67 protein-coding genes, 1 tRNA gene and 2 pseudogenes (2 of these 70 cut by a window edge) are annotated in these 52938 nt (G+C 59.5%); 55 read left to right on the forward strand and 15 right to left on the reverse strand.

The genetic code is table 11. The features are described from left to right. The 8 genes and pseudogenes from C8264_RS01525 to C8264_RS01555 form a co-directional block, all read left to right on the forward strand. Window positions 1-105: the 3' end of a hypothetical protein gene (locus C8264_RS01525; protein WP_108459174.1), read on the forward strand. 117 nt of this gene lie to the left of the window's left edge; 105 of the gene's 222 nt are visible here — the last part of the coding sequence; its start codon lies off the left edge, out of view; the stop codon is at window positions 103-105. Continuing rightward, window positions 102-665 carry a hypothetical protein gene (locus C8264_RS01530; protein ID WP_108459175.1) on the forward strand — a complete coding sequence of 188 codons (564 nt, stop codon included), beginning with the start codon at window positions 102-104 and terminating at the stop codon, window positions 663-665. Before C8264_RS01525 ends, C8264_RS01530 begins: the two co-directional genes overlap by 4 nt. Window positions 666-831: 166 nt before the next feature. After that, complete coding sequence (locus tag C8264_RS01535) at window positions 832-1377, forward strand: helix-turn-helix domain-containing protein (protein ID WP_205245592.1); 546 nt, start codon at window positions 832-834, stop codon at window positions 1375-1377. Then, window positions 1374-1583 (forward strand): annotated as a pseudogene (locus tag C8264_RS22820) (HNH endonuclease); the annotation flags it as partial. The gene C8264_RS01535 and the pseudogene C8264_RS22820, both read left to right, overlap by 4 nt. Before the next feature lie 9 nt (window positions 1584-1592). After that, a complete protein-coding gene (locus tag C8264_RS22440) occupies window positions 1593-1754 on the forward strand; it encodes a hypothetical protein (RefSeq protein WP_245892891.1) in 162 nt (53 codons plus the stop codon). Beyond that, entirely contained in the window at window positions 1747-2610 is an 864-nt protein-coding gene (locus C8264_RS01545; protein ID WP_108459178.1) for a helix-turn-helix domain-containing protein, read from the forward strand. Before C8264_RS22440 ends, C8264_RS01545 begins: the two co-directional genes overlap by 8 nt. A 204-nt stretch (window positions 2611-2814) precedes the next feature. Next, window positions 2815-3102 (forward strand): hypothetical protein, encoded by a 288-nt coding sequence (locus tag C8264_RS01550; protein ID WP_108459179.1) that lies wholly within the window; start codon window positions 2815-2817, stop codon window positions 3100-3102. A 48-nt stretch (window positions 3103-3150) separates the two neighbouring features. Further along, on the forward strand, window positions 3151-3738 hold the full coding sequence (locus C8264_RS01555; protein WP_108459180.1) for a hypothetical protein: 588 nt from the start codon (window positions 3151-3153) through the stop codon (window positions 3736-3738). Between the two features lie 107 nt (window positions 3739-3845). Here C8264_RS01555 and C8264_RS01560 read toward each other — a convergent pair whose 3' ends face one another. Beyond that, a complete protein-coding gene (locus tag C8264_RS01560) occupies window positions 3846-4379 on the reverse strand; it encodes a hypothetical protein (RefSeq protein ID WP_108459181.1) in 534 nt (177 codons plus the stop codon). 74 nt (window positions 4380-4453) lie between these two features. Here C8264_RS01560 and C8264_RS01565 point away from each other — a divergent pair, with 74 nt between their 5' ends. The 25 genes from C8264_RS01565 to C8264_RS01680 all read left to right on the forward strand — a co-directional run bounded on the left by C8264_RS01565 (window position 4454) and on the right by C8264_RS01680 (window position 26875). Continuing rightward, a complete protein-coding gene (locus C8264_RS01565; RefSeq protein ID WP_108459182.1) occupies window positions 4454-5008 on the forward strand; it encodes a phage tail protein in 555 nt (184 codons plus the stop codon). A 150-nt stretch (window positions 5009-5158) separates the two neighbouring features. Further along, on the forward strand, window positions 5159-5761 hold the full coding sequence (locus C8264_RS01570) for a hypothetical protein (RefSeq protein WP_162783401.1): 603 nt from the start codon (window positions 5159-5161) through the stop codon (window positions 5759-5761). After that, the gene (locus C8264_RS01575) at window positions 5691-7661 is read left to right on the forward strand and encodes a phage terminase large subunit family protein (RefSeq protein WP_108459184.1); all 1971 of its coding nucleotides are present in this window, start codon (window positions 5691-5693) and stop codon (window positions 7659-7661) included. Before C8264_RS01570 ends, C8264_RS01575 begins: the two co-directional genes overlap by 71 nt. A gap of 12 nt (window positions 7662-7673) precedes the next feature. Continuing rightward, window positions 7674-9332, forward strand: a complete 1659-nt coding sequence (locus tag C8264_RS01580) for a phage portal protein (RefSeq protein ID WP_205245593.1) — start codon at window positions 7674-7676, stop codon at window positions 9330-9332. Next, a complete protein-coding gene (locus C8264_RS01585) occupies window positions 9329-9592 on the forward strand; it encodes a hypothetical protein (RefSeq protein ID WP_108459186.1) in 264 nt (87 codons plus the stop codon). Before C8264_RS01580 ends, C8264_RS01585 begins: the two co-directional genes overlap by 4 nt. A 10-nt stretch (window positions 9593-9602) precedes the next feature. Next, window positions 9603-10622: a head maturation protease, ClpP-related gene (locus C8264_RS01590; RefSeq protein ID WP_108459187.1), complete on the forward strand. Its 1020-nt coding sequence runs from the start codon at window positions 9603-9605 to the stop codon at window positions 10620-10622. Between the two features lie 12 nt (window positions 10623-10634). Beyond that, window positions 10635-11009, forward strand: a complete 375-nt coding sequence (locus tag C8264_RS01595; RefSeq protein ID WP_108459188.1) for a head decoration protein — start codon at window positions 10635-10637, stop codon at window positions 11007-11009. Between the two features lie 6 nt (window positions 11010-11015). Further along, window positions 11016-12056: a major capsid protein gene (locus tag C8264_RS01600; protein WP_108459189.1), complete on the forward strand. Its 1041-nt coding sequence runs from the start codon at window positions 11016-11018 to the stop codon at window positions 12054-12056. 12 nt (window positions 12057-12068) lie between these two features. Beyond that, entirely contained in the window at window positions 12069-12377 is a 309-nt protein-coding gene (locus C8264_RS01605) for a hypothetical protein (RefSeq protein ID WP_108459190.1), read from the forward strand. Continuing rightward, entirely contained in the window at window positions 12377-12760 is a 384-nt protein-coding gene (locus C8264_RS01610) for a hypothetical protein (RefSeq protein ID WP_108459191.1), read from the forward strand. Before C8264_RS01605 ends, C8264_RS01610 begins: the two co-directional genes overlap by 1 nt. Beyond that, window positions 12757-13572 (forward strand): hypothetical protein, encoded by an 816-nt coding sequence (locus C8264_RS01615; RefSeq protein ID WP_108459192.1) that lies wholly within the window; start codon window positions 12757-12759, stop codon window positions 13570-13572. The genes C8264_RS01610 and C8264_RS01615 overlap by 4 nt, the downstream gene beginning before the upstream one ends. Further along, window positions 13569-14102 carry a baseplate assembly protein gene (locus tag C8264_RS01620; RefSeq protein WP_108459193.1) on the forward strand — a complete coding sequence of 178 codons (534 nt, stop codon included), beginning with the start codon at window positions 13569-13571 and terminating at the stop codon, window positions 14100-14102. The genes C8264_RS01615 and C8264_RS01620 overlap by 4 nt, the downstream gene beginning before the upstream one ends. 14 nt (window positions 14103-14116) lie before the next feature. Further along, window positions 14117-14332, forward strand: a complete 216-nt coding sequence (locus C8264_RS01625; RefSeq protein ID WP_108459194.1) for a hypothetical protein — start codon at window positions 14117-14119, stop codon at window positions 14330-14332. Then, window positions 14319-14717, forward strand: coding sequence for a GPW/gp25 family protein (locus C8264_RS01630; RefSeq protein ID WP_108459195.1), 399 nt, complete (start codon window positions 14319-14321; stop codon window positions 14715-14717). Before C8264_RS01625 ends, C8264_RS01630 begins: the two co-directional genes overlap by 14 nt. A gap of 24 nt (window positions 14718-14741) precedes the next feature. Further along, the gene (locus C8264_RS01635; protein ID WP_108459196.1) at window positions 14742-15617 is read left to right on the forward strand and encodes a baseplate J/gp47 family protein; all 876 of its coding nucleotides are present in this window, start codon (window positions 14742-14744) and stop codon (window positions 15615-15617) included. Then, window positions 15614-16441 (forward strand): hypothetical protein, encoded by an 828-nt coding sequence (locus tag C8264_RS01640; RefSeq protein WP_108459197.1) that lies wholly within the window; start codon window positions 15614-15616, stop codon window positions 16439-16441. Before C8264_RS01635 ends, C8264_RS01640 begins: the two co-directional genes overlap by 4 nt. After that, complete coding sequence (locus C8264_RS01645) at window positions 16438-16944, forward strand: hypothetical protein (RefSeq protein ID WP_108459198.1); 507 nt, start codon at window positions 16438-16440, stop codon at window positions 16942-16944. The genes C8264_RS01640 and C8264_RS01645 overlap by 4 nt, the downstream gene beginning before the upstream one ends. A 1-nt stretch (window position 16945) precedes the next feature. After that, complete coding sequence (locus C8264_RS01650; protein ID WP_108459199.1) at window positions 16946-20188, forward strand: DUF4815 domain-containing protein; 3243 nt, start codon at window positions 16946-16948, stop codon at window positions 20186-20188. A 4-nt stretch (window positions 20189-20192) separates the two neighbouring features. Continuing rightward, complete coding sequence (locus tag C8264_RS01655; RefSeq protein WP_108459200.1) at window positions 20193-20771, forward strand: hypothetical protein; 579 nt, start codon at window positions 20193-20195, stop codon at window positions 20769-20771. Between the two features lie 3 nt (window positions 20772-20774). Continuing rightward, window positions 20775-21701: a glycine-rich domain-containing protein gene (locus C8264_RS23045; RefSeq protein WP_483863841.1), complete on the forward strand. Its 927-nt coding sequence runs from the start codon at window positions 20775-20777 to the stop codon at window positions 21699-21701. A 204-nt stretch (window positions 21702-21905) separates the two neighbouring features. Further along, window positions 21906-22397 (forward strand): hypothetical protein, encoded by a 492-nt coding sequence (locus tag C8264_RS01660; protein ID WP_162783402.1) that lies wholly within the window; start codon window positions 21906-21908, stop codon window positions 22395-22397. A gap of 144 nt (window positions 22398-22541) precedes the next feature. Continuing rightward, window positions 22542-24158: a M10 family metallopeptidase C-terminal domain-containing protein gene (locus tag C8264_RS01665; RefSeq protein ID WP_245892892.1), complete on the forward strand. Its 1617-nt coding sequence runs from the start codon at window positions 22542-22544 to the stop codon at window positions 24156-24158. A gap of 27 nt (window positions 24159-24185) precedes the next feature. After that, entirely contained in the window at window positions 24186-24323 is a 138-nt protein-coding gene (locus C8264_RS22025; RefSeq protein ID WP_162783403.1) for a hypothetical protein, read from the forward strand. A 151-nt stretch (window positions 24324-24474) separates the two neighbouring features. Then, complete coding sequence (locus C8264_RS22030; protein ID WP_162783404.1) at window positions 24475-26535, forward strand: hypothetical protein; 2061 nt, start codon at window positions 24475-24477, stop codon at window positions 26533-26535. Window positions 26536-26608: 73 nt separating this feature from the next. After that, complete coding sequence (locus C8264_RS01680) at window positions 26609-26875, forward strand: hypothetical protein (protein ID WP_162783405.1); 267 nt, start codon at window positions 26609-26611, stop codon at window positions 26873-26875. Here the strand turns inward: C8264_RS01680 and C8264_RS01685 are convergent. Next, window positions 26866-27093 carry a hypothetical protein gene (locus tag C8264_RS01685; protein ID WP_108459205.1) on the reverse strand — a complete coding sequence of 76 codons (228 nt, stop codon included), beginning with the start codon at window positions 27091-27093 and terminating at the stop codon, window positions 26866-26868. The genes C8264_RS01680 and C8264_RS01685 overlap by 10 nt on opposite strands. 130 nt (window positions 27094-27223) lie before the next feature. Between C8264_RS01685 and C8264_RS01690 the strand changes: the two genes are divergently transcribed. The 12 genes from C8264_RS01690 (at window position 27224) to C8264_RS01755 (ending at window position 37271) form a co-directional block, all read left to right on the forward strand. Then, the gene (locus C8264_RS01690) at window positions 27224-28453 is read left to right on the forward strand and encodes a phage tail sheath protein (protein ID WP_108459206.1); all 1230 of its coding nucleotides are present in this window, start codon (window positions 27224-27226) and stop codon (window positions 28451-28453) included. A gap of 12 nt (window positions 28454-28465) precedes the next feature. Next, entirely contained in the window at window positions 28466-28987 is a 522-nt protein-coding gene (locus C8264_RS01695) for a phage major tail tube protein (protein ID WP_108459207.1), read from the forward strand. A gap of 9 nt (window positions 28988-28996) precedes the next feature. After that, window positions 28997-29305, forward strand: coding sequence for a hypothetical protein (locus tag C8264_RS01700; protein ID WP_108459208.1), 309 nt, complete (start codon window positions 28997-28999; stop codon window positions 29303-29305). A gap of 18 nt (window positions 29306-29323) precedes the next feature. Next, window positions 29324-29602, forward strand: a complete 279-nt coding sequence (locus tag C8264_RS01705; RefSeq protein ID WP_108459486.1) for a phage tail assembly protein — start codon at window positions 29324-29326, stop codon at window positions 29600-29602. A 111-nt stretch (window positions 29603-29713) separates the two neighbouring features. Further along, window positions 29714-32062: a phage tail tape measure protein gene (locus C8264_RS01710; RefSeq protein ID WP_108459209.1), complete on the forward strand. Its 2349-nt coding sequence runs from the start codon at window positions 29714-29716 to the stop codon at window positions 32060-32062. After that, on the forward strand, window positions 32062-32499 hold the full coding sequence (locus C8264_RS01715; protein ID WP_108459210.1) for a phage tail protein: 438 nt from the start codon (window positions 32062-32064) through the stop codon (window positions 32497-32499). The genes C8264_RS01710 and C8264_RS01715 overlap by 1 nt, the downstream gene beginning before the upstream one ends. A gap of 1 nt (window position 32500) precedes the next feature. After that, window positions 32501-32722, forward strand: a complete 222-nt coding sequence (locus tag C8264_RS01720) for a tail protein X (RefSeq protein WP_108459211.1) — start codon at window positions 32501-32503, stop codon at window positions 32720-32722. A gap of 4 nt (window positions 32723-32726) precedes the next feature. Continuing rightward, window positions 32727-33809, forward strand: coding sequence for a phage late control D family protein (locus tag C8264_RS01725; protein ID WP_108459212.1), 1083 nt, complete (start codon window positions 32727-32729; stop codon window positions 33807-33809). Window positions 33810-35207: 1398 nt separating this feature from the next. Further along, window positions 35208-36065 carry a glycoside hydrolase family 108 protein gene (locus C8264_RS01740; protein ID WP_108459215.1) on the forward strand — a complete coding sequence of 286 codons (858 nt, stop codon included), beginning with the start codon at window positions 35208-35210 and terminating at the stop codon, window positions 36063-36065. Next, window positions 36062-36361 (forward strand): hypothetical protein, encoded by a 300-nt coding sequence (locus C8264_RS01745; protein WP_108459216.1) that lies wholly within the window; start codon window positions 36062-36064, stop codon window positions 36359-36361. The genes C8264_RS01740 and C8264_RS01745 overlap by 4 nt, the downstream gene beginning before the upstream one ends. A gap of 111 nt (window positions 36362-36472) precedes the next feature. Beyond that, a complete protein-coding gene (locus C8264_RS01750; protein WP_108459217.1) occupies window positions 36473-36904 on the forward strand; it encodes a hypothetical protein in 432 nt (143 codons plus the stop codon). Next, a complete protein-coding gene (locus C8264_RS01755; protein ID WP_108459218.1) occupies window positions 36894-37271 on the forward strand; it encodes a hypothetical protein in 378 nt (125 codons plus the stop codon). Before C8264_RS01750 ends, C8264_RS01755 begins: the two co-directional genes overlap by 11 nt. A gap of 306 nt (window positions 37272-37577) precedes the next feature. On the opposite strand, the gene C8264_RS01760 is transcribed toward C8264_RS01755, so the two are convergent. Both C8264_RS01760 and C8264_RS01765 read right to left on the reverse strand, forming a co-directional pair. After that, entirely contained in the window at window positions 37578-37775 is a 198-nt protein-coding gene (locus tag C8264_RS01760) for a hypothetical protein (protein ID WP_108459219.1), read from the reverse strand. Window positions 37776-37864: 89 nt separating this feature from the next. After that, window positions 37865-38230, reverse strand: a complete 366-nt coding sequence (locus tag C8264_RS01765; protein ID WP_162783406.1) for a response regulator — start codon at window positions 38228-38230, stop codon at window positions 37865-37867. Between the two features lie 249 nt (window positions 38231-38479). On the opposite strand from C8264_RS01765, the gene C8264_RS01770 reads away from it, so the two are divergent. From C8264_RS01770 to C8264_RS22445, 4 genes and pseudogenes are all read left to right on the forward strand, one after another. Next, entirely contained in the window at window positions 38480-38737 is a 258-nt protein-coding gene (locus tag C8264_RS01770) for a hypothetical protein (RefSeq protein WP_108459221.1), read from the forward strand. A 560-nt stretch (window positions 38738-39297) separates the two neighbouring features. Further along, window positions 39298-39435 carry a glycosyltransferase family 25 protein gene (locus C8264_RS22865; protein ID WP_425430654.1) on the forward strand — a complete coding sequence of 46 codons (138 nt, stop codon included), beginning with the start codon at window positions 39298-39300 and terminating at the stop codon, window positions 39433-39435. Next, window positions 39419-39763: pseudogene (locus C8264_RS22870) on the forward strand (glycosyltransferase family 25 protein); the annotation flags it as partial. The gene C8264_RS22865 and the pseudogene C8264_RS22870, both read left to right, overlap by 17 nt. Window positions 39764-39784: 21 nt before the next feature. Continuing rightward, window positions 39785-40099 carry a hypothetical protein gene (locus C8264_RS22445; RefSeq protein ID WP_245892893.1) on the forward strand — a complete coding sequence of 105 codons (315 nt, stop codon included), beginning with the start codon at window positions 39785-39787 and terminating at the stop codon, window positions 40097-40099. A gap of 16 nt (window positions 40100-40115) precedes the next feature. Here C8264_RS22445 and C8264_RS01785 read toward each other — a convergent pair whose 3' ends face one another. Then, a complete protein-coding gene (locus C8264_RS01785; protein ID WP_108459224.1) occupies window positions 40116-40400 on the reverse strand; it encodes a hypothetical protein in 285 nt (94 codons plus the stop codon). 134 nt (window positions 40401-40534) lie between these two features. Between C8264_RS01785 and C8264_RS01790 the strand changes: the two genes are divergently transcribed. Beyond that, window positions 40535-40999 (forward strand): hypothetical protein, encoded by a 465-nt coding sequence (locus tag C8264_RS01790; protein WP_108459225.1) that lies wholly within the window; start codon window positions 40535-40537, stop codon window positions 40997-40999. 84 nt (window positions 41000-41083) lie between these two features. Next, window positions 41084-42007, forward strand: coding sequence for an ATP-dependent DNA ligase (locus tag C8264_RS01795; RefSeq protein WP_108459226.1), 924 nt, complete (start codon window positions 41084-41086; stop codon window positions 42005-42007). Here the strand turns inward: C8264_RS01795 and C8264_RS01800 are convergent. Beyond that, window positions 42004-42693, reverse strand: coding sequence for an SOS response-associated peptidase (locus tag C8264_RS01800; protein ID WP_108459227.1), 690 nt, complete (start codon window positions 42691-42693; stop codon window positions 42004-42006). The genes C8264_RS01795 and C8264_RS01800 overlap by 4 nt on opposite strands. Next, window positions 42693-43082, reverse strand: a complete 390-nt coding sequence (locus C8264_RS01805; protein WP_108459228.1) for a helix-turn-helix transcriptional regulator — start codon at window positions 43080-43082, stop codon at window positions 42693-42695. The genes C8264_RS01800 and C8264_RS01805 overlap by 1 nt, the downstream gene beginning before the upstream one ends. Window positions 43083-43628: 546 nt before the next feature. Here C8264_RS01805 and C8264_RS01810 point away from each other — a divergent pair. Next, window positions 43629-43705 (forward strand) — tRNA-Asp (locus C8264_RS01810). A 39-nt stretch (window positions 43706-43744) separates the two neighbouring features. Here C8264_RS01810 and C8264_RS01815 read toward each other — a convergent pair. From C8264_RS01815 to C8264_RS01830, 4 genes are all read right to left on the reverse strand, one after another. Beyond that, window positions 43745-44938, reverse strand: coding sequence for a hypothetical protein (locus tag C8264_RS01815; RefSeq protein ID WP_162783407.1), 1194 nt, complete (start codon window positions 44936-44938; stop codon window positions 43745-43747). Next, window positions 44931-45224: a hypothetical protein gene (locus tag C8264_RS01820; protein WP_108459230.1), complete on the reverse strand. Its 294-nt coding sequence runs from the start codon at window positions 45222-45224 to the stop codon at window positions 44931-44933. The genes C8264_RS01815 and C8264_RS01820 overlap by 8 nt, the downstream gene beginning before the upstream one ends. Before the next feature lie 63 nt (window positions 45225-45287). Next, window positions 45288-45641: a hypothetical protein gene (locus C8264_RS01825; RefSeq protein ID WP_108459231.1), complete on the reverse strand. Its 354-nt coding sequence runs from the start codon at window positions 45639-45641 to the stop codon at window positions 45288-45290. Between the two features lie 9 nt (window positions 45642-45650). After that, window positions 45651-45890, reverse strand: coding sequence for a hypothetical protein (locus tag C8264_RS01830; RefSeq protein WP_162783408.1), 240 nt, complete (start codon window positions 45888-45890; stop codon window positions 45651-45653). A gap of 294 nt (window positions 45891-46184) precedes the next feature. Here C8264_RS01830 and C8264_RS01835 point away from each other — a divergent pair, with 294 nt between their 5' ends. The 3 genes from C8264_RS01835 (at window position 46185) to C8264_RS01855 (ending at window position 49258) form a co-directional block, all read left to right on the forward strand. Continuing rightward, window positions 46185-46760 (forward strand): hypothetical protein, encoded by a 576-nt coding sequence (locus C8264_RS01835; RefSeq protein ID WP_108459233.1) that lies wholly within the window; start codon window positions 46185-46187, stop codon window positions 46758-46760. A gap of 173 nt (window positions 46761-46933) precedes the next feature. Continuing rightward, the gene (locus C8264_RS01840; protein ID WP_108459487.1) at window positions 46934-47542 is read left to right on the forward strand and encodes a BRCT domain-containing protein; all 609 of its coding nucleotides are present in this window, start codon (window positions 46934-46936) and stop codon (window positions 47540-47542) included. A gap of 1194 nt (window positions 47543-48736) precedes the next feature. Next, window positions 48737-49258, forward strand: a complete 522-nt coding sequence (locus tag C8264_RS01855; protein ID WP_108459236.1) for a hypothetical protein — start codon at window positions 48737-48739, stop codon at window positions 49256-49258. 195 nt (window positions 49259-49453) lie between these two features. On the opposite strand, the gene C8264_RS01860 is transcribed toward C8264_RS01855, so the two are convergent. The 4 genes from C8264_RS01860 to C8264_RS01870 form a co-directional block, all read right to left on the reverse strand. Then, on the reverse strand, window positions 49454-51559 hold the full coding sequence (locus tag C8264_RS01860; protein ID WP_162783409.1) for a phage tail tape measure protein: 2106 nt from the start codon (window positions 51557-51559) through the stop codon (window positions 49454-49456). Continuing rightward, window positions 51559-51810: a phage tail assembly protein gene (locus C8264_RS22035; RefSeq protein WP_162783410.1), complete on the reverse strand. Its 252-nt coding sequence runs from the start codon at window positions 51808-51810 to the stop codon at window positions 51559-51561. The genes C8264_RS01860 and C8264_RS22035 overlap by 1 nt, the downstream gene beginning before the upstream one ends. Before the next feature lie 112 nt (window positions 51811-51922). Further along, window positions 51923-52915 carry a GTP pyrophosphokinase gene (locus C8264_RS01865; protein WP_108459238.1) on the reverse strand — a complete coding sequence of 331 codons (993 nt, stop codon included), beginning with the start codon at window positions 52913-52915 and terminating at the stop codon, window positions 51923-51925. Further along, on the reverse strand, window positions 52912-52938 hold the 3' end of the coding sequence (locus tag C8264_RS01870) for a nucleoid-associated protein (protein WP_108459239.1). It continues 1050 nt past the right edge of the window; only the last 27 of its 1077 coding nucleotides appear in the window; its start codon lies beyond the right edge, outside the window — the gene reads right to left on this strand; its stop codon occupies window positions 52912-52914. Before C8264_RS01870 ends, C8264_RS01865 begins: the two co-directional genes overlap by 4 nt.

The following is a 52938-nucleotide window of genomic DNA, read 5'->3' on the forward strand; positions in this document are numbered from 1 at the left end:
AAGCTCATCAACAAGGCAGCATCTGTCCGTCCTTCCGATCTAGCAGAGCAGGCGAGGGTGTCACTTGCGCTACGGCGTATTGCTGGGAAGTCGGTGCAGGGATGACCGTCACCGCATCCAATTACGCCCGCGCGGCGAATGATCTCTACCAGACCGAGCCCTGGGCGACGGAGGTGCTATTGCGGCATTTCCCGGTTTGCCGCGACGATGTGGTCTGGGAGCCAGCCGCTGGCGCCCACCTCATGGCCGACGTTATCCGCGATTATGGCGCATTCGTCGTCACCAGCGACATCGAGGTCTATACCAAGGGTCATCACTTCATCTGGGACTTCATTGACGGCCCCGCCGATCAGCTCCTGCCGCAGCCTCACGCGATCATCACCAATCCTCCATACGGCAAGCAGAACCGATTGGCTGTTCGCTTTGCCGAACTGGCGCTCGAGCGCTGCGACGGAATGGTGGCGCTGCTGCTGACCGCCAAGTTCGATTTCGGCAAGACGCGCCGGCACCTGTTTCAGAACAATCCTCGCTTCATGGCGAAGATCGCGCTGCTCGATCGCATCTCGTGGGCAGGCAACGGCGAGACGGGCACAGAAGACCACGCCTGGTACGTCTGGGGCCCCGGCACCTATGCAGTGGCCCATATGCTCTGGGGTGCCAAATGACCCCGCAGCACCAATGGGCAATAGCCGAGCTCGAAACCCGGCGTTGGGAAGTCTCCACACCTGAAATGCACGTCGCGCGCCGCAAGCGCCGCCAGGCTATGGGTCTCAGTAAGAAGGCTGCAGATGACCTTGTCGCATGGGCAGAAGAACAAGACCGGAGGGCAGCATGAACAGCTATATTCCCTTGCTGGCGGTCCAGCAGCGTAATCACGCTATCGGTTATGAGATGCCGGTTCGTGAGTATCGGTCAGGCGCAGAGGCTACAGCTGCCAGCCAGGCGGCCAGAGCCCGACTGCTCGGCTCCGCTTTGCTGTCGTCGCCCAGGCCAATCTCCCGTGCCCTCATGGTTGCAGCCAAAGCAAAAGCTAAAGTCCGCATGCCGCACGACACGCTCGACGTCTCGCTGCCGCCTGTGGAGACGGCGCCATCCACTGCCTACGACATCATCCGAGAGGTTTGCATCAAGTACGGGCTCACAAAGCCTGAGCTGTTCAGCCCGCGTCGCCGCAATCCTCTTCCTGAGGCCCGTCACGAAGCCATGTACCGCATGAGCAAGGAGACGCAACTGAGCTTGCCGGCGATAGGGCGCAAGCTGGGCGGCCGTGACCACACAACGGTCATCCACGGCATCCGCAAGCATACGGCCCGGCTGCGCGGCGAAGTCTACGTGAAGCCGGTCTATGGCCAGGCCAGACAGGTGGCGACCGAATGAGCCACGAACCCTCTGACTGGCGCCAGCGGAATAAATGGCTCTGGGCGAAGACCGATGGGCGCTGCGCCTACTGCGGCACTCGATTCGCTTCATACGCCGAAATGACGGATGACCATGTGGTTCCGAGATCTCGTGGCGGGTCGCACAGTAGAACGAATAGGCTGCCGTGCTGCAGGTCGTGCAATGCCGTCAAAGGTCCGCGCCCAGTTGCCTACTTGCGCGACGCCCTTCAGCGCCGGCTGCATGGTCGCCCGGCATTTACCGCCGAACAGATGGCGTATCTTGAAGCTGCCGGCTTCACCTTCCCGGCTGAAACCCGCTTCGAGTTTTACTGGGAGAAGCTAGGTTACAGTTTGGACGAGGGCGCCAATGGCTGAACCCCGCTTCTCCATCATCCCAGCAGATGCAGTGCTCGATAAGCGGATAGAACCGCGTGACCTGCAGGTACTCTGCGTGTTTGGGAAGCATACCGACAAGCGCGGCTGGTGCCGTCGGTCGCAGGTCGTCATGGCTCGCGAAATAGGCTGCGCACGCTCAACCGTACAGGCGTCAATTGATCGCCTGGTTGAGGCCGGCTGGCTGGAAAAGCGGCCGGTAACTGAGATCCACACCAAGGGCGTAAGGGGCAGTGCACACGAGTACCGCGTAGTGCTTGATGTACCCGACCCGGTACTAGATGTGGTGGGTAGCCCTGCCGATAGGTCGGCACCCCCTGCCGCCTCTACATCGGCACCCCCTGCCGACCCATACATCGGCACCTATGTTAACGAACCCCTTTCAACGAACCCCTCTCTAACGAGCGGAGAGCGAGTTCCGTTTGACTATGTTTGGGATGCTTTCCCCAAGCGTCCGATGACCAATCGGAGCGAGGCCAGCCGAGCCTTCAACAAGCTGACCGATGACGAAACGCAGCGGCTACTGATCGCGGCCAAGCGGTTCGCCCAGTGGCACATTGAGGATTCAGAGGCTCGCGGCGTTGATCCGGTGCAGCAGCTTGAATTCAGGCCAGGGCTGGGGAAGTGGATACGCACTGGCGCTTGGATTGGCGCGCTGCACATCAGCCTCAAGTCCGATCCAGTTCCTCCGGCGGCCAACGGCCTTGTCGTACTTCCCCCAGACCATCCGGACTTTCAGGCGGTGGAGAAGATGCGCGGTCGCCAGGTCATCGTCGGCAAGTCCGGCAACGCAACATTCCGCATTGAAGAGATTGAGCAGGCGAGGGCGGCTCGATGAGTGGGCAACCTATGAACTGGCCAACAGCAATCGCCATGGCGTGTGTCCGGGCCATTGGCGCCATGCTTTGCCTCATCGGCTTGCATCGATGGAGAAAGCACGGTCGGAGCGGCTGGCGCTGCTCTGGCTGCCTCAAATGGCACGACCAATAGCCATGTCAGAGACGAAATCACCAGAATCAATCGAGCAGGCAGAGGCATCAGCATGAACCCGAACAACACAAGCTGGTCAGATCACGAGGTCCGCATCCTCATCACCATGTGCCGTGAAGAGGGGCCCTATCAAGACATTGCGCAAACGCTGGGCCGCACGCTGTCAGCTGTGACCAGCAAGGTTTCCAACCTCAGGAGCGCGATCGACAAGCAGCCAGATCCAGTTGCGCCGGTATATGCGCCAAGGCCTGGGCAGAACCGGGCACAGCGTCTCACGGCCTCTTTCTTCGGTGATCCGCCGCTCGGTCGTAGCGCGCTCGATCAACGGACCCAGCAGTAACGATTCCGCTCGACCAGAGCACCAAACACCACAAAACAGGGACAAACCATGGCTAAGGGCAGACCACGCAAGACCGGCGTAAAGCGGACCAAGAGCGGGCAGATCAGCCGCGCTGCTAGTGCCTACAATGAGAACGCCGATGCAATCGCACTGCGCATGCGGGTATTCGGATTGACCGAAAAGGAAGCCCGCGATCAGAAGGCAGCAACCTATGTCGGCCGACTGTGCCTGGCAGGGATGCGCGGCACCACTGACGGGATCACTCGGGATCAATATGATGCTGCCATGTCATTTCGCGAAGCATACGAGAACTTCCAGCGTGCGGTGAAATCGCCCAATGCATTAGCCACAGGCACAGGAGGCGCCAGCGGAGCTGAAGGCCCTGGGTACGAGCAGTGGTGCCAAAACGCCATCCGGAAGTGGGACAGGATTCAACAGGCGGTGCAGACAGAGCAGGGGTATCACGAGCACCGCGGCAGCAACATGTGGGCAGCACTTGACTATCTCGTCAGCCGTGACGAGCAGCACCCCCATATGGTTGGTGATCTACGGCTGGCGCTCAATGCCATCGGCCATCTCCTGGGCATGATACCCCGGCCGAAGCGCGTCGCAGTGGGAAATGCAAAGGCCGCTTGACGAACGATGCAAATCACCCTCTAGTGCAGTTAATGCGATTTTCAGACTAGTGTCTGAGGTGACCCGCTAAGCGAAAGCTGAGGTGGGTTTCTTTCGTTTTATGCCCTTCAGCTCAGACCGAAGCCGTTGAGTATTAGGTCCCAGTCTGACCTCGCTTTGCGGAACAACGCAATCGGCGCGTAGAAGCTGTCTCCGTACACGATGAAGGTTGAAACAGTTTCCTTCTGCATAAGCTCTCCAGTTTCGATGTGCTGGTAGATGTTCATCGCGTTTGTCATGGCAGTGAAAATATCAGGGTTGTCGTGTCGGCTCCGTTCGAAGTGTTTTGACCCATTCGCAACCTGGTCACAGATCAGCAGCGCTTCGGAGGTCAGCCTGACAAGTTTCTGGAAGCTTGTGACCGTATCTCGAGAGGCAGGGTGCTGGTCGACAATAATGCGCCGATCTTCAGCAGACATCGCCTGCCAAACCCAATCTGTGAGGTGCCACGCCGTCACTGCGGTGTTGAAGTAACGATAGCGTTCTTCAATGGAATTCTCGACCACGTCCTCTAAGCCCTCGATCTCCCAATCGAGTTTCGCCAGGAGATCGCGGTAGGAGTTCAAGCCGAACCTTTTCGATTTGTCCCAGACATCTTCCAAGGTTTGCCTCCATAATGCCCAAGCTTACCACCCTCAGGCCCAGGCTGAGCAAGTAAGTTCATCTAGAGGGTACGATGACCGCAATCACCATCACCGTTCAAGGCGCCGGCCTTCCCAAGTTCGAGGAAGCAGTGGAAGCATTGGGCTCAGCTAAAGCCACCCGAGCTTACCGGATGGCGCTGAACGCAACCGGAAAGCGCGTGTTCACTCAAGTCAAGAAGGCTGTTGCCGGACAAATGGGGGCAAGTCAGGCGAGGGTGGTTAAGTATGGCCAGCTGCGCCGTGTGCCTGCCTCAGGCGGCGCTCTTGAGACGAGGATCGAAAGTAAGGGCGGATACATTCCGCTGAAAGACTTCAGCACTCGATCAACTCGACGCGGTGTCACTGCTGCACCATGGGGTCAGCGCAGGTTGTTCAAATCAACCTTCATCGTGCCTAAGCTCGGCGGCCAGGTGTTCAAGCGAACTAGTGGCGCCCGGCTTCCCATCGAAAGCCTATGGGGCCCAGCCGTGCCGAAAGAGTTAGTCAAGGATCAATCCAAGGCAGCGTTCGACAATGTCGCCACGGCCTTCCTGCCTCGCGAGGTGGAGCGCGTCATCAAGCAGATGACGAAAGGCGCGGTGTCGTAGGCCGGTCGAAGGGTCGAGTGCGGCCTCATCAAAGGTGTGGCGGATGGGCAACGCCCCCTCCATTCAGGGACCGTACCCTCTCCGAACGACCCCTGCGGGCGCGCAGCCGCGGATTCTGTCGAGGTGCGGTGCCACAAAGGTAGGTAACAGGTGGCCGAGAAGTTAGTCTCCCAGGCCCAATATGCAGCCATGAAGGGGGTCAGCAGAAAGACTGTCACTGTCTGGAAACAAAAGGGTTTGCTGGTGCTTGGCGGCGATGGCCGCATCGACGTGGGCGCCACCGACACGTTGTTACTCAACCATGGTAACAAGCGCGGCGGTGTTACCCGCCAAGGTAACGAACCCGACCTGTCGGCTGCTCCTGAGGAAACGCCAGAGGAAGCTGCTGACCGGATTGTCAACGTGGAGGGCAGGGCGCTCTTCAGCAAGGCGGAGGCCGAGCGGGTCAAAGAGAACTACCTCGCCCTATTACGACAGCTTGAATACGACCGCGAAAGCGGTGCCGTTGCGGAGATCAATGATGTCGTCACGGCCGTCGTCACCGAATACGCGCTGGTCCGCAACAAGCTCCTGAACATCGGCTCCCGCATTGCGCCGCGCGTGGCGGTCCTGAAATCGGCGGACGAGATCAAGGCGCTGATCGATAAAGAGGTCGCGCTGGCTCTCGAGGAATTGTCACTTGATGGAAATGGACACGGCAGCGCCGACGAGCTGCGCCGGTCGATACAGCAGCGGTTCGAAAAGTCTGGTTGAACGGCTGCGGTGTGGAAGGGGCGAGGCATTCAAGCCACCCCCGACGCTGACGCTGAGCCAGTGGGCCGACAGGTACGCATACCTTTCCACTGAGACGAGCGCAGATGCCGGCAAGTTTCAGGCGTTTGCCTATCAGAACGGCATTATGGACGCGGTAACTGATCCCACGGTTCGCCAGATCACGGTGATGAAGTCGGCCCGGGTGGGTTACACAAAGATTCTCGACCATATCGTCGGGTATTTCGTGCACCAGGACCCGGCACCGGTGCTGGTAGTTCAGCCTCGCGTAGAAGATGCGGAAGATTATAGCCGAACGGAAGTGGCACCGATGCTGCGCGACACTCCGGTGCTGGCAGAGATCGCCGGTGATCTGAAAGCCAAGGACAGCAATCAGCGCATCCTCAAGCGGGTGTTTCGCAATGGCTCCTCGATCTCGTTTGTCGGGGCGAACAGTCCCGGCGGCTTTCGTCGTATCACGGCGCGGATCGTCGCGTTCGACGAGGTCGACGGCTATCCATCGCAGGGGGCCGGTGATGAGGGTGATCAGATCGCGCTAGGAACGAAGCGCTCTGAATCGTTCTGGAACCGGAAAATCATCTTGGGCTCCACGCCAACCATTGAAGGCATCAGTCGCATCGAGAAAGCGTGGGAAGAAAGCGATCAACGCCGGTACCACGTTTCCTGCCCGCACTGCGGTGGGCGCCAGGTTCTCAAATGGGAGAACCTGAAGTGGGATAAGACGGAAGATGGCGAACATCTTCCGAAGACTGCGCACTTCCGGTGTGAGATCAACGGCTGCAGGATCGAGGAACATGACAAGCCAGCGATGATCGATGGCGGCGAGTGGATCGCCGAGAAGCCATCGGCTGGTCATGCCGGGTTTCACATCTGGGCAGCGTACTCGCTGTTCCCCAATGCGGCCTGGCAGTTCCTCGTTGAGGAATGGCTGAGGGTGTACAAAGACCCGAGCCAGAAAAAGACGTTCATCAATCTGGTGCTGGGGCAACCGCATCAGGAGGCCGTCGACGCTGCGGACCCTGATTTGCTGCGCAAGCGGTGCGAGCCGTATAATTTCGAAACGTTGCCGAGCGAAGCCAAGCTGCTCACGTTTGGTGCTGATACGCAGGACGATCGCATCGAGGTCACGTTTGTGGCTTGGGGTGCCAACGGCGAAAGCTGGGTGGCGCGACATGAAGTTGTCGGAGGCGACACATCCAAACCCGAAGTTTGGGACAGGTTCGATAAACTGATTGTCGAACCCTGTGTCACCGATGAGGGCAGGGTTCTCGTAGCTCAGGCCGGCTGCATCGATTCCGCCGGCCATAGATCCGAAATGGTCTATAAATTCTGCCGAGATCGCAAGCGTCGGCGCATCTACCCAACGGTGGGTCGCGGCAACAGTGATCCCGCGAACCCGCGGATGATCTGGCCGAAGACGCCAAGCCGGACCAAGAACAGCGGCGACAAGCCTTATACGGTCGGCGTCGACACGGCCAAGGACGATATCTCGTCCCGACTTGCCATTGTGCCGGACATGAACGCGCCGACTGCCCGAGCCATCCACTTTCCGATGGTTGGCTTGAGCGCGGACTACTTCGACCAGATGACCTCAGAACATGCGGTGGTCAGCTACGTGAAGAACCGGCCACGCCGAATGTGGGTTCCGAAAACGATCGGCGCTCGCAACGAAGCATGGGATTGTCTGGTGCTCTCGTTGGCTGCCCGACTGTCCCTGCCAAACAGGCTCGATCCGACGCCGGCTAGGCCGCGTCCGTCGCGGCTACCGAAGACTGAAGTCAAGGAACTGGAGCCAGCCGTTCCGGAGCCGTCCCCGTCACCCGTTGCGCCGCCAGCAAAGCGGCCCGTTCGTCAGCGCTCCCGATGGGGAGCCTATCGGTAGGATTCCAGCTCTATGTCCGAAACCAAGCCGCGCTACAGGGTAAAGGCGGGCTCCGCTCCGCCGCGCGCGCTTGTCCCCGCGAACAAACGAGCAGTCGCTCGATACCTGCGACCGGATAGCTCCGGCATCCTGTCCATGCGTCGCGCCGTGACGCGCGACGCTCGCCACGATGTTTATGAAGCGGCCGAACGGGCGTCTGCCCTGGCAATCGACTTTATGCACAACTCTGGCTGGCTGGCGGGCGCCGCCGACCAGGTCATCGCCGACACCATCGGCACCGAGCTGAAGTTGAATGCCCGGCCAAACTTCCGAGGCCTCGGATACACCGAGAAGCAACGAAGCGACTGGTGCGCTCTGGTTGAGACGGAATGGCGGCGCTGGTCATGGAACCGGCACGAATGCGACCTCGCCGGGAAGATGACAATCCCTGAGATGCTCGACGCAGTGATGCGCCACTACCTGGGGTATGGTGAAGGCCTAGGCGTGCTTGACTTCCTGCCGCGCAATCAGCGTCGGCAATATGGGCTCGAAACCGGGACGAAGGTGTCGCTCGTTGCGCCGCATCGTCTTCCGCGCGTAACGCGTGAGTTCGAAGGTCTGGAGCAGGGCATCTACCACGACACGCGGGGCAGGGCGCTCCAATACCTGTTCAAACGCAGAGAGACTGGCATCGACATCGACGCGCCGATCCGCGCCGAGGACGTGATCCATGTCATGGATCGGGGGGATAACCCTGGCAGCCCCCGCGGCATTTCTGTGATGGCGCCGATCCTCAAGGTCATCGCGCAATCAGATCAGCTTGCTGATGCGACGCTGGCGACAGCGCTGATGCAAACCGTTTTCGCGGCCACGATTAAAAGCCCAGAAGCAAGCGAGGAGGCATTTCAGGCCATCCAGACGCTGGCCGACACTGAAGCGCCGGCTGGATGGGATGAGGCAACTATGCCGTGGGCCGAGCATGTCGGCGGCATCGCTCAAGATCTGATCGACGTCTGGGGTATGCGTATTGGCGCGCTGAAAGAAAAGGGCATCTCGATGTCCGATCCCGCTCGCATCAATCACCTGGGACCGGGTGAAAGCTTTGAGATGCATACCGCGTCGACACCGGGCAGCCAGTACATTCCGTTTTCGCAGAACTTGCAGCGCGAGATGGCGCGGCGGCTTGGGCTGACGTTCGAATCCTTCACTATGGATTTCACGAAGGCGACCTATTCGTCCGTCCGGATGGGCATCGCGTCCATCTGGCCGATCGTTACGCGCCGCCGGGAGCGTATTGCTGCGCCGTTTGCTCAAGCCATCTACGAGAAGTGGCTCGAGGAGGCGATAGCCGAGGGCCGTATCCCATTCCGGGGCGGACTGGCAGCTTTCACGGCCAACAAGCAGCGGATCGTCTGGGCAGAATGGCAGGGTCCTGCCCAGCCAAGCGCAGACGACTACAAGAGCGCGATGGCTTCTGAAAAGCGGCTGGAACTCGGCACGGCTTCATTGGCCGATGAGAGCGCACTGCTCGGTCGCGACTGGGAAGAAACAGCAGCGCAGATAGGCCGCGAAATGGCCGTGCTTACGAAAGCAGGCATCCCTCACCCGTTCGGTCGCAAGACTGGCGGCGGGGCAGGGCCGCTCGGTGCAGCTGCCGACGGCAACCGAGATCCAGCAAAGGACGATGCATGAGCGAGGAAGGGAACGATCCGCTCACCATCGATTGGTGCGCACGCGCTGTGCTCCTCCGCAAGGTGGAGGAGGCGCTACTCACCGGCGAGATGGTCACCGAGGCCCGCTTCGGTGCTGACATGACGCGGTTTGCAAACGCCTCGCTCGCTGACGTTACCAAGGCGCTCAACGAGGCAATGCGCAATTGTCAAATCAGCCGGGGCGAGAAGCCGCGGCGAACCCGCTACGCCATGCGTGGCCGGATGACCCGACCCTACTGAGGTTCAAAACATGGCTGCGACTATTGAGGACGGGAAGCTTCGGCTCTCCGGCTATGTCGGCGACTATTACTATGACGATGGCTTCACCTCGAGTGATGTCGTTCTCGCGCTGGCCCAGATCGATGACACCGAAGATCTCGATTGCCACATCAATTCGCCGGGCGGCATTGCATCTGAAGGCGCGGCAATCCACGCGCTCCTGTCTGCTCGGCGGGGCACCACGAACATCGTTGTTGAGGGCATTGCCGCATCGGCAGCCTCGCTGATCGCGATGGCTGGCGACACGGTGACGATGTCCGCCGGCGCCGTGATGATGATCCATGATCCATCGGGCATGACCTGGGGAACTTCGGAAGATCACACCAAGACCATCGAGGGTCTTGAGGCGCTCGCGACGGCTTATGCCCGCGTCTACGCGAACAAGTCGGGCAAGACATCCGATGAATGCCGGACGATCATGAAGGAAGAGCGGTGGTTCACGCCTCAGCAGGCCGTCGAAGCAGGCTTCGCCGACGACACGACTGAGGACAAGGCCGAGCCTGTCGCCGCCTTCGATTACCGGCTTTTCGCACACGCGCCCAAGCGGCTCACCGCCTTGGCCAAAAAGCAAAACTGGTCACCCCCGACCAGTTCCGCGGCGCCCGCCGCCCCACGACCAACCAAGGATAAACCTATGACGGACACCAACACCGGCGGGGACAACACCGCCGATCTCGCCAAGGCAACGGCCGATACCAAGGCTCGCATCAAGGCGATCATGACCTCGGCAGAAGCCAATGGTCGTGAAGACCAAGCCGAACACTTGGCTTACGAGACCGACATGACGGCGGAAGCTGCTGTCGCCATCCTGGCCAAAGCACCAAAGCCGACGGTCGCTGCCTCGCTGCAGCCTGACCCAGCCAATGACGACGCCGCCACCCTTGAGGCCCGCCGTCTGAACGGCGAAGGCCTAAACGGCAAGCCCGCCAAGACATCAACCATGCGCGTCGACCTCGCCGCGGACATGAAGCGCCGTCACGGCATCAAGTAAGGAAACCGCCACATGGAAACCTACAGCTACAAGGTCGACTCGGACGTCGTGAAGGACGAAGGCAAGAACCGCTTCTCGCGTGACGATGACACGCTGGCATCCGGCTCCGGCGTAGTCCAGTGCGGCACAGTGCTCGGCATGGTCACCGCTTCCGGCAAGTTCAAGCCGCTGGCGCCCGCCGCCGAAGACGGCACGCAGACTGCTGCGGCCATCATCCTCGAAACCGCCGATGCAACATCCGCCGATCAGACGGTGGTCAACCTCAAGCGTCGGGCACAGGTCGTGCTGCAGGCCCTGGTCTGGCCGGTCGGCATCAATGCCACCCAGAAAGCCGCAGCTTTGGCTGCCCTCGAAACCCGCGGCATTGTTGCCCGCACTGGAGTTTAACCAGCAATGCCCACTCCGCTCGACTACCTGCAGGCGCCCGAGTTCGCTCCGAACCGCCTGACGGAAAGCATCAACATCCCGCCCTATGAAACCGGGCGTCCCGCTCAGCTGGGGCTCTTTGCCGACACTCCGATCGCGACCACTTATGTGCGCCTCGGCTTCACCAATGACGAGATCACGATCATCCCCGCGCGCGAGCGTGGCGGTGAGAACAATCTCAACATGCGTGGTGACCGTCAGGGGCTCATGATCTCGATCCCCCACTTCCCTCTGGATGATGCGATCACACCATCCGATCTGCAGAACATTCTGGTCTGGGGCGAGGACTACGTGTTCCAGACGCTGGCGGGCGTTTACAACGAGAAGCTCGCCAATGTGCGCTCCAAGCATGATGCGACCTGGAACCACCTCGACTGGGGTGCACTCAACGGCCTGATCATCGACGCCGAGGGCAAGCTCCTGCTCGACCTCTACGACGAATTCGACCTGACCCAGCACACGGTCAACTTCGCGCTGGACACGACAACGACCGGCATTGCGGCCAAGAACCGCGAAGCCAAGGCGTTGCTGCGCAAAGAGCTTCGCGGCGCTCCGACGCGCGGCGCTGTCGCCCTGGCCGGTCCTGAGTTCTTCGACAAGTATGTCGGCCACCAGAACGTGCTGGACAACCTTAAGGCCTATCGCGACGCCGGTACCAATCCGGGCCGTGAAGAGGTCGAGGATGCCTTCACCTTCGCCGGCATGCGCCTCGAACGCATCGACGAAGAGTTCCAGTATCGGCAGCCGGACGGCACGTTCCTCACCCGCGAGGCAGTGGCCGACGACGAGGCAATCCTTGTGCCGCTGGGGACGCCGTACTTCAAGCGGTACAGCGCTCCGCCTGACACCATCGCCAACGCCAACCAGGCGCCAAACCCCGCCGACAAGATCTTCGTCTCAACCGACGATCTGCCGCACGGCAAGGGTCAGGAAATCCACACCGAGTCGAATGTGCTGCCGATCTGCACCAAGCCCGGCGTGATGATCAAGCTCACCGTGGGCGCTTAAAGGGAGGTCGATATGTTTCGTCGTTTCAAGAAGAGCTTTAGCTTTAAGAACGAAGCCGGTCAGAAGGTGACCATTCCTCGCAACTGGGCCGGTGAACTGCCAGACCAGATTGCCGCCGATGCAGATGCCGCCGGTGCCACCCTCATCGACAAGGTCAAGAAGGCGGCTGAACAGCCGGCGAGCTCGCCCAAGACCATCGACGAGATGACCAAGGACGAACTGATCGCTGAGGCGGCCAAGCGCAACGTCGAGATCAAGACTTCCGACAACAAGGCCGACATCCTTGCTGCGCTGGAGGCGGCTGAACAGCCGGCGAGCTGATGCCGATCGCGGCCAGGTACCACGACAGCCGCGACCGAGTGCTCGCGGCTGTCGATAAGGCCTTCGCCGAACCGGTCCGCTTGTCCTTCTTCAAGAAGGATCTGCCGGACCCGTTGAAACAACCGGTCGACATCGAGGCAGTGCTCCGCGTTGGCGGCGGTGACGAAACCAATCTTGCTGGCGGATATGCGCAGACGTGGCGCACGCAGCTTGCCGCCGGCAAGGCCGAATTGCACATCAACGCCGCGCGAAACCTTGGGCTCGTCATCAAGGTTGGTGACCGCGTCCAGGCGATCTCTCGGCCTGGCGAGCCCTGGTTCAAGGTCGAGCGGGTCGACGATCGTGGCGAGAACCGCCTCGTGCTGGAGCTAAGTGAGCTATGAGCCTTTGCCGCATCGCCCTTCGCATTGCCGCCGTTGAGGCGCTCAAAGGGCGCACCCTCGTCGGCGACCATGTTCTCGACAGCCCAAACGGCGCCATGGATGTTCAGGCAGATGGTAGCCTCAGAACGGAAGAAGAGCGGCCATTCATCGCGGTCTATACCGACCAAGGCAAGGCTGAAGGGCTCACTGGTCGAACGCTCATTGAGAATGGCGTGTGCGATATCGTCTTTGAAATGGGCATTTCGGCCGCGATGACCGAGCTCGACAAGAGCACTGGTGCCACTACGCTGATCGGGATTGAGGTTCCGGCCAGCGACAGCACCAAGGAATTCTATTTAGACGTCGTGCAGCGGCAGCTTGCCGATGCACTGAACGATCCGGAAAATGCCTGGGGCGAGATCTATCGCGGGCTTCACTATCGGGTTCGCAAGACGGAGTTTGTCGGCGCCCGGAATGCCGATGACGGTCAGCGGCTCGCCGGCCATCAGCTGCGGATCACGGTCGATTTGGCTGATGATCCCGTGATGGGAGAGGAACTGGACCCCCAAGCTGCCTTCGCCCAGTTCCTCGCTGCCTTGGAGGCGACGTCAGATAGCACCTATCTCACCCAAGCAGCAACGATCCGCTCGCTGCTGACTGGCACTGACGAGCCTTGGCAATCGCTGCAGCGGCGGAATGGCATGACAGCATCCGAATTGTTGGCGCTTGGGCGCGGCCCGCTCGCCAATGACAAAGAGCGCGCCACGCCGCCCATGTCCGCTGGTACGGCTGAGTGGAACGGCGGACCAACCGTAACGGAAACTGGCTCATGATCGCTGAACTGGTCGGCATGAAGGCTGATCTTGAGATGCTCAAGACGGCCTTCGGCAACTCGCTCCGCATTGGGCCCGTCGAAGTGATCGATGCAGAGAAGGGCTATCGGCTTCGGCTTGGTGGCACGGACGAAGCGCCCTTCCTCTCGCCCTTCTATCCGCATCCGGAGACCGGCAAGACCAGCGTGCCGCTCAAGAAAGGGCAGATTGTTGGGGTGATGAACCCCTCGGGTGATCCCCGACAGGGCTTGGTGTTTCGTGCGGGTTATTCCGACGCGAACCCGTCACCGAATCAGGACATGGAGGCCAACGTCTTCGATGATGCCGGCGTGATGCTGCACATCAAGGATGGGGTGCTGCATGTCAGCGCCAACGGCCATGTGGTCGTCAACGCCCCGCTGGTATCGCTTGGCGGGGAGGGCGGCAAGCCGGTTGCCCGGGTGGGCGACATGGTCCGTGTAGACAGCGGCTCATCCGCTGGCATGTGGCCAATCGTGGAAGGATCGTCGGTCGTTTCGGCCGTCGACTGAACAGGAGTACGAACATGGCGAAGAACACACTGCCGAGTGCCCAGACGGAATACCGGATCAAGCCGGGTGTCGAGTGGGTGAATGGCAAACGCGTGGGTAGTGAAAAGACAATCTTCCTGTCAGGCGCTGAGGCTGCCTACGCGTTGGGGAACGGTCATATTGCGCCCGCTGACAAGCCGGAACCGGTCGAGTGGTCAAAGCGGGTTGAGAAGGCCAATGGCGGGGATTGATCGGCGAACTGGCAAGGTCATCGACAATCTAACTTCCGCTTACCAGGGGGTAGAGGTCACCTTGACCACTCGCCTCTCGAGTCGCGTCATGCGCCGGCAGTTTGGCGGGGGCGTTGTGGAGCTTCTTGGCCGCTCGATGGTGCCGCGCCTGTTTTCCGCGTGGCAGTTGTTGATCGCCACGGCCATTGACCTGTGGGAGCCGCGTTTCGCTACTCGCCGCGTGACCCCTACCGGCTCCGCGGAGCAGCTGCGGTTGGGGCAGGCGGGTCTGGTGATTGAAGCTGACTTCCGGCCGAGCGCCCACCTTGGCGACTTCACCGTAGAGCGGGTTGTCCGTTTCAACATCAGCTTCGGGCGCGTGGGCATTTCCGTCGCCTCAGCCTGATCATTCGTAAATTGAGAGTAGCCGATGACCCGTTTCTCAACGGACGGCCTGCCACGGCCAGTTCTCGTGCAGCCCGTCAATTTCGAACAGGCATTCCGGCGCCGGCTGGATGAGTTCGTCGACGGCATGAGTGCCGCCGGCAGCGACTATGACGTCGGGAACCTGGAAACCGATCCGGCCGTCATCGCGGCTCAAGCGGCGGGGTATGGTGATACCTACTTCGCAGCGGCTCTGAATGACGCTGCGCGCGTTGTTCTGTTGCCGTCCTTTGCCGAGGGCACCGATCTCGATCTTCAGGCCATTCGTGCTGGGCTGGGGGATGATCCGCGCCTCGATGGTGAAAGTGACGAGGCGCTACGCGAACGCATCCGCCTCGCCTGGAAAGGCAAGAGCGCTGCCGGTCCTGATGACTACTACAAGAGCGCCGCTCGCAACTTCTCGCCACTGGTGAAGGATGTCGCGATCGCGGCCGAGACCCGCGACTTTTCTGATCGGGTGCTGATCATGTCAGTGCTGACCACTGAAAATGGTGGTGCGCTCTCGGACGAGCTGCGAGACGGATTGACCGTTGCCTTGAACGACCCGGCATTTCGCTCGCGCAATGTCACCGTAGAGGTCGTGCCGGCAGTCATCAGCACCAGGAACGTGTCGGCACATATCTACCTGTACCCCGAAACGCCCGCCACGGTCGTTGATCAGGCGAAGCAGGCGTTGATCGATGCCATGGCCGTTGATCAGCGTCTCGGTTTCGACCTGACTCGATCCTATGTCGAAAAACATCTGCATCGCCCAGGCGTCCAGCGTGTCGAGCTCCAGGGCTGGCAAAATGCCTACGCCGAGTTCAACGAGGCGATCCGGCTCGGTGACATCAACCTGACCGTGTTCAGGGTGACCTCGTGAGCTCGGCGCTTCTGCCGCCGGACTCTGGGCCCGCTACCGTTGGCTATGCCGATATGTGGGACAGCTGGAGCCTTTATGGCCCGCTGATCGGCACGATCAAGAATTACGGCATCTACGTCACCCCCGACGATTGGGTGCCGTGGTTCATCTGGGACTACGGTCTGGAAGATGTGGTCCCTTACGTCCGGGACTATCTCAAGGTTTTGACGGAAGGCCCGGCCTGGCAGCGGACTAGAGGCACACCGGCCGGCATATCCATCGGGATTGGCTGGGTTGGCAGTGCTGGCGTCGTCGCTGCGTCCGATCAGCGCCATAACTGGTGGGAGTTTCAGGTCGCGTTCGATGCGCCTGCTTCCGACATCGATCAGATCAGCCAGCTGGACGGCATTATTCGCCTGTCGAAAGCTTCGGAAGACGAACTCTTCCGCATGTTCTCGCCTGGCCATGACTTCCGCCCGGCGCGGATGGACCTGCACCGGTTCGATGAAGGGCTGATGGATGCCTATTCCGGTATTCCGCTTTGGGAAAATGGCCCCATCGTTTCGTTCGGCTGGGCCGGATCGGAAGAGACAGCCTTCGACAACGAATTGCAGGCAGGCGCACAGGTAACGGTCTCGGGCGAGACGTGGTGGCTGGAAACGCTGCGCCTGGACGTCGATCGACTTGGGTCGGCTCCTCCATCCATCATCGAAACCGACCTTGAACTCGAGCACACGGCGGAGACTGACCTCTTCGCCAGGGACGTCTGGCCCAATGTTTGGCCAGAAAGCTGGGCCGCTGCGGCTCAGCCTCACACTGAAGCATCCTCCTGGGAGACGACATGAGCAACAAGGTGCTTACAACGCGCGGCCGTGAAGTCATGGCGGAAGTTCTCAGCGCGCTTCCCTTTGTCGCTGCCCTCTCCGCAGGGGACAGTGCCTGGGACGTCCAATGGAGCGAGACCAATCCTCCGGCGCCCGACCTGGGTGCCACGGGCGTGCTCAGCCTGATCGGGTATGTGCGGCCTACCATCGTGGATTTCGTCGAGCCGGACCCGGAGGGCGCCATCGTTACGGAGGAGGGCGGGGCATACGCGATCGCTACTGGTCGCACTCGCTATCTGCGCATCCGCGTTTCGGTGCCTGCCGGTGCCTTCCCGGACGTCTATGTCCGTGAGATCGGCATCTTCACAAATCCGGAATTCTCTGACGGTCTGCCCGCCGGAAAGACCGTTCTTGAGCCTGGCGATGTCGTTGCGCCCGGGGACTTGATGCACATCCTCTGGTCGCCGCCGCAGTTCCTCAATGCCGGTACGGCCTATTCCCGCAATTTCATCCTGAAAGTCTGAGATGGTTTCGCTCGCAAACTACTTTAATCGTCGCGCGGTAGCCAATTTCATCGGCCGCCGGTACGCCGAACTCCTTCATCGCGGCAAGCAGTTCGTCGAGTCGGCGGAGCTCAACGAGTCGCAGGGCATCACCTATGAGCGCCTGCGCGAGATCGGCGACGGGGCCTTCGGTGCGGTGTCCATCCGCGACGGCGGCACCATTGTCATCGACCAGGCAGCCGGTTCTGTTCGCCTGGCCGCTTCCCGCATCTGGGCAGGCGGTTACATGCACAATGTTCCCGACGCGGAGCTGCTTGGCGTGCCCATGGTCGGGACGGTCGTCATCGGTGTTGCCGTCGCAGAAACCGTAGTGACCGACGTCGAGGACGTGGACCTCAAGGGTATCGTTCCAAACACCGCCAGCCAGGGTGAGCCTCTTGCGGCTCGTCTGCGCTACGATGCGACCTGGGCAACGGAAGGGGAGACCTTCTATCCGGTCTACACCCTGATTGATGGCCAATTGCCGAATGAGGTGGTTACGCCTCAGGACAACGCGGCTGAAGGCGCAGTCGAGCGTCATATCGAGGAAACGCATGGCTCTCACATCGTCGACGGCTTCACGGTCTCCGCCGGCGGCTTCGATGATGACAGCAGCGAGCAGACGTTCATCATTGCGGCGGGTACCCTGCGTGCAAAAGGTCGTCGTGTTCGACGCACGGCCGACCAGCGGTTTCGCCGGGTCGAAGATCCTGAGCTGGTGCAGGTGAATGGGGAGACCCATCTTTATCCTGCTGACGGCATCGTGACGCTCAACAACGGCCCGATTGCGGACGTGCAAACGGTTACCGTCATCAAGGTTGTCACCAAAAACGTGACCCACCAGATTTCGGGTGGCATCGATCCGCTTCCCGACACTCCCGTCTATGAGATCCTGTCAGTCTCGGCCGGGGGCACCAACTACGCCCAGACCACCAGCTGGATCAAAACCGGTGACGGGCTCGACTGGTCGCCGGCTGGCGCCGAGCCGTCGCCCGGCACCACTGTTTCGGTCACTTACCGCTATATCGCCACGGTCTCGCCTCAAGAGATCAACCGCCAGTCGATCAAGCTGGAAACTGCCGTCACTGGTCAGCCCGTCACGGTTCACTACCGCTGGAAGTTGAGACGAACGGACGTCCTTGCTGTCGATCTGGACGGCAACATCGTCTATCTCAAGGGGCTTTCCACCCGCTACAATCCGGTCCCGCCGACGGTTCCCTTCAACCTTACGCCGCTTTGCCGCGTCGAGAACCAGTGGGGGCTGCCGCCCGTCCTGACCGATGTGGATCAGCGCCGTCTGACGGAGGCGGAGGTTCGCGCCATGTTGCGGACGCTGCTCGACTTCGGCGATCTTGTGTCTCTGCTCTCGCTGGAGAAGGACATTCAGGAGCGCGACCCTGCAAGCCGCAGGGGCTCGTTCGTCGATCCCTTCTCCGACGATATGCAGCGCGACCTGGGCATCAGCCAGGAAGCTGCTGTCTTCGATGGCTTCGTGCAGCTGCCGATCGACGTTACACCGCAGTATGTCGATATCGGAGAAGTGCCGATCACGCTGCCCTTCGTAGAAGAGGCGGTGTTGAGCCAGCCCTTCCGTACGCTCGGGCGCCCGATTAACAAGTACCTGGCATTCGAGCCGATCCCTTCCGAGTTCTCGATCAATCCCGCGATTGATCGGTGGAATGTCACGTCCTCCTCGACGCGGTCGAAAGAAACCAGTTCGATCGCCCAGGTCGGGGTCTATCGTCCTGACCTGCTTGGGACCGACCGGTACGGGACCGTCGACAGCCGTCAAAGCACGTCGACTGTCACCCGACGCCTATCGTCATCGACCTCGACCGCCTTGCCGTTCCTGCGGCAGATCGCTGTCAACTTCACGGCCAAACGATTCGGCCCCGGAGAGAAGCTGCAAAGCCTCACCTTCGACGGTATCGAAGTGCTGGGCGAGGATGCGCTGACCGCGAATGGCGAAGGCGTCATGACCGGTTCGTTCAACATCCCGGCCAATGTTCGTGCCGGTACCAAGCGTGTTGAAATTATCGGCAAGGGCGGAAGCCGGGGTGTGACCTCGTTTACCGGCCAGGGCACGATGACACGGCGGACCTACGTCGAGACGACACACACCCATACGGTGGAATTCGTCATCGATCCGGTGGCGCAGAGCTTCGTCCTTTCCGAGCCTCGCCAGATCACTGGTGTGAAAGTTGAGTTCACTGCCCGCGGTGACGTCAACAAACCAGTGGTTCTGGAAATGCGCACGCTGATCGAGGGCTTCCCGGGTGCTGAGACCGTCGCCGAGGGTATTCTCCCCGGCAACTTCAGCCTGGGCGATCCCAATGTGGTCAAGCCGGAGAACTGGACGCGGATAGGCTTCCGCTTCCTGACCACGGTCCGGGAGAACGAATGGCATGCCATTGCGCTGCTAAGCGACGATGCTGTCCATGGCGTTGCCGTGGCGCAGCTGGGCGACCAGAGCAACCCGAACTCGCCGCGCGGCTATGATGTTCGCCGGCAGGAATGGATACGCTCCAACCCCGCGCTTGGCGACTTCTTCGACGGCTCCAACGGCCGGAGTTGGCTGGTCGCGCCCGACACAGACCTCACGCACGAGATCCTGGCGGCGCGCTACACCTCGTTCACCCACACGGTGGTCATCGGGACGTTCGATCTCGAAACCATCAATGCTGGCGGGATCTCTGACGTCCTGGTCTTGCTCATCATCGAGGAGCCCAGTGTCGCCACGCGAGTTCGCCTGGAGATGGTGCGCGAGAATGGCAGCGTCATTGCTTTTGATCCGAACGTTCGGCTGGAGCTCGATGAGTATCTGACCGAACAGGTGACAATCCGCATGGTGCTGACCGGCACGGCCACCCTGTCGCCGATCGTCATGCCTGAGTGCCAAATCCTGTGGGGCCGCATCAAGTCGACCGCGGCCTATGTGTCGCAAGCGGTTGCTCTGGATCAGACCAACGGAGCGCTCAAAGTGCGTTCGGTAGTTGAGGTTGCAACGCCCGGCACCTCGTCGGTGACAATGTCGATTGGCAATGATGGTGCCTGGACAGCGCAGGGGTCGCCGCTGGCGACGGCGCTGGGCGATGGCTGGGTTGAACGGGAATACCTGACGTCGCCAGTGGCAACGCAGGAAACCCGTCAGCGGATCGTGCTCACCGGCACGCCGAAGGATCGGCCGCTGGTCCGCAATCTACGGGTTCGTGCAACGGAGGTGTAAGGAAATGGCAGTTCTCGACGACACCCCGCTTGGCTTGCCTCTGCCGCATCCGGACAATGATCCCCGTAACACTGACGTGCCGCGCATTCGTGCGGCACTCACCATGGCCGACGGCTTCATCGCGGGGCTGCAGGCGGCTCAAGCCGGCAGTCTCACCGAAGCTCAAGTGGCTGATCTCATCACGGCGGCCGTCGATGCGCTGAAGGGTGATGCGCCGGAAGCCTTCGATACCCTTGTAGAGATCGCTTCGAAGCTCTCCGACAATGATGATGCTGTTGCCGTGCTCGTGGGGCAGATCGCGCAGAAGGCCGACGCTTCGAACACATACACGAGGACTCAAGTCGATCTGGCCCTAGGTACCAAAGCGGACGCAACTGCCACCAGCAACGCGCTGGGCGCCAAGGCGGACACCTCTACTGTAAACACCGCACTTCTTCTTAAGGCTGCGTATGACCTCTCCAACGTCACACAAACTACCGTGCGCAACAAAGCTGGCACCGGTACAATGGCCTATCGCAACGTCACTATCTCCACTGCCGCACCTTCGGGCGGTGTAGACGGCGATGTCTGGGTGCAGGTTTAGCCGATGGGCCTGTTCACGCGTCATTCCACGCTTTGGAAACCGTTTCGTCCGTGGGCTCGCGCTTCTGGCGTATGGAAGCAAGTTAAATCCTACTTCGCTAAGGACGGCAGCGTGTGGAAGTCTGTCTACACGGGCTCTGGGCAGCTTTCTTTTACCAGTGCTGGGTCCCAGACGTGGGTAGTTCCCGACGGGGTGACGAGCATCTGCGCTGTCACCATTGGTGGTGGAGGGGGTGCTCGAAATGGGACCACTCGCGGTGGCGGTCAGGGAGGGGGGCTTGCTTACAAGAACGACATCCCCGTCACACCCGGCGAGACGCTAACCATCGAAGTTGGTGATGGGGGGCAATCCAAAGTAAATGCTTTTGGTGGCAACGGTGGGGACAGCTATGTCTCTCGTGCCTCGACAATGCTCTGTCATGCAGCAGGCGGACAAGGTGGCCGGTCGGCCGATACCGCCAACAGTAGCTTATATGGCAAACCGCTCGTTGGTGACAACTTGACGGTGGGCAAAGGCGGGACTGGCGGCGGCGACAGCGGCGAGTCTGGCGGCGGCGGGGGTGCTGGCGGCTACACCGGGAATGGTGGTAACGGCGCAAGTACCGCCAGCACCGGCGGCAACGCTGGTTATAACGGCACTGGCGGCGGCGGAGGTGGCGGCGGCTCTGGCGGCGGCGGCGGTGGCACTGGTGTTTCCGGGGAGGGCGCGTCAGGCACTGGTGGGGCTCTCCAAACAAGCGGCACTGGCGGTAGCGGCGGAACCGCGGGAAGTTCCTGGAACCCAAATTATGCAGCCTCCGGTGGACCTTTTGGTGGTGGGGCAGGTTCCCACAACCAAACCTCCGCTATCCGCCACGGTGGGCAGGGTGCCGTTCGTATCATCTGGGGTGAGGGTCGCGCCTATCCCTCAACAAACACTGGAGACGTCTAGATGCTCTACGCTTATGCACCCGAAGGCGTTGTAGCTGAAACTAGGGTTAGCCTGCCTAACTGGCGGGTTGGTGACACCCCGGAAACAGCGCGACAACTCACCCAAGAAGAGTTTTTGGAGCATGGCTGGTTTCCAATCCAGCCTGCTCCAGACTGCGACCACACCACCCACAAGCTCGTACCAATCCCTATGGATGAGTGGGTGGTGAACGAAACCGATGTCGGCCCCACCTATGAAGTTGTGGCGCTGACGGCTGATGAGGTTGTGGCAGCGCTGGGAACCCGGCGCGCATCCGCCATGGCGGAAATCGTCCGGCACATTGACGTCATCACCGAAAGCGCTTTGACAGCCTATCCCAGGGCGGAGGTGGAAAGCTGGTCGATCCAGAAGGCCGAGGCCGAGGCGGTGCTCGCCGCTGATCCGCCGACGCTGGCTATGGCGCCGTTCCTAGTGGGCGTCTGCGAGGCGCAGTTTGGTCCCGCTGATGATGCCACGCGGCTCGCCCAACTGGTCGAGAAGGCGCAGGCGGTCAAAGCCAATGCTGATGCATGGGGCGCAATGGCTGCTTATGTGAATGGACTTCGGGCGCGGACACAGCTGGCCATTCTTGGTGCCGGAGACATTGCCGGCATAGACGCGGCGTTGGCGGCAGGCGTCTCCGAAGGTGAGGCGTTCCGGGCGCAACAGGAGCTATGAGCGCCTTCACCGGCGGGGTGCGGATTACCCACTTGGTACCGCTGATGCCGGATCTTTGAAGCGGGGGTTGCCGAAGCCTTTACTTCCAGTTTTTGCGGAAAGAACTCAGGAAGGTTTGTATTGCTCTGATCATGCGCGCGCGCAATGACTGAATGTACGTACTTTTCTTTGCATTGGACTGAGAACCTGATCATGGCTGCAGTGAACCCTACGCGAACGAATAGCGATCCGCTTATTGCGCCACTGATCGGAGATAGCCAATGGGCTTCACCGGCATTAACGTACAGCTTTCCCTCCTCAGCAAGCGCCTATGCATCGCCATACGGCAGCAATGAGCCGTCCTCCAACTTCGCGCCTCTAAACGCCGCCCAGCAACAGGCTGCAAAAGCAGCGTTTGCGCAGTTTTCCGCGATCTCTTTGTTGACCTTCTCCGCGGAGGCGGCCACATCGGCCACCATCCGGATTGCTCAGAGTGACGTCCCCGCCACAGCGTGGGGCTACCTGCCGCATTCTGCTGCCGAAGGCGGTGATATTTGGCTAAATGGCTCCAGCGGAATTTATGCAGCACCGCTGAAAGGCAATTACGCTTACCTCACGTTCTTGCATGAGATTGGTCATGCCCTGGGCTTAGAGCATCCACACGAAAACGGCATGCCGGCGGCGTCCGACGCTATGCAAAATACCGTCATGAGCTATCGATCATATGCAGATAGTGGGCTCGGCTACGTTAACGAGAGGTGGGGATATGCACAGTCGCTGATGACCTACGACATCGCTGCCGTGCAACAGCTTTATGGCGCCAATTTCGCTCATGAGGCGGGCAGCACCACTTACTCTTGGGGTACAGCCAACGGACAGATGTATATCAATGGCACAGCTCAAGGGGTGCCCGGAGGCAACAGAATATTCCAGACGGTCTGGGACGGCGGCGGGACAGACACCTTCGACTTCTCCAATTACACAAGTGCACTGAACGTGGACCTTCGACCCGGGCACTGGTCGACAGTCTCCGATGTTCAGCTGGCCAAGCTTCACTACAACGGATCTCAAGCGGCACCAGGCAACATAGCAAATCCATTGCTGTACAACGGTGACATACGCTCTTTGATCGAGAACGTCGTGGGCGGAAGCGGGAGTGACAGCCTTGCAGGTAATCAAGCGCAAAATTGGCTGGTTGGTGGCGCGGGGAACGACCGCCTCACAGGTTACGGTAACTCGGATACGCTGCTTGGAGGCAGTGGGTTCGACACCGCCATTTTCGACTTTAGCATCAGATCGGCCTCAACAACCCTTGTGGACTCCTATCTCGCGGTGAGCTCTGCCACCCAATCCGACAGAACCTCCTCGATCGAGCGGTTCGCATTTACTGACAAGGCAGTAATCTTGGCCGATGGCGAGGTGATGGTTGACGATCTGTTTTACCTTACCCGTAACCGCGACGTCCTAGATTCGGGGATGGAAAGCGAGGCGCACTTCGCTTCGTATGGCTGGAGGGAAGGGCGAGATCCGAACGAGCTATTCGACACTTCAGACTACCTGAATACATACCGCGATGTTGCCGCCGCTGGAATGAACCCTCTTGAGCATTACGACAACTATGGATGGCTAGAGGGGCGAGATCCTTCGGGAGCTTTTGATACCGACGCCTATTTGTCGGCCTACGGGGACGTGGCAGCTGCGGGGTTGAACCCGCTAGATCATTACCTCGGCTTCGGCATATATGAAGGGCGGGACGCTTTTTCCGACTGGATCATTGGGTAGACCTGCCGGGCCGACACATGGGGCGCTATGGCGGCCTATGTGAATGGGCTGCGGGCTCGAACCCAGGCCAATATTCTGGGCGCAACAGACTTAGCCGGTGTTGATGCTGCGCTTGTTGCAGGCATTGCCGAAGGCGAGGCGTTCCGCGAGGACAACGGGCTCTAGTGTTCGAAAACGAAGGTCTAGTGGATGGCGAGCCTAGTACGATATGCAGGGTGCTGAGTTAATCTAATGATCGATGGACGAATAATTTTCCTTGTCTATTTGAGAGTTCACCAATAACAATTCGCCTTAACGAAATATTAAGGAGGGCAACGTGAACATTCTTAATGAAGTGTGGTATCTCGCCAATAACCCTGATGTGGCTGCGGCTGTCGAGCGCGGTGAGATCACCGCGCAGGCTCATTTTGAGCTCTACGGCAAGTATGAGAACCGCTCACCCTCGCCTGTCTTCGACCCAGAGCTCTATCTGGCAGCCAATCCTGACGTAGCGGCAGCCGTGCGCGCTGGACTGTTCTCTGCTTTCGAGCATTTTGAGCAGTTTGGCGCTGAGGAAGGCCGTGACGCGTCGCTGTTCTTCGACCCTCAGGTCTACCTGGAAGCCAACCCCGATGTCGCCGCTGCGATCGCCTCGGGCCAGATTGCCTCCGCCTATGACCATTTCGTACAGTATGGTCAGAACGAGGTCCGCAACACCTCGCAGTTTTTCGATCTTAAAGGCTATCTGGATGCTAATCCCGATGTGGCCGCAGCAGTTCGGGCGGGGGAAATCTCGGCCTTTGACCATTTCCTGAACCACGGCTTCCAAGAAGGCCGAAACCTGGGCAATGGTATCGACCTTTCTCAGTTCGCCAACGATCCAGAGGCGCAGGCCGCTATTGCCAGCGGCGATGTTGAGGCTTTGATGGATCGCGTCGCAGAAGTCGCGCCATTCCTTCCGACGTATGAACCGCCTGCCGGCTTCACTATTCCTGCCAATCAGCCGATCCCCACCGACTTTGTGCCGGTCCAGGGTCAACAGCTGGTTGTGCCAGATGGCGTGAACGCACCTGAAGACCTGCCACCGGCCTTTGAAGAGCCAGCCGAGCCCGAGGAACCGGTCGATCCAGAAGAACCGGTTGATCCGGTTGATCCAGAAGAGCCAGTTGACACGCCGACTTCAAACACAGATGCCGCTATCGCATCCACGGGCTTGGATGGGACCGATCGCCTCTTTGCTGGCGACGGAAACCTCAATGGCAACTTCAACGTCACCACGACGTCGCTTTCGCAAGTAGAGCTTGGCCTCAAGGGCTATCACCGCGATGTCGGTGATGTCGAAAACAACGGTGATGTCTACAGTTTCGACGCGACTGACCGCGCTGGGTTTGTCTACTCTGTCGCTTCCTTGGGCGGGCGCACCCTGGCTGAGCTGATGGAAGACGGCTACTCAGTTCATCTGAAGATCGATACCGATGGCGGCGTTGGATTTGGCGCTGCTGTCGATCTGGAACTGAAGCAGGTCAGCGGAACCTCGACCAAGGTCCAAGATTCCGGCTACGACTGGGTTCGGACGAATGGCGGTCCAATCATTGATGACGAAGGTAATGCCTCCGTTACGCAGAACATCCAGACACCAATCTGGTACGGCGCTACCGATCAGGGTGGCGGCGTTGTTCAGGCGGGCGAATATTCAGTCTCGCTTGAACTGCGCAAAGGGGGCGTTCCTGTAGCGACCGAGACGATCGTTCTGGACGTTGCTCAGTTCACTGTTAGCGATCAGTATGTCGGTAACGTCGCAGGCGTGAGTGGCAACATGTTCGCCGGCACAGGGAGCCCTGCAACCGACTTCTCGCTTGTTACCATTGATGTTGATCAGAAAGGTGAGGCTGACATCACTATCGGCCTTGGCGGTCAGCAGCAGGGCGGTCCAGAGATTTTTGAGCCCGATGCAAATGGCGTTATGACCGTCGATTCTGCACTTAAGCCAGCCCTCAAGTGGTCGGTCGAAACCTCGGACGGCAAGACGCTCGAAGATATTCTGGCCGACTATGACATCAAGCTTCTTGTTGCTACTGACGGGACGCCAGGCGGAGAAGTTACAACCTTTACGGCGGTACTTGACGCAGACCACACGCTTGACTGGGAATATATCGATAACAACGTAACCCGCCTTATCGAGGATGATGCGGGCAACGGATCTGTCTCCCAGAATATCCAGGCGCTATCTTGGCTCTTGCCGACGGCGGCCAATGGAGAGGGTGAAACGTTGTTTGCGTATGGTTCATCGACCGTGCCTGCCGGCGACTATGAAGTGACCCTGGCTGTTTATGAAAAGGGTGGCGTCGAAATAGTCGGCTCAACGAGTGTGGTTTTCGACGTGCAAGACTTCGGCTAGCACCGACGCTAACACTGAAATCTAGAGAAGCCCGGTGTTCGCATCGGGCTTTTTCGTGCCTGAAGGGTGCAGCGTGTTCGAAGACGACGGATGCACCCTATTCCCAGACCAGTGGGCAGGCCAAAGCCTTAACGCCTGCTGCGCTGCGCACGATGAGGCGTTTGCCACTAGCCGCGACATAGTTGAATTCTGGAATGCCGGTGTTGCGCTTTATCGGTGCGTTCGCCCCATCAACGAAGCAATCGCCCTGCTTATGCTGATCGGCGTTTTATCACCCGTGGCGCTGGGTCTGTTCTTGGTGGGACGGAAGCGCAAGAAGGAAGGCGCAGGTCAGAACTGAGCCTCAGGTTTTTTGTACAGCCTGACCATGTTCACTGGCTGGCCGACACTCTGCCAATAGACGCGGGCAACTAGGTTTTGCTTTGCGCCGCTTCGCACCACATCGATGCCAAGCGCTTGCCGTGCCGCCTCTTCCGGTGAGCGCACACCTTCTATGAGGATGTCTAGCGGGTCTATCAGGGTCTCGCGAACGTCGATCACGCGGTAGGTAATTGCCATGGCTGCCGCTTAGCCGAGTTCGACCATTTCGGCAAACTACCAGAAAACCACACCGCCTCCATAAGCGGTGAACCGCCCGGTGCTCGTGCCGGGCTTTTTGTTGCCTTTTCTCAAACCAAAGGAGACCCCGATGACCGCACCGGTTTTCGGCATGACTTTCTCACGGCCGGACGATGAGCCGGTACCGGTTCTTGGGGCCGACTTTTCCAAGGCTCTACTGATCGAAACTTCGGCCGATGCCGATGCAACTGTGTTCCCGATCGGCACGCCAGTTCGCATTTCCACCAGCGATGCAGCAATGGTCGCCAAGCTCGGCACCGGCGCGCTGCGCGATGCGGTGAACGGCATCAATGCTCAACTGTCCGGCGACAATGCCGGGGGCGATGTCACGATCTATCGCGTGACCGAAGGCGCAGACGCAGCCGCTACTGCGGCCAATATCGCAACCGCGCTGTCGCCCACCAACATCGCCGCTATTCCTTCCGCTGTGAATGCCACTCCGCGGCTGATCTGGGCAGGGAGGGGCGCCTATCGCGCCGATCAGGAAACGCAGGGTCCGGTGCCTGCTGCACTGCATGCCGCAGCTGAACGCCTCTTGGCCGTTGCTATTGTCGATGTCGATGACACTTCGGCGGCAAACGCAATCGACGCACGCGAAACCATGAACTCGGAGCGCATTCTGCCGGTGGGCGTGGCAGCCCGCGTCTATGAAGGGGAGGCGATTGTCACCCGGGCCATGGGGCCGCGCGTCCTTGGCCTGTTCATGCGGGTCGACAATGAGAACGAAGGCAAGCCCTTCGATCCAATCGCGAACCGGACCATCTACGGCTTGGCCGGTCTCAGCCGGAAGATCCCGTTCTCGTTCCTGGACGGTTCCACCGAAGGCCAGCAGATGCTGGAGAACGAAGTGTCGATCGTGGTTGCTGGCGAGAGCGGCGTTGATGGTGCTGTCGCTGATGGCGGGTTCAGCTTCATCGGGACAGACAACACCACAACGGGCGAACTGTGGAAGCAAATTCACCAGGTGCGTGGCGCTGACTACCTGACCGTCAAGATGATGGAGATCACCCGCCAGTACCTTGGCCGTAAAATCACGGCCGATCGTACAGAAAGCTGGCTTGAGAGCATCAAGTTCATGCTGCGCGACCACAAGGCCGATGACGATATCCTCGGCTATGACGTCAAGTTCCGCGCGGACAAGAATAGTCCCGAGAACATCCGCCTGGGCCATCTCACCGTCAACCTCGGCATTGAACCGGCCCCCGCCTTCAAGGTCGCCAATCATGAGGTGCGCCGTTACCGCCCGGCCGTCGAAAGCCTGGTGGCCGACATCATCGCCCGCCTCAACGCTGTCGCATAAGGACCAGCCATCATGCAGTCTGCACTTTATCTTCTCACGGCCGTGGACGTGCGGCGCCTGTCGGTTGCTGACAGCTCTCGTGCCATCACGATCGCCACGCTCACCATGCCGAGCCTCACGCTCGCTACGGCCGAGCACAACCCGGGCGGCGGCGTCGGCGCAGTCAACTTCTCCATGCCGCGCATTGAGGCTCCTGAACCAGCCTTCAATGCCAAGGGTATCGACACCGATGTTTTCACCGGCTTTGGCGAGGTAGACCGCTGGGTGTTTGCTGGCGCGTACAAAAAGCGCGCACCTGGCGGCGGCCGGGACGTTCCTGCTCGCGCTATCATCGAAGGGGCAATCACCACCTGGGAGCCCGACGAGAGCGACCCGGCAGAGTTCCAGGGCTCAAGCCACACCTTCAATGAGGTGACCCATTACGAGCTCGTGCTCGACGGCGTGGAGCTGTTCTACTGGGACTTCTGGGAGCGGATCATCCGGTTCAACGGCAAGGACCTGTTTGCCTCTACCCGCACCGCGCTAGGGGCGTAACGCCCCGCAATGCAAAGCCTCCGCATCGCCGAAGATCGCGGGATGGTTGTGCCATCTGGCGCAACCGTCTGCACCGGCTACGTGCCGACTGCCGACATCATCATGGCCTGCCGAGACCGAATGGCTATTGGTGATGTCGAACGCTCCATGCAGCGGCGTATGGCTTGCGCCCCTGACCAGCCTTGGCCGTGTCCTGTAGGTGAATGGCGAGGTGATCGCTTCGCCATTTTCGACGGCCGCCACGAATTCATTGCAGCCCTCATGCTGGGTGTCGAGCACGTCCTGGTGGCGTGGATCGTGACGCCAGCCTCCTCCTGATTTCGAAAGAGAATGCTCATGACCGACAGCGTCACCGTAAAGCTATCGAAACCTATCACTCACAACGGCGAGGAAATTTCCGAGCTTACGTTTCACGAAGCCACCGTCGGCGACATGATCGCTGGCGATGAAGTTGAAGGTGACTTCGGCAAGACAGTCGCCATTTTGGCTTCCATGGCCGGTGTCAGCTACGAAGCATTCAAGGCAATGCGCGCGGGCGACATCAACAAGGTCACCAAGGCTACGACTGGCCTCCTGGGAAACGCCGATACGCCAGAGGACAGTGGCTCCGAGTAGCGATCCTCCTGGCTCATCACTGCTCGACCTCGATCGGCGAGGTCGAGGCTTTGCCGATCCGCAGGGCGGCGCGCTGGCACAATGAACTCGCAAAACTCCTAAAGGGCAAAAATGGCAAAGCTCGAGAGTAGCCTCATCCTGTCGTTGATCGACAGAGTGAGCGGCCCAGCACGTCAGGTGTCGGCAACCGTTTCGCGCCTCAACGCTGCGGCGGCAAACAACCGCCGGGCCATTGCTGACATGCAGGGTCAGATGCTCGGGGCTGTTGGAGCGGGCTATGCGCTCTACCGTGGTCTGTCTGCGCCGATCACGGCGGCGATTGAGTTTGAAAGCGCCATGGCTGATGTGGCCAAGGTGACAGCTTTTGACGCATCCGGGCTGGATGCCTACGGTAAGCAGCTTCGTGCTCTGGCTGTCGGCGAAATCCCAATGGCTGTGACCGAACTGGCGGCGCTCTCTGCCGAGGCTGCTGCGGCCGGCATTGCGCAAGAGGACCTATACGAATTTACGCGTATGACGGCGAAAGCCGCTGTCGCCTGGGGCGTCTCTGGCGCTCAAGCTGGTGAGGACCTGGCCAAGCTCAAGACGGCTCTTGGGCTCACGATCGATGAGACACAATCCTATGCTGACGCCATCAATCACCTGTCCGACACGACAGCATCAACCGCCCCCGACCTGGTTGACTTCAGTCGGCGCGTCGCCGCCCAGGGCGAGTTTTTCGGCTTCACCAAAGAGCAGACGCTGGCCTTCGGGTCCGCACTGATCAGTGCCGGTGCTGAGAGCGATGTCGCTGCGACCTCATTCCGGAATATGGGCAAGGCCCTAACGAAGGGCTCGTCCGCGACGAAATCACAGTCAAGGGCCTTCAAGAAGCTGGGTCTCGACAGCACCAAAGTGGCCAAGGCCATGCAGGAGGATGCGGTCGGCACTACGCTGGAGGTTATCGACCGCATCGGCCAATTGCCTGCGCACATGCAGGCTTCGGTCATGTCCGACCTGTTCGGCGACGAAGCCCGAGCACTTGCGCCGCTGCTCGGCGATATCGATCAGCTCAAGCGCACGCTCGGGCTGGTGAATGATGAGATGGCCTATGCTGGCAGTGTCGGCCGGGAGTTCGAGAACCGCGCCAAGACGACGGAGTATGCCCTTCAGCGGTTCAAGAACCAGGTCAACGATCTCGGCCTGACGATCGGCAGCATATTACTGCCCCCGTTCAACGATCTGCTCGACGTACTGGGGCCGCTCGCCACAAAGGTCGCGGAGTTCGCGGAAGCTCACCCTGAACTGACGCGCAACGTTATTGCAGCGACTGCCGCGCTGATCGGGTTCAAGGTTGCCGTCACCGGCCTCCGGTTCCTTGGACTTGTCGGTAAGGGCGGCGCCATCGATCTGATGACGATTGCCTTCCGCGGTCTGATCGATCCTGCCAAGAATGCCAGTAAGGCCGTGGGTAGCATGCTGGCATTGCAGGGCAGTCTGGCAGCTATGCAGGGCGCTAAGTACGGCGGTTTCGCCAAACTCGTCGACGGGGCAAAGGCTCTGGCGCTTGCTGCGCCTGGAATGGGTATCGCCAAGGCAGCACTCGCGGCCATTGGTGTGGCACTTGGAGCGATCACTCTGCCGGTTGCAGCTGGCATCGCGGCAGTCGCTGGAGCCGGGTTCCTGATATACAAATACTGGGACCGCATATCCTCTTTCGTCAGCGGCTTTGCGTCGGCCATAGCGCAGGAGCTGCAGCCGGCACTGGACGCGGCCAAGCCGCTGCTCGACTGGTTCTCTCCGCTCGGAGAGATTATCGGCAATGGGTGGAACGCCGCGAAATCTGCACTGGAAGGCATTGGTGGCCTGATCAGTGGGCTGTTCGCTCAAGAGCAACTGACCGAAGAGCAAAAAGCGGCCTTTGCTCAGTCAGGCGCAGATCTCGCGACGGCGATGGCCGATGGGGTTAAGGCGAAAATCGACGAACTGGTTGAGTGGTTCACGGGGCTAGCTGATCGGATCAAAGCAGCAGTCGGGAACATTGTGATAGAGGTCGGGTCCTCGCTTACAGGCCCAGTGAACAATGCACTTAACGGCATGGCTGGCGCGCTTGGAGCACCCTCGAAAATCACAGAGCCCGTTCGAGGCGCCGGGGGGAACACGCTTTACCCCGTTGGTGAGGCTCCAGGGTTCGCAAGGGGCGGGCGCTTCAATTCTGGGCTGGCTGTTGTCGGCGAGGAAGGGCCTGAACTGGTCGAATTCGGCGGGCCAGGCAACGTCCACACCGCATCAGAAACACGAGGCATCTTAGGCGGCGCAGCCAATGGCGGCGGCAGATCGGTAGCAATTACCGGACCGCTGATCGGTTCTTTGCAAGTCACCAAAGAAGCTGATGTTGATGCGGTCATTGCTCTGCTCGAACAGAAGCTACGTGACCTTTTCTCCGGCATTCAAGCCGACATGGAATATGGGGTGGTCTGATGCTCTATCAAATCGGTTCGCTGACACTCGACACGCGCCCTTTCAATGCGGATGAAATGAGCCGCAGCGCTTCCGCCGATTTTGCCGTCAAGCCGCTGATGGGAACGCTGCCCGGGCGCGAATTTATGGGGGAGGGCGACGATAAGCTCTCCCTCTCCGGCCAGCTGCTGCCGCTCAAGACCGGCGGTCTGACAGAGTTGGAAGTCGCCCACGGTTTCCGCCAGTCCGGACAGCGCCTGCCGGTCATGCGAGGCGACGGCAAGATGTTTGGATGGTTTGCCATCGAGAGCATCCAGGAGACGCACATGGATCTCATGGCTGATGGTGTGGGCTTTCGGGTCAAGCACTCGATCGCATTGATAAAGGTCGGACCCGAAGGCGCGTCGACCAACATCATCGGGTCAATCCTTTCACTCTTCGGCGTGACGGGGCTTTAAGATGCAGAGCTTCACGATCATGCGCGAAGGCATGACGCTCGATCTGCTGCTGTTCCAAGCCTACGGGGCATCAGGTCAGGCTTTGCTGGAGCAAGCTCTGACCCTTAACCCCGGCCTGGCAGACCTCGGTCCCATGATCCCTTTGGGTGCCACTGTCACAATCCCCGACAAGCCCGCTGCTGACCCATTCCGGGCCCGCAGGGTTGTCTCTCTGTTCGGATAACTCCATGGCATGGAAAGTAGCTTGGCGCGTTCTGGTCGATGGCCAGGACGCTACCGACGGCATGCGGCCTCACCTGATTTCGGTAACCGTCACCGATAAGGATGGCACAGCATCGGATACGTGCTCGCTGGAGTTCGACGATAGCGGCGGGCAGATCAGTCTGCCGAGAGACGGTGCCAAGGTGCAGGTCTACCTCGATGGGGTGCTCGTATTCAGTGGCACGGTGGATAGCGTCCGCTCGTCTGGTACGCGGGGCGGCGGCCGGACCCTCAGCGTTGGTGCCAAGGGCTTTGATGCTAAGGGGAAAACCAAAGAACCGCAGTCGCATCACATGGACGATGCTACGTTGCAGCAGTTCCTCGACGAGGCGGCGGCTAAGGCTGGCTTGTCCGGTATCCAGATCGATCCGGCTTTCGCAAACATCAAGCGCGACTACTGGTCTGCCGATGCGGAGAGCTTCCTGCATATCGGGCAGACGTTGGCTCGCGAACTCAACGCGACGTTCAAGATCCGAGACGACAAGGCAGTGCTGGCGCAGCGCGGGCAGGGCACGAGCGCGGTTGGCGGCGCCATGCCCACGGTGGTGGGGATTGTCGGCCAGAACGTAATCTCCTGGAGCATCGCGCCGATCACATCGCGCCGGAAGTTCGCCAAGACCTCAGTGCGCTATTTCGATCGGGCATCGGCGAGCTTTAAGTCGATGGTAGTCGAGACCGGCATCGTAGGCGCCGACGCCGTCAACGAAGTCCGCAGTGCTGCGGCCGACGAGGATCAAGCCAGAGCCATCGGCGAGGGCCGAAAGACCGAGGGTGAGCGTGAAGGTGGCGAGGGATCGGTTGAACTCAACCTTGCCGTCGAGGCTCAAGCGGAGGGGACATTTATTTTGTCAGGCGCGAGGCCTGGTGTCGATGGCACCTACCGCATCGTCAGTGTGGTCAAGAAAGCTGATCGGGGAGGCGGCTCAACCACATTGCTTGAGCTCAAGCAACCGGGCGGCGGCGCCGGAGCAGATGATCGCCCAGCAGAAGCGAATATCACCCAGACTGACGAGGGTTTCGCTTTGCCGGCCCACGAGACGCTCGGGTAAGTTACAAGGCCTCACTTGGGAAGCTTCGATCGTGCGATCAATTCTCGGAGCCAGCGTGGCGGCGGGCCTAAGATGGCGAAGGCAGCGCCAGCTGCTCCGACAGCAGCGCCTAGTGCGAAGAAAATCGAAGCCTCCATTAGCGTCGATCCGCTGTGCTTGGCGTCACCACAGCAAAGCCTTGGGCTTTAATATCAGCCTCTATCTGAGAGGCCGAACGGGCTAGCAGCCGGTCGTCAGTCCTCGTCGTCGCCAAATCGTACCAACGCAAGTGCCGAAGATGAAGCGGGACAGCGGTCTGCGGGCCATATGGCAGGACCAGAAGCTGCCTATTCAGCCGCGTGATGAAGACGTTCACCTGCATTAGCTCGCCCCCGTCCAGATCAACCATACATCTATCCAAGCCAATGCCCCGTACCCCAACAATATCCACGCTAGGCGCTTGCCTGCCATCTAGCTCCCCCGAACCCCGTGCTCATTGAGCCACGGGGCAGAGCCCAGCGCAATCCCATCCAGGATAGCGGCTCTGTCATGGTTGCCACCCTTTCACGACAGCGAAGCGATCAGATCCTGGATTTCACCAATGCATATCCGCCGGCGGCGATCTTGGCTTCGATCTCGCGGGTGCTGGCGCCAAGCCGCTTGTCGTCGGCCGTGGTAGTTGCCATGTGCCGCCAGCTCCGACCCTGAAGGTGGTTTGGGATTGTAATACTTGGGGCGTAGGGCATCACCAGCAGTTCTAACGGCTTATCGGCAGCGTGCGCGATGAAGACATTGACTTGCATAGGCTGAGGCTCCCAACCGAAAGATCAAGTGCAAGGCAGGACGCAGCGCAACAGGTAATGGAAAGCCCAGCAGTCGAGGCAACAACTGCTGGGCCGTTCGAGAAGATCGCAAACTGTCACCGTCTGCTCGCTGACAATGGACTGAGCTCTGTTCTGTTCCGAGCTTTGCCCTGGCTAAACATAGTTGATTGTTTGCCCGCCTGACCCGGCAGGGCGAGCGCGAGAAAAAGCGCTTGGTCCTATGGGAACCAAGCGCAGACCTGAGAGTAGGTGGCGAATGGGGCTCGCGCATCGGCTGGGGTCAACTTCAGCCTTACCGGGTTCAGGTTCGCACTGATTTAATCACGGCACCGCGCTCGAGCCAATGGACCATGGTCTCATGATCTGAGCGTAGAAGCGCGGCTCATTTCAGGCGCGCGCCATCAGCGATGTTGAAGATTAGCCACGTGACTGCTGCTGCGGCAGCCGCCAAACCGAAAATATACAACTCGGGCATTCTTTGTCCTCACTAAAGCGACCGGCTGCCTAATCCCAAGCATCGATCGTTAACCTCAACAAACACCTAACGCCCGAGCGAGCGCTTCCGTTCACCCCCCCACATCAACGGAGAATACCCATGTCAAACCTCCGCGGTTTCGACCGCGCGTTGCCGCACGTGCTCGTCCATGAGGGCGGGAAAGTCGACCATCCAAAGGATCCGGGTGGCCGCACCAACAAGGGCGTGACGCAGCGCGTCTACAATGCCTGGCGCGGCAAGTCGCACCTGCCGATGCGTGACGTCTACCTGATCGATGATCTGGAAGTCGCTGCCATCTACCGGTTCCAGTACTGGGAGGCAGTGATGGGTGACCGGCTGCCAGAGGGTGTTGGCTATGTCGTCTTTGATGGTGCGGTGAACTCCGGGCCCAAACAGTCCATCAAGTGGCTCCAGCGGGCTCTTGGCTCGCTCTACACCGGCAAGGTGGATGGCGTCATGGGCACGATCACCCTCGATGCTGTTTCTGCCACCAACGACATGGACGAGCTGATCGCCCGCGTCATCGATCGGCGGGACGCGTTCCTTCGGGCGCTCAAGACCTGGCCGACCTTCGGCAAGGGATGGTCGCGCCGGATTGCCCAGGTCGAGCAGACCGGGCAGGCATGGGCCAGTGGTTCTGTTGGTTCGGAGCCAACCTTCGTGGGCGGGAATGAGAAGGCCAGCATCGAGGATGCCAAGGCGCCGCCACCGAAGGGCGCTGCTGATGGCGCCACGGGTGCTGGTGCGGGAGCCGGCGGCATTGCCGTGGTGCTGCAGCAGGCACAGGAGCAGCTGACGCCATACTCGGCGGCCGGGGGCTGGATCCAGAACCTGGTGGTGTTCCTGATCATCGCCGGTGCGCTGCTGGCCATCGGCGGTTTCGCCTTCCGCGCCTATGCCAAGCGCAAGCAGGCCAAGCTGGACGATGCGCTCGATCCAGATCCGGTGGCAGCATGATCGACTGGTTCCTGTTCGTGCTGCCCTGGTGGGTGAAGGTCGGGGCAGGGCTGATTGCCGCTGCCGTGATCCTTCGCCTGTTCGGGTGGAAAGCAACGGTCGCGGCGCTTGTCGCCGTGGCCACCCTTGGCGCCGTCAATCGCGGCCAGCAACAGGGCTGGGAAGCCCGTCTCAAGAAGGACAACCAAGATGCTCAACGGGCAATCGACAAGGCGCTTGCTGCGCGCCGCGCTGCTGATCAGCGCAATTCCAATGCTGGCGAGCTGCGCAAGCCGGACAAGTATAAGCGCGACTAGCCGGGTGTTCTGTGAGGCCGCCCAGCCGATCACCTGGTCTGACGCTGATAGTGATCAGACGATCCGCGAGATCAAGGCGCACAACGCCTCCTATGACGCAGTGTGCAGCGGATGAAGGCGATCATCGAAGAGAGCGCCCTTCATCTGAGGCAGCGGTTCCGCCTCCGCGCTTTGGAGTGGCAAAACGCCTGCATCTCACTAGGGTTCGGGCTGATCGTTCTGGGCAATCCAGACCTGTTCGCTGGAGCCTCGTTTCGCGGCTTTATCGGCGGGGCGTCGTTCTGGGGCTGGGCAGTTCTCCTGATGGGCGTCGTCAATATCTCCGCCCTCATAATCAACGGCACGGTGCCCAAGCCCACGGCTGCGCTCCGTACCATCTCGGCAGTCCTCCAGGTGCTGCTCTTTCTTATGTTGACCATCGGCTTTGTCGCGTCTGGGACGGGCACCACGGGCATCGTCACCTACGGCGTGCTGGCGGTCTTCGGGTTCTTCGCCGCGTGCTGGGCTCTATTGGATGCGGTGGCCCCGGAATATGGACAATGAACAGCTTCAGGCGCTCTACCAGATCGGTGGGGCTGTCGGCATCGTAATAGGCGCCTCGATCTTCGGCATCCGGTGGGTTGTTATGACCGTGCGCGCGATGAAGGAAACCCCGCCGAAGACTGAGAAAACGACCATCATCACTGGCGATACCGTGGCAATGGATCGGCTAGCCAGCACTATCGAAGCGAGCAGCATGATTCTCACCGAGAACAATGTGCTGCGTCGGGAGGAGCATGCCGATCGTGAGGCTATGCGCCGGGCGATCGAAGCCAATACCGATGCCACAGAGCGGATCATTGCCGTTGTTCAGGATCTCCGGCCGGAGGTGCGGGAACTGACACGAGAAATCGTGCGGTCTGGGAAATGATCTGCCCGACCTGTTCTCGCATGCTCGAGCTATCCGTCGATCGCGCCGGCGGCAGATGGCTGGGCTTCAGTCGCTGCCTGCGCTGCACTCCAGAAGGCAACTGGACACCACACGGGGAGGTAGAGGTAATCTGGAGCCCGCTGGGCACGCCGCCCGACAGCCTCCCAAACAACTCGCCACCCTCAAGCTGATGTGGAGAGGCACGGCGGGCGAGCTATGCCTCTCCTGCCGTATTGCCTCCGGCGCAAAGAACGGCATGAACCATCAGGGTTGAATCGCACTTCACCGGCAACCTGCTCGTTCGGCCTAGCTCAAAGTGTCAGCATGGTACTTGGCAATGAGCGCTCGGCCGCTCTGCGTAATGTGGATCTTGGCAGGCGAGCCCATCACCAATCTATCAGCAAGCAGCAGCTGGAGGGTAGGGCTGCCATCAATCGCGTGCGGATTGCTGACCAGGCTCTTGAGGATGGCGATGGCTTCGGGCGTAAGTTCTTCGAGTTTCATGAGGGCTGAATAGGCCGAGTCTGACGCTTCGATCTAGTGTTCCCGGGGCGGGTCGTCAGGCTGTTAGCCCTCTGCAGTACCCAGCACGGTCAACTTAGGAATCTGCGCACCATTTCTATAGCTGCATCGAGCGAAAAGGGCTTACGAAGCATATAGCTGCCCGGTACCCCTCTGGCTCCCCACTGCTCTGCACTATCGCCGCTGGCATAGATCACGGGCAGTAGGGGGAGCAGTTCACGCGCCCTCTGTGCAATTGCCCAGCCGTCCGGGCCGCCTGGCAATCTGATGTCGGTGAGCAGCAGGTCGGGCAGGCGGTCGTTGCCTTCCAAATGCAACAACGCGTCTTCAGCACTGGTGACGGTGATCACTTCATAGCCAGCCTCTTCGAGCGCAATTTCGACAGGCAAAGCGAGAAGGAAATTGTCCTCTACGTAGAGTATGCGTGGCAAGTTCAATAAATGTCTCCCTCTCATCAGGAGCGGGAAAGCACAGCCACCAGCGTCGTTTCCATCACATCTGGCTATCGGCGATCAACTTTTGTACCGGAGGCGGCGGCTAGCCGACAAAACGAAAGGCTGCGGACCGGAAGGACCATGGCGGTTAAGATAGTCCGAAGACCCCGACTGTTGCAAGCGGGATACTGTGTGTCAGCACTTTGTCACCTCAGACTAGCTAGACCGTCCAAGTAGTCTGAGGTGAGTGATATGACCGAAACGGAAGCTGAAAAATGCCTTGCAGAATATAGAGCTCTGCTCAAGGCTTGGACCATGTGCGTTGTGGGGCTCAACCCCGGGGATTCAGACGTCATCGGCCGCAAGCTAGATGCGGGCGAACCGCTTCTGCTGCGGATTGCAGACGAGTTTCCTGACAAAGCATATTCGGTCGACCTGCTGGTCAATGCTCGCAAGCGGACTTGGGCTGGGTTCGAAGACGAACGCGTACCACGCGCCCAGCGAGCTTGATGAGCTAAGGTTGTAACCCCGGCGAAGGTGCTAGCTTCCCCCAACGGTCATCCCAAAGCTCGCGGTGTTGTAGCCAGAGAACAACCCGCTTGAAGTCATAGCGGGCGCAAAGCACCTCTGCCCGTTCGAGCGCTGCTTTGACGGGCATCGGCCCCTCTAGCGCAGCCGAGACGGTTTCGCGGTTCCCACTCCAGTCCGGCCAAAAGACTATTGCGTCTCGCTGTCCGAAATGAAGGCCGGCAACTGTCAGAAGGCGAGTGTCGCTAGTCACTCCGACGGTAATCGCATCAGGCGCAATCTCGTCCTCGTCCTCCGTCCACTCGTAAATTCGCGTCATGACGTCCCCCATCATTCGGCGATGGTAGGCGTCGAAATTCAAGCCGGCTAGTCGCCAATCGGTCTGGGGACGCCGCACGGGAAGGTTGAGGTGATATGGCGACCGCTCGGCAAGCCGCCCAAGGGGTTGCCGCCTCTTCCCGCTGCCGACTTGGGGGACATTTAAGCAGGTTGCTCCTCAAATATCAGTCGCGTATGTGTCGAAGCAAATTCTGAGGTAAAACATGCTGCCGATTTACTACATCAATCTCGCTTCGCGCCCGGACCGCCGCGAATATATGGATGGGCAACTGGCAAAGTTGGGATTGAGGGGTCAGCGGATCGAAGCGGTCTACGCCAAGCGATATATCGGCTGCAGATAAGGAACGATACTGCAACACTTCCAAGCCTAGCTACCTTCGTGAAAACGAACTGGCATGCACCCTTAGCCATGAACGAGCATGGACGGCCCTGATTGAAGATGGCCACGAGCGCGGTCTGATCCTCGAAGACGATGTTGAGCTCTCACCGTTGCTACCTGGGTTCCTGACTGATGCGACTTCCGTGGACGCTGACCTCATCCGAGTAGAAACGACCGGCAATGCCACACGGGTTTTCCCAGTTACGCAGACGCTTCCCTCGGAGGTAGCCATTCGGCCCTTCCGGTCTACACCCATGGGTAGCGCGGGGTATGTCATCAGAGCCTCTGCTGCGCAGCGCATCAGAGGCAGCGTGTCCCTGCGGGAGCGCCACACGGATCTTGCGCTTTATAGCCCCTTTGATGAACCCGGTTCTTTATTGACTCGTGTGCTGTCTGACCCTGCGCTGTGCAGACAGCTCAACATGACGGACCAGAAATCGACCGACGTAGCGCGCAGCGACATTGCGGAGAACTTAGTTCGTCATCAGTTCGCAGAAGAACATCCGATACGGTTCTTCGCCTTCAAGTTCGGCAAGGGGCTTAGGAAGGGCTTGAGGAACGCGGCCGATCACTTTGCTCAGCAGAAGAAGGGGCTGGAGCGCCGAGTGATACCCTTCGAAGGGTAGCCGTGGATGGTAGCCGTCATTCCATCTCCGGCACATCGCCGTGCTGGAACAACACCACAGGCTCGCCGAACTCTCCATTGACCAGATCGGCCGACCGCGACCAGGTGATCACGCCGGCATAGGTGCCGAGCGCGGCCATCCGCCTGGCGTCCATCTTTGCCTTGTCCTCAGACTGCACCTCCCGCGGCTCGAACGCCGGCCGCAGCTCGCCCTCCTCATCACGAACGAAGGCCATCAGCACCACCAGCGTCTTTAGTTTTCGCTCCGGTGCCTGACCCGTAGATGTTGGTGGCTTCCACATGTGATCGCTCCTGCCTTGACTCTTTCCGCGCCTCAGAATGAGAACATTCTGAGAACAAAGGTCGGAGAGAGTCAACCGTGCAGGTGCCGCGCCTCAAGTGGTCAAAGGATGGGAATAGGTTCGTTGCGTACCCGATGGGCCCGCTGCATCGTGACCGCTATGCCCAGATCTCCTTGATCGGCACTATGAGCGTTGGTGACAGGATCGGCGTTCCCCGGTGGCGCTGGTCCGTGCGATGGCCGGGCTGGTTCAACATCGACGCTCCAGCCGACGACAAGCAGCAAGCTGCCGACATGGCAACGGAAGCATGGTGGCATGAAGTGATGCAGCCGCCGCCGAGGGACGTGGACGGCGAGATCGACATGATCATCGCTCGGGCCTTGGTAATGCCGCCTCCGAACAGCCTGATGAACGAAAGCGCCGGCTATCTGCGCCAGTTGCAGCGCCGCCTCACGCTGCTGTACGAGCCGGAACTAAAGTCCGAAACGCTGCCGCCACAGGTCAAGAGCCTCATGGCAAGCCTCTCCGCCGAGCTCTATGCGCGGCGCCTGGCCGGCGATGCCGAGGACGTAGATCCCGGCCGTTGGAGCATGACATAGCCGGGTTGGTTGGTGGCGCCCGAGTGCGCGAGCGGAACCGATTCGCTTGGCGTGAATTGATTCGGCCATGTACATGAGTCCCCCATGGCTGGGCTGAAGCTCGCCACTCGCACAAAGCGGCCACCCCGCACGGACTCAGAATCTACCCTCAATTTCATCCCGACCATGCAACCCAAGCTGGTGGACGAACCACCCTCCGGAGATGGGTGGCTGCACGAGATTAAATACGATGGGTACCGCACCCAACTTATCATCGACGGCGGGCAGGTGAGGGCCCTCACGCGCAACGGCCACGACTGGACCGAGAAGTATGGGCCCATCGTTCGCAGCGCGCGCGGACTCGATTGCAGCAGCGCCATCATCGATGGAGAGGTGTGTGTGCAGAACGAGGCGGGCGCAACTGACTTTCACTCGCTCCGCCGAGCTATCACCAGTGAGCCTCAGCGGCTCGTGTTCTTCGCCTTTGACCTGTTGCACCTGAATGGTGAGGATCTGCGCTTTCGGCCTCTGGAGGAGCGACGAGCGCACCTCAGGTTTCTGATGAGCGGCGCTGTCGGCCCGCTCCACATGTCTGATGAATACGATGGTGACGGGGCGGCGTTTTTCGCCTTGGTCGAGGGCCTCGAGCTCGAAGGCATCGTCTCGAAGAAAAAGGGCAGCCGATACGTCTCAGGCGAAACTAGGGCGTGGCTAAAGACGAAGTGCTGGCACACCGACACCTTCGATGTGATTGGGGTTGAGCGGGACAAGACCGGCATACCGTATGCGCTGCTTGCTGATGAAAACGCGTACCGAGGCGCGGCCTTCATTGCCCTGCCGGCTGCCTTGCGCGACATCTTCTGGCACTACGTGGAGTGTCGCGGCATCCCATCGTCTTCTGTGGTGTTGCCTAAGCGCAAAGACGCTACCTGGATTCGCCCTGGGCTGAGGGCAAGGGTCCGCCACCTAAAGGGCAGCGACAAGCTTCGGCACGCGACCGTGAACGGCATCGAGGTCGATGATTCCTAAAGCGAGTTGATCACCGGCTTCTTGGTGTCCGTGCCGTCATAGCGGCTGTTGTTCACCTCACGGCCGACGCGGTGAAACTGCAACTCGCTGTCGATCTGAGCGCCCAGAAGCAGCGCCTTGGCGTCGGTGCCCTGATCCTCGCCTGATAGCCATCGTTCATATGCACCCGGCCCGATGATCACCGGCATGCGGGTGTGGATGTGTTCGATCTCTGGCGCGGCCGGCGCCGTAATGATCGTGCAGCTTGTTACGCCCAGATTGTCATTGTGGGCCCAGATGCCGGCGAAGCTGAACCCCTTGCCACCCTGCAACTGCAGCAACCATGGGTCCTTCTTCCCATCATCCTCATTCGTGGTCCATTCGAAATAGCCATCGGCCGGGATGAGGCAGCGCCTGGACTTGAAGCCTTCCCGGAATGCGCCTGACGTGTCCACCGTTTCGATTCGGGCATTGAACATCGCCGCCTTGGGGAGTTCCTTGGCGAAGAACGGCACCAGCCACCATCGGCCCCGGTCGAGCTCCATATTCCCGGCCTTGTCGAGGTGTACGAAGTCCACGTCTTGGGTCGGCGCGATGTTGTACCGCGGCTGCATGTTGTGCGGTGTTACGGGGAACAGCTTATCGCTGAGCTTGTAGAGCGCATGAAGCTCTGACCAGGTCATCTCATTAGTGAAGCGGCCGCACATCACCCAGCCTCCGCCTCAGCCTCAGCGTGCAGTTGTCCGAGTTGCCGTTGAAGGTCCGCGATTTCGCCGCGGAGCGCTTCGATCGTTTTGTCATCAATGATTGCAATCAAGTGGAACGAGTTCGTAGCGCCAAACCGCCTGATCAGATTATAGCGATGAGAATCGACGGTGCGATCAGAGATCCGAAGCTTCGCGGCTATCTCTGCTTTTGATAGCCCCTCTCTCATAAGCGCCACGACCTCAGCTTCTCGATCGCTCATCTCGCGCGAAGTCATTTCGTTCCGTGCACGGTCCCGGTAGGCGTAGACAGTTCCGACAGCGATCCCGAGCTCCCGGGCAATAGCTTCGCCGGACAGACCTTCTTCTGTCAGGTGCACAACCTGGCGCATCCGGGGGGCGGTTCTTTTTGGGCCGGAGCTTATAGCTGTCACGTCCTAACTCTCTCTTGCGCCACGGCCTTGATGATAAGAGCCTTCACCTGGTCATGCGTCCAATGGGCAGAAGGTGACGCCGGGGCCATGAGGCGGGCGGCAATCTGTTCAGGCGGTTCCTTCAAGGCAACTGTCTCCATAAAAGTGCTGTGCGTTGCGATTTGTCCCTACCATTCTTTACGGGGAATGGTTAGAAGGTCGCCGAAATTCGCTTTGAGTTTCAATAGGGGCGATCGGGTGCTTTCTTATCCCCATTCGTTCTAACCCATTGAAACGGCCGGGCAGGGCAGTCCGTCATCGCCCACCATTTTCCCGTGGCCATAATCATCACATCTTCAGAAACGACATCAAGCTTCGAGCGTTTACGCTTGTGGCTAAAGAGTTTTCCACAGCCGTGAACCCATTGTGAAAAATCTCGCATGAATGACTAAGAGGGTGCTTGACTTAGGTGGGGGTGCCCGATACATCGACCACACGTTGCGCAGACGAGTTGAGTTTGCCGCTGCGGGAGTAGCTCAGTTGGTTAGAGCGCCGGCCTGTCACGCCGGAGGTCGCGGGTTCGAGCCCCGTCTCTCGCGCCATTCTTTTCAATGACTTAGAGAGAATGGCGGGATCGAGTTTCAACTCTCCCTTCGACCGAGTTTCAACTTTTTGAGCTGGTTCTGTTCCTCCCCAAGCTTTTTGCGGCCGATTCGACGGGCATCATCTGCTGCGCGAACGGCGGCGATATTGACCGGCATGTAGGTCTGCTGCAGCTTCTTATTCTGATCGATGCTGTTCGCCATTTTGGCTGAAATCGTCTCGACAGATGCACCGCCGGCGTTGGCTTCGACAGCGCCGGAGCGACGCGCGTCTTGAAGCTTGCGTTTCTCATCTGGGCCGAAGACTCGGAGCCTGGTGGCGGCGAAGTCGGAAACCAGAGTGTCTTTCGTGTACGGTACGCTGTTCCTGGGGCGCCCGCCCTTTGCCGTGGGTGCGTAGCCTTTGGTGCGAAAGATGGGTGCATCATCATGTAGGTCATAGGGCAGGGACTGGATATATGCCTCAACAAGCCGCTGCGTTCGGGCAGAGGTAGTTCCTATAGCACTTTCGCTGCTCTTGGTGCGGTCACGTGCGAAAGCCATGTCCTTGCCGCTGGTGACCGCCTGAGACGGCGTGACCGTGCGAGCATCTACCGGCGAGAATCCGGTGTCCCACGCCACTGCGATTATGCAGGCAAGGCCGCAATAGCCATTGCGCCAGGCATCCTTCACCAACCTGATGATTTCGTACTCGCGCCATGTCTGGGTACGCCCGGCAATCGACCTTTTGCGAATCGACAAGGATGGATCTTGGCCGAGGGCGCACAGCTTGAAGGCCGCCAGCACCTTGTACAATGCCCGCCAGGTCTTCATTGCCCTGCCGGCCTCGCCGTCACCCTTGAGATCACAAAGGCGAGCATACCATCGGTCCAGCAGCTCGAACGTGATCTTGCCGGGTGCGTCGCCACCGAATACGGGCTCGATGTACTTCCAACCGCGCTCCCAGTCCTCTTGGGTGCGTGGCGGTTTCCGCTTCCACTCATTGCTACGCTTGAAGCGGGCGAAACCATCGCCAACGCTGTTAAGTGGGTAAAACTGTCCGGTGACCGGCTCGTTACCCTTTCGTGCGCTTTGGTACCGAGCTTCCCACTGGTAGGCCAATGCCTTCGCCTCTGGGCCATGAATGCCCAAGGCAACGGCTTGAAAGCCCATCGCCCTCATGGTGGGCGTGGGCATCCAATAGGCGTACTTGCCCTTGCGCAGAACATAATGGGGAGGGCGTTCATCAGCCAAGGCGGGCAAGCCTCTCTTCAAATCCTTCGCAGGGGTCAATTTCTGTAGAAGGTGAGGGGAGTAGACCTGAAGCGCGGTCCATCCAAAGATCCATTGCCTTGAGATCGTAAAAGCCAGTAATGGGGTTGGCACGGGGCAGGCCGGCATCCATCAACGCGGGCAGCTTGTCGCTGAACTCGGACAACGTCAGACCCAGCCGGCGCGCTGCTTTTGAGGCAGGTACCATGCGAGGATCCACGCGGAACCTGACAGAAGCGGATTCTGGATTGTCGTTCGCCGGTTTCATACCGCCATCCCTTGTGTGCAACGGAAGTCACCCCAGCCGAAGCCGGGGTGTTAATGAGCTTGGCTAGAGCAGTCCGTTAGAAGGGAGACCGGCCTCCTCGGTGGCCGACGAGAGTGTTGTGTGCATTTCCGCGAACCGGTTGTTGAACTCGAATTTGTCCGGACTTGGAATTTCTCCCAAGCGGTCGGGTTCGACTTCCTCCAAAAAGTCCCCGGTGAGGCCGGTGCTGATTTCAGCAGAGCTCGCGAAGACCGCAACGGCCTCAGGCGATGCCCGGTGGCGGAGGATGTCGAGCATGTCAGACATATCCGAGTTCGGACGCCTCTCTTTTGGAAGGTTCTGGATACAGACGACGGCGTAGGCCAAGGCCTTGTTGATGATGAAATCATCACGGCCAGTAAGGTCGATGGTACTCATATTTCCTCCTTATGCCGCCAGCGAGGCGGCGTTGGCGTCAAACGTGGCTTGAGAAGCTTCCGTGAAGTTGGTCTCCATCTTCTTGACCGCACCCAGCGCGTTATCGGCCATGCGGAATATGGCGGCAGTCTGCGTCTGGTCCATTTCCTTCATGCCGGTCAAAGCGGCGCAAATGGCAATGAGGTAGTCACGAGCAGCGCAAATCTCGTTTTCGGATTCAAAGAGAAAGTCTTCGGCGGGGGTGGTCATAGAGATGGGGTCCTTGGGGGTCGTCACAAAGCGCGACAACTCTCCACAGAGTTATACGCAGTAGAAGAGTCGCGTCAAGCTCCAATGCGTAAAAAACATTGGAAGAGATGTTCGCGGTGCTATAGGACGATACATCAGGGCAGCTTGGGGGACGGAATGGCCAGTTCAACGGAACTCGTAGAGACGGTAGCTGGAGCACTGGTGATCCCCGCACCCACAGTAGCGCTACATCTAAGGAACCTTCGGGAAGCGGGTCTCATCACCCATTCGGGGCGGGGGCGACATGCGGCCAGAATGAGCCCTTTGGATGCTGCCCATCTTCTGTTGGCTACAGTTGGAAGTCGAAACGTCAAGGACAGCGCCACGATAGTCGGCCGCCCCGGTGGTCTGGTATCATCCGCTGGAAAGTGGGCGCCGAGCTTCGTCAACATCCCGGAGCTCATCGGCTTGCCTGCGGACCACAGCTTTGCTGACGCACTGGAGGCGCTGATCGCCGCAGCTTCGAATGGATCCCTGCAAAGAGCAGCGGAGGAGTTGGAGCAAGCCCAGGTGGATTTAGTTAGAGACGCTGCCCCAGCGCTGAACATCGAAGTGTCACTCTACGGCCCAGTACCCCGAGGCGCGATCCTCATCGAGGAGATCGTTACGGACAACGAGGGTCAGCAACACCGATATCGAGACCACTGGGATCGCCATTTCTATGGCGAGCGATCGGTGGTTAAGAAGTCGGGCAATTTGGCTTGGATTGACATCGCCAGGCCGGCTGAAATGGACTCTGACCTCAAGACTGTATCAACATTCACTCACCGGACCATCGCCACGATCGGCGCGCTTCTTGCCGGAGACACCCCACCCAATACTGCTGCCTAGAATTATGCGAAAAGGCATACTTTGCCATCGGACCAGTAATCTGATGATCGCTTTTCCTAAGTTCAATATAAGTGTTGCGAAGTGCCGGATATTTGGCTCATCTTGAAGAGGTAACGGGGGTGTTTAGGGGGCATGGTTTTGGGACCGCCTCGATGCGACTCCGAGGGGGGATAATGAACGGCGAATTCTACAACACGGTAGGTGGTGACCGCATTGAAAGTCGGCAGGTCGACGAGCTCATCGGGATTGCTCGTGGTTTGATTGCCGATGGGCAAATAAACCAAGCCGAAGCAGAATTCCTGCAGAAATGGCTGGCGGCGAATGTTGAGGTTAGTGGTCAACCGCTTATCCGCATGCTTTACCGGCGGATCAACGAGATCCTTTCGGATGGCGTGGCTGACGAAGACGAGAAGGTTGAACTTTTCGAAACCCTGAGCCGATTCTCCAGCGGGGACTTTGAGATTGGCGAGCCCTTGAAGGCCAGCACGCTTCCAATATGCCAACCCTCACCATCACTGACCTTCCCTGGACTGCGCTACACCTTTACCGGGACCTTTAATTTCGGTCAGCGGAAACACTGCGAAGCAGCAGTCATCGAACGAGGCGCCAGCGCCGGCGGCATCGCCCAGAAGACAAATGTGTTGGTTATCGGGGTGTACGCCACCGAATCATGGAAGCACTCGTCCTTCGGCAACAAAATCCTTCAAGCAGTGGAGTGGCGGGAGCAAGGATTCCCGATCTCCATCGTGTCGGAAGATCACTGGGTGAAGCACCTAGACTAGAGCCAATTATCCCAATGATCGAGCGTGTTGATCCGAGCATCCCAGCGAACTGAACATCTAGCCGCCAGCGGGAGTCTTCGCATAAGTTCGGCTGCTCTGCCCCGCGGACTGTGAGCGCCGTCAGGGCCATCGAGAAACGGAAATCACCGAATGCTTCGAAAATGCGGGTCCTTAATTTTCTTCTTGCTCGTGATCGCACTGCCTTCATCCGGCAAGGAAAAGGCAGCCGGAGAGCAGGCATTGGCGACACTCCGTTGTGTCGGCGAGATGAGCGGAGCCGCGGAAGTTCGTTGGGACGTCGATTTCGGGCTGCAAATATACCCTGGTCGCCTTGCTAGCGACGAACATGAGTTCGACGGGGCCCCCGTTTCAGAGATGACAGAAACTGCTCTCAGGTCGTTCTATGTGCTGAAGTCCATCCATTCCGAGGGTTACGACCGGTTCATCGAGGTTGAACTCTCTCGTTCGACTGGTGAGTTTACTTCAAGTCTATTCACGGCAAATGTGGATGGCTGGCCCGGGCGGCCGACTACGGTTTTTCAAGGAACGCGGTATGTGCACCTTTCGGTTACAAGTGCCCATTGCTCGCCCTCGACCAACCTATTTTAGCTCCGCCCCGTTCTCGCTTGAGAATCTCGCGGAAAGACTTATGGGGTGCAGGGAGCCGGAGGCTTCCCGCCCTGCGGCAGATCAAAGAGAGCAATCATGCCATCCTATAAGTTCACCCTGCACTCTGGTCAGTCGTTCAACGGTGAAGACACGCGCGACCTTAGGACGCTGTCAGCGGACCTATGCTCCGACGGCTTCGTAGTATTCCAGCGAGCAGCCAATGGGTACTCAACCGAACGCAAGCCCATATCCCTGCTCGAGCGCGCTATCGCTAGTATCGAGCCGGTGTAGCCGAGGGGGATTTCCTTTTTCTGAGTCATTGGGGGCGTCAGTCCAAAACGCTGTGAACTCAACCTGTACGGGCCACCCCGGCGCCGGCACAGCCGCTCTTGCATCCCTCAAAAGGAAAGAAATGCCGTTTTAATTTTTCTTGCAGCGAGCGCAAGGTCGGCGATCCCTACCCGCAAGACCACCCCGGCGGGGGTGGTTGGGACCCTACCCAGGGGGCCGTACACCATTTGCCTCCGGCTCCATTGCAAAGAGCGGCTCAGGCGCGCTACTGATTAGCATTCGTTGGGGGAATACATGTCTATCAAGTCCAAGCTGGCCATTGTCGTTGCAACTCTCACGCTAACCACAGCAGGTGCTCAAGCAGAGTGGATGACCACCGTTGAGGATGATCTGTTCTCCGACAACAAAACGGCCGTGATGGTCAGCATGATATCCATGAACGCGAGCATCTATGCAAAGTGCGTAGGTCCAGATGCCGTATATTTGGCCTACATTGAGGCTGCCGGAGACGCGAGCAGCATCACCCAGCCGATGGACGCGGGGGACATCGTCTTCAAAGGCGACAATGGCGAACGCTTTACGAGCAAGACCAGCATCTACCGCCACAACGATAAATACGTCGGCTTCAGCTACGATGACGAGGCGACAGTCGCCGATGCCATCCGCGACTTTGGAGAGGCGGACAGCAAGATCTCGGTTGGACTTGACCTGATCACAAGTGACGAGCCGATGACGGTCACAGTCTCAGCGCGCGGTTCGTCGAAAGCCGTGAAGCAGTTCATCGAGGCATGCGCCATAGTAGCGCCGAACCTCTAGCCGTTGGGGCATGCCACATTAATCCGTGTATGTACGCGGCAACCAAGTGCCGCCGTTCATATTGAATCGAAGGCAACCGCGAACGTGGACATCGGTTGTCGACCCTGACTCTGCCGCTGGGTCACCTCTCCTCCCTGATCCGGCGGAACCTGACCGACCTTTCACATTGCCCCGCGAAAGGCCGGTCTTTTGTTGTCAGCCCATCGAGCCATAGTTCGATTTGGCAGCACGAACGGACTTGCCAACTTCCTCGCCCATCAGTCGAGCCATCTGCCTCGGATCGGCGTTGGTCGGGTTCTGAACATGGACGTGGACGTCACCCACTGTGGTAGTGTTGCCTACCTGCCCGCTTTGCCCCTGCGTTCGCGTAGGCATTGAAGGCGGATTGAAGTTGCCAGGCGCATCGATCATGCGGCTTGGACCGGGCAATGCGCGCGGGCCATTGATCTGGACCGGGATGTTGACGCCTGCGGCTGCCATGATGCGCAGGCGCTCCAAGATTGCCGCCATATGCGCCGAAACGGATGACTCTTGCGAGCCAATGCCGTCGGCCAGGTTTTGACCAGACGCAACGCCTGCCGCCAGTGCGGCGGCCTCAAGTTCTTCAAGTTCGATCCGCATAAAGTGCAGGTCGACTGACGGGGTCGGCAAGTTGGCGTTTTCTATCCGCTCAATGTCAGCACGGAGGGCAGCGATGCGCTCGCTTCGAGCTACCGTGGCGGGGTCTTGACCGGGGGATACAAGCCCGGAGTCGTATCCGTTCATTCCCATCCCTGCGCGGGGGTCAAATCCCTCGTAGAGGATTTTTGCGAGGGTGGGGTCTAGAGCGTGAACGATATTGTGGTGGACGGATTTTTCTCCACCGAAACCCTCGCCCACGCCCATCGAGTTGGCGAGTTTCGCCGCCTCAAAGATCGCCAGGCCACCGGCCATCTTGCCGAACGCTGTACCGAGGAACTTCTGGCTCAGAGCAGTTGCGCCCGCCGCGAGGCCACCAGCCCCAGCAATGGCGCCCGCACCGGCTCCGGCCGTAGCGCCCCCGCCGATGCCCATCAAGGCTCCAGCCATTCCCCCAGCAGACGCTAGAAGGCGCAAGCCGATCAGTGCAGCGGTGATTTCGATGACGGCAGCAACGAGATCCTCGTTGGCGGTAACGAACTTAGAGACGCCATCGATCATTGGGGTGACCGATTCCACAAACTCGGTTAGCTTTGGCAGCAACGCGCCACCCACGGCCAGGTTGAGCTCTTGGACGCTTGCCTCAAAGCGGACCAGAACGCCCCCAGAGGTGCCCATTCGGGAATTAAAGTCGCGCTGAATGACGCCATCTGCGCCAAGCGCTTCCTCTCGGATGCTTCGGTAAAGCTCGAGGTTCTGAATCATCGGGCGGATGAACTTTTGAACCTCGGCGTCGGCGAAGTACTTGCCGAGCAAATCCTGTTTTCCGCCTTCTGTGAGCCGGTCGAGAATGCCGATGGTGTGTTCAATTGGGCTATGCCCTTCAGCAATGGCCTGGTTGACCGATCCGACGATATCAACGCCGGCCTCGCCAAACTTTTTAATGGCGTCGGGCGCCATGAGCTTCGACATATAGTTGCTGAGGTTCGTCACAGCCTGCGAACCAGAGCCTGCACCCATGCGGGCAACCTGGAGGGCCGCAGTAAGATCGGCTAGACCGGCCCTGCCGGATATGCGGAGCGACTGCGCAGCCGCTGTAACCTCTTCGAATGAGCCCGCCATATCGGACAGTTCAAACCGACCCAGCTTACCTCCGGTCGACATGACGTCAAAGGCGCCCTCCATATCGGCGGCGGTGATGTCCATGTTGGTCAACAGGGCTGTGGACAGCGACACCATCTCCTGCACGTCGGCGCCGTAAGCCGTTGCGACCTTGCCAAGCGGACTAGCCACGGCAAGCGCGGTTTGCGTGTCGAGGCCACCGGCCATCAGCCCGTCCATTGCCTCAGCGATTTGCGCAGCACCGACGGCGGTGTCCAGGCCGAGCGTTCGGGCTTGCGCGCCGATTTCGGTCAAGCCTTCCTTGGTAGTGCCGACCTTTTGGTTGATGTCCTCCAGCTTCGACTCGAAGTCGATCGCCGACTGGATTGGAACGCGGACAGCCGACGCCAACGCATAAGCCGCGACCGCCGTCGTAGCCATGGCGTTGCGATGCCGATTGAACATCTCTTCATTGCGACGCTGTTGGTTGCGCAGATTCTCTAGGTTTTGTTCGACCCGGCGCGCGGGTCGGGATACCTTGTCGACGAGTGAGAGTTCGAGTTCTGAACGTAAACGGGCCATTACGCCACCGCGAACAGGTGGCGGGTTTCGCGCTCTAGCCGCACAAAGTCCTTGTCCGAAAGTGCAGCGACCACCGAACCGGGTACGCCTGCCATCTGGCCCAGAGCGGCGCAGACGGCTCGTTTCGGTTCCTTGTACCGCATAAAGGTCTGGATGTCGGCTAGACCGGCGGGACGGCTGAACGTCAGGGCAGCATAGGTCTTCCCGCGCACCGTGACGGGCGCGGTTGGGGTAAAGATGGTGGGGGCCATAGGCACTCCTTGTGGGCATGAAAAAACCCGCTCAAGGCGGGGTGGAATGGTGGGTAAAGAAAAACCCGCCTGGTTGGGCGGGTTGTCGATATTTGGCCTCCGGATTGGATCGCTATCCGTGCATGGACTTCCCCAAATCTGAGTAGATAGGCGCGAGCTCCGCCTCTGTTAGAGGTGTGTCGTACATTGCGGCAGCCGAGAAGTGTGAGGCGCAGTAATAGACCATCAACACGGCCGGAACCCGGTATAGAGCAGAAGCTCCTCGCCTGCTCCGGACATTCTTCTCAACGAAGGGTTTTGAATCCAGCCAGGCGCTTAGCTTCTCTGCAAAGTCGTCATCAACGAGGTTCTGGTAATGGTCGATAAGTAGAGAATTAAGGGCACTTGGGGCTGCCGGATTGCCGACAGTCATGGCGTATCTGTTCGCTAAGGCGTCAGCGATTCGATCAAACCGCTGAGCAGCAGTTCGGATTAGTTGACCAACTTGCCGGAAGTAATCATCCGTCGCCTCGATAAGCGCCATGCTCTTCGCTGCGGCCCTTTGCATGTCTGGCGTGGCTTTCACGCTTGGCTTGTAAAGCGTGTCATGGGTCAATTCGCTGTAGGCATGCTGTAGCAAGGTGCGGATCTGAATCTCGCAGGGCAAGTATTCAGGAATTGGTATGCCCCCGAAATTTAATCCTAGTTTCGAGCGAACCACGTAGTGGACGGATTGATAACCAAACTCCATTGGTCGGGCATCTCGCTCCGCCAAAAAGTCACGAGCCTTCTCGAAGGTCCAATAAGGAAGCCCACCGTCTACAATCGCGGACTCTACTGCAGCGATGTCATCTGAGGTTAAGACCACAAAACGTATACCCACTTTATCTTCGATCGCGTTGTAAGGGTCACCATAGCCCTTACCCCGATGGAAGGCTTTCTGAACCAGCGACTCGTCGGCCTTTAGACGCGGTGAAACCGGCAATCGCAAAAACAGGCCAGTGTCAGCTATTTTCATGTTGGCGCGCAGCAGATCGACAATCTTTGCAGCAACGAAATCGCCCCATGCGAGGTAAGCTTGCTTTTCAGCTTGCCACTTTGCGAGAAAGCCCTCTTCGCTGTTCATGTTTGATCGGTCATGGGCCGCCT

This window comes from Devosia naphthalenivorans, assembly GCF_003056355.1.
GTDB lineage: Bacteria > Pseudomonadota > Alphaproteobacteria > Rhizobiales > Devosiaceae > Devosia > Devosia naphthalenivorans.

What these genes read in the sequence shown, in the direction of transcription:
- C8264_RS01530 (WP_108459175.1), top strand. Translation starts at nt 102, where the DNA reads ATGACCGTCACCGCATCCAATTACGCCCGCGCGGCGAATGATCTCTAC.
- C8264_RS01535 (WP_205245592.1), top strand. Translation starts at nt 832, where the DNA reads ATGAACAGCTATATTCCCTTGCTGGCGGTCCAGCAGCGTAATCACGCT.
- C8264_RS01545 (WP_108459178.1), top strand. Translation starts at nt 1,747, where the DNA reads ATGGCTGAACCCCGCTTCTCCATCATCCCAGCAGATGCAGTGCTCGAT.
- C8264_RS01550 (WP_108459179.1), top strand. Translation starts at nt 2,815, where the DNA reads ATGAACCCGAACAACACAAGCTGGTCAGATCACGAGGTCCGCATCCTC.
- C8264_RS01555 (WP_108459180.1), top strand. Translation starts at nt 3,151, where the DNA reads ATGGCTAAGGGCAGACCACGCAAGACCGGCGTAAAGCGGACCAAGAGC.
- C8264_RS01565 (WP_108459182.1), top strand. Translation starts at nt 4,454, where the DNA reads ATGACCGCAATCACCATCACCGTTCAAGGCGCCGGCCTTCCCAAGTTC.
- C8264_RS01575 (WP_108459184.1), top strand. Translation starts at nt 5,691, where the DNA reads ATGGAAATGGACACGGCAGCGCCGACGAGCTGCGCCGGTCGATACAGC.
- C8264_RS01580 (WP_205245593.1), top strand. Translation starts at nt 7,674, where the DNA reads ATGTCCGAAACCAAGCCGCGCTACAGGGTAAAGGCGGGCTCCGCTCCG.
- C8264_RS01585 (WP_108459186.1), top strand. Translation starts at nt 9,329, where the DNA reads ATGAGCGAGGAAGGGAACGATCCGCTCACCATCGATTGGTGCGCACGC.
- C8264_RS01590 (WP_108459187.1), top strand. Translation starts at nt 9,603, where the DNA reads ATGGCTGCGACTATTGAGGACGGGAAGCTTCGGCTCTCCGGCTATGTC.
- C8264_RS01595 (WP_108459188.1), top strand. Translation starts at nt 10,635, where the DNA reads ATGGAAACCTACAGCTACAAGGTCGACTCGGACGTCGTGAAGGACGAA.
- C8264_RS01600 (WP_108459189.1), top strand. Translation starts at nt 11,016, where the DNA reads ATGCCCACTCCGCTCGACTACCTGCAGGCGCCCGAGTTCGCTCCGAAC.
- C8264_RS01605 (WP_108459190.1), top strand. Translation starts at nt 12,069, where the DNA reads ATGTTTCGTCGTTTCAAGAAGAGCTTTAGCTTTAAGAACGAAGCCGGT.
- C8264_RS01610 (WP_108459191.1), top strand. Translation starts at nt 12,377, where the DNA reads ATGCCGATCGCGGCCAGGTACCACGACAGCCGCGACCGAGTGCTCGCG.
- C8264_RS01615 (WP_108459192.1), top strand. Translation starts at nt 12,757, where the DNA reads ATGAGCCTTTGCCGCATCGCCCTTCGCATTGCCGCCGTTGAGGCGCTC.
- C8264_RS01620 (WP_108459193.1), top strand. Translation starts at nt 13,569, where the DNA reads ATGATCGCTGAACTGGTCGGCATGAAGGCTGATCTTGAGATGCTCAAG.
- C8264_RS01625 (WP_108459194.1), top strand. Translation starts at nt 14,117, where the DNA reads ATGGCGAAGAACACACTGCCGAGTGCCCAGACGGAATACCGGATCAAG.
- C8264_RS01630 (WP_108459195.1), top strand. Translation starts at nt 14,319, where the DNA reads ATGGCGGGGATTGATCGGCGAACTGGCAAGGTCATCGACAATCTAACT.
- C8264_RS01635 (WP_108459196.1), top strand. Translation starts at nt 14,742, where the DNA reads ATGACCCGTTTCTCAACGGACGGCCTGCCACGGCCAGTTCTCGTGCAG.
- C8264_RS01645 (WP_108459198.1), top strand. Translation starts at nt 16,438, where the DNA reads ATGAGCAACAAGGTGCTTACAACGCGCGGCCGTGAAGTCATGGCGGAA.
- C8264_RS01650 (WP_108459199.1), top strand. Translation starts at nt 16,946, where the DNA reads ATGGTTTCGCTCGCAAACTACTTTAATCGTCGCGCGGTAGCCAATTTC.
- C8264_RS01655 (WP_108459200.1), top strand. Translation starts at nt 20,193, where the DNA reads ATGGCAGTTCTCGACGACACCCCGCTTGGCTTGCCTCTGCCGCATCCG.
- C8264_RS23045 (WP_483863841.1), top strand. Translation starts at nt 20,775, where the DNA reads ATGGGCCTGTTCACGCGTCATTCCACGCTTTGGAAACCGTTTCGTCCG.
- C8264_RS01665 (WP_245892892.1), top strand. Translation starts at nt 22,542, where the DNA reads ATGACTGAATGTACGTACTTTTCTTTGCATTGGACTGAGAACCTGATC.
- C8264_RS22025 (WP_162783403.1), top strand. Translation starts at nt 24,186, where the DNA reads ATGGCGGCCTATGTGAATGGGCTGCGGGCTCGAACCCAGGCCAATATT.
- C8264_RS01685 (WP_108459205.1), bottom strand. Translation starts at nt 27,093, where the DNA reads ATGGCAATTACCTACCGCGTGATCGACGTTCGCGAGACCCTGATAGAC.
- C8264_RS01690 (WP_108459206.1), top strand. Translation starts at nt 27,224, where the DNA reads ATGACCGCACCGGTTTTCGGCATGACTTTCTCACGGCCGGACGATGAG.
- C8264_RS01695 (WP_108459207.1), top strand. Translation starts at nt 28,466, where the DNA reads ATGCAGTCTGCACTTTATCTTCTCACGGCCGTGGACGTGCGGCGCCTG.
- C8264_RS01700 (WP_108459208.1), top strand. Translation starts at nt 28,997, where the DNA reads ATGCAAAGCCTCCGCATCGCCGAAGATCGCGGGATGGTTGTGCCATCT.
- C8264_RS01705 (WP_108459486.1), top strand. Translation starts at nt 29,324, where the DNA reads ATGACCGACAGCGTCACCGTAAAGCTATCGAAACCTATCACTCACAAC.
- C8264_RS01710 (WP_108459209.1), top strand. Translation starts at nt 29,714, where the DNA reads ATGGCAAAGCTCGAGAGTAGCCTCATCCTGTCGTTGATCGACAGAGTG.
- C8264_RS01715 (WP_108459210.1), top strand. Translation starts at nt 32,062, where the DNA reads ATGCTCTATCAAATCGGTTCGCTGACACTCGACACGCGCCCTTTCAAT.
- C8264_RS01720 (WP_108459211.1), top strand. Translation starts at nt 32,501, where the DNA reads ATGCAGAGCTTCACGATCATGCGCGAAGGCATGACGCTCGATCTGCTG.
- C8264_RS01725 (WP_108459212.1), top strand. Translation starts at nt 32,727, where the DNA reads ATGGCATGGAAAGTAGCTTGGCGCGTTCTGGTCGATGGCCAGGACGCT.
- C8264_RS01740 (WP_108459215.1), top strand. Translation starts at nt 35,208, where the DNA reads ATGTCAAACCTCCGCGGTTTCGACCGCGCGTTGCCGCACGTGCTCGTC.
- C8264_RS01745 (WP_108459216.1), top strand. Translation starts at nt 36,062, where the DNA reads ATGATCGACTGGTTCCTGTTCGTGCTGCCCTGGTGGGTGAAGGTCGGG.
- C8264_RS01750 (WP_108459217.1), top strand. Translation starts at nt 36,473, where the DNA reads ATGAAGGCGATCATCGAAGAGAGCGCCCTTCATCTGAGGCAGCGGTTC.
- C8264_RS01755 (WP_108459218.1), top strand. Translation starts at nt 36,894, where the DNA reads ATGGACAATGAACAGCTTCAGGCGCTCTACCAGATCGGTGGGGCTGTC.
- C8264_RS01760 (WP_108459219.1), bottom strand. Translation starts at nt 37,775, where the DNA reads ATGAAACTCGAAGAACTTACGCCCGAAGCCATCGCCATCCTCAAGAGC.
- C8264_RS01770 (WP_108459221.1), top strand. Translation starts at nt 38,480, where the DNA reads ATGACCGAAACGGAAGCTGAAAAATGCCTTGCAGAATATAGAGCTCTG.
- C8264_RS22865 (WP_425430654.1), top strand. Translation starts at nt 39,298, where the DNA reads ATGCTGCCGATTTACTACATCAATCTCGCTTCGCGCCCGGACCGCCGC.
- C8264_RS01785 (WP_108459224.1), bottom strand. Translation starts at nt 40,400, where the DNA reads ATGTGGAAGCCACCAACATCTACGGGTCAGGCACCGGAGCGAAAACTA.
- C8264_RS01790 (WP_108459225.1), top strand. Translation starts at nt 40,535, where the DNA reads ATGGGCCCGCTGCATCGTGACCGCTATGCCCAGATCTCCTTGATCGGC.
- C8264_RS01795 (WP_108459226.1), top strand. Translation starts at nt 41,084, where the DNA reads ATGGCTGGGCTGAAGCTCGCCACTCGCACAAAGCGGCCACCCCGCACG.
- C8264_RS01800 (WP_108459227.1), bottom strand. Translation starts at nt 42,693, where the DNA reads ATGTGCGGCCGCTTCACTAATGAGATGACCTGGTCAGAGCTTCATGCG.
- C8264_RS01805 (WP_108459228.1), bottom strand. Translation starts at nt 43,082, where the DNA reads ATGCGCCAGGTTGTGCACCTGACAGAAGAAGGTCTGTCCGGCGAAGCT.
- C8264_RS01820 (WP_108459230.1), bottom strand. Translation starts at nt 45,224, where the DNA reads ATGAAACCGGCGAACGACAATCCAGAATCCGCTTCTGTCAGGTTCCGC.
- C8264_RS01825 (WP_108459231.1), bottom strand. Translation starts at nt 45,641, where the DNA reads ATGAGTACCATCGACCTTACTGGCCGTGATGATTTCATCATCAACAAG.
- C8264_RS01830 (WP_162783408.1), bottom strand. Translation starts at nt 45,890, where the DNA reads ATGACCACCCCCGCCGAAGACTTTCTCTTTGAATCCGAAAACGAGATT.
- C8264_RS01835 (WP_108459233.1), top strand. Translation starts at nt 46,185, where the DNA reads ATGAGCCCTTTGGATGCTGCCCATCTTCTGTTGGCTACAGTTGGAAGT.
- C8264_RS01840 (WP_108459487.1), top strand. Translation starts at nt 46,934, where the DNA reads ATGAACGGCGAATTCTACAACACGGTAGGTGGTGACCGCATTGAAAGT.
- C8264_RS01855 (WP_108459236.1), top strand. Translation starts at nt 48,737, where the DNA reads ATGTCTATCAAGTCCAAGCTGGCCATTGTCGTTGCAACTCTCACGCTA.
- C8264_RS01860 (WP_162783409.1), bottom strand. Translation starts at nt 51,559, where the DNA reads ATGGCCCGTTTACGTTCAGAACTCGAACTCTCACTCGTCGACAAGGTA.
- C8264_RS22035 (WP_162783410.1), bottom strand. Translation starts at nt 51,810, where the DNA reads ATGGCCCCCACCATCTTTACCCCAACCGCGCCCGTCACGGTGCGCGGG.
- C8264_RS01865 (WP_108459238.1), bottom strand. Translation starts at nt 52,915, where the DNA reads ATGAACAGCGAAGAGGGCTTTCTCGCAAAGTGGCAAGCTGAAAAGCAA.